Source organism: Antarcticimicrobium sp. (assembly GCF_029212575.1).
Classification (GTDB): domain Bacteria; phylum Pseudomonadota; class Alphaproteobacteria; order Rhodobacterales; family Rhodobacteraceae; genus Antarcticimicrobium.
This window is the reverse complement of record NZ_JARGPK010000058.1, coordinates 57,672-115,342: the sequence shown is the minus strand read 5'-3', so window position 1 is coordinate 115,342 and position 57,671 is coordinate 57,672. Positions and strand designations below refer to the sequence as shown.

Annotated in this window: 47 protein-coding genes and 3 pseudogenes (2 of these 50 cut by a window edge); 31 read left to right on the top strand and 19 right to left on the bottom strand. The window is 64.2% G+C overall.

The genetic code is table 11. The features are described from left to right. Window positions 1-823: the 3' portion of a CoA transferase gene (locus tag P1U75_RS14060; protein WP_300244546.1), read on the top strand. 449 nt of this gene lie to the left of the window's left edge; 823 of the gene's 1,272 nt are visible here — the last part of the coding sequence; its start codon lies beyond the left edge, outside the window; its stop codon occupies window positions 821-823. Between the two features lie 267 nt (window positions 824-1,090). After that, on the top strand, window positions 1,091-1,876 hold the full coding sequence (locus P1U75_RS14055; RefSeq protein ID WP_300244544.1) for an IclR family transcriptional regulator: 786 nt from the start codon (window positions 1,091-1,093) through the stop codon (window positions 1,874-1,876). Between the two features lie 471 nt (window positions 1,877-2,347). Here P1U75_RS14055 and P1U75_RS14050 read toward each other — a convergent pair whose 3' ends face one another. Beyond that, entirely contained in the window at window positions 2,348-4,591 is a 2,244-nt protein-coding gene (locus tag P1U75_RS14050) for a calcium-binding protein (protein WP_300244542.1), read from the bottom strand. A gap of 1,051 nt (window positions 4,592-5,642) precedes the next feature. On the opposite strand from P1U75_RS14050, the gene P1U75_RS14045 reads away from it, so the two are divergent. The 11 genes from P1U75_RS14045 to P1U75_RS13995 all read left to right on the top strand — a co-directional run bounded on the left by P1U75_RS14045 (window position 5,643) and on the right by P1U75_RS13995 (window position 23,119). Further along, window positions 5,643-6,293, top strand: coding sequence for a hypothetical protein (locus P1U75_RS14045; protein ID WP_300244539.1), 651 nt, complete (start codon window positions 5,643-5,645; stop codon window positions 6,291-6,293). A 3-nt stretch (window positions 6,294-6,296) separates the two neighbouring features. Beyond that, entirely contained in the window at window positions 6,297-8,051 is a 1,755-nt protein-coding gene (locus P1U75_RS14040) for a trypsin-like peptidase domain-containing protein (RefSeq protein ID WP_300244536.1), read from the top strand. A gap of 10 nt (window positions 8,052-8,061) precedes the next feature. Further along, window positions 8,062-9,354, top strand: a complete 1,293-nt coding sequence (locus P1U75_RS14035; RefSeq protein WP_300244534.1) for a hypothetical protein — start codon at window positions 8,062-8,064, stop codon at window positions 9,352-9,354. Window positions 9,355-9,359: 5 nt separating this feature from the next. Beyond that, window positions 9,360-12,488 carry a virulence factor SrfB gene (locus tag P1U75_RS14030; protein ID WP_300244532.1) on the top strand — a complete coding sequence of 1,043 codons (3,129 nt, stop codon included), beginning with the start codon at window positions 9,360-9,362 and terminating at the stop codon, window positions 12,486-12,488. A 22-nt stretch (window positions 12,489-12,510) separates the two neighbouring features. Further along, on the top strand, window positions 12,511-15,195 hold the full coding sequence (locus P1U75_RS14025) for a virulence factor SrfC family protein (protein ID WP_300244529.1): 2,685 nt from the start codon (window positions 12,511-12,513) through the stop codon (window positions 15,193-15,195). Then, window positions 15,192-16,247 (top strand): hypothetical protein, encoded by a 1,056-nt coding sequence (locus P1U75_RS14020; protein ID WP_300244527.1) that lies wholly within the window; start codon window positions 15,192-15,194, stop codon window positions 16,245-16,247. The genes P1U75_RS14025 and P1U75_RS14020 overlap by 4 nt, the downstream gene beginning before the upstream one ends. Beyond that, window positions 16,228-18,156: a vWA domain-containing protein gene (locus tag P1U75_RS14015; RefSeq protein ID WP_300244524.1), complete on the top strand. Its 1,929-nt coding sequence runs from the start codon at window positions 16,228-16,230 to the stop codon at window positions 18,154-18,156. The genes P1U75_RS14020 and P1U75_RS14015 overlap by 20 nt, the downstream gene beginning before the upstream one ends. Window positions 18,157-18,160: 4 nt before the next feature. Beyond that, window positions 18,161-18,892, top strand: coding sequence for an ATP-binding cassette domain-containing protein (locus tag P1U75_RS14010; RefSeq protein WP_300244521.1), 732 nt, complete (start codon window positions 18,161-18,163; stop codon window positions 18,890-18,892). Beyond that, a complete protein-coding gene (locus P1U75_RS14005) occupies window positions 18,886-20,082 on the top strand; it encodes an ABC transporter permease (protein ID WP_300244519.1) in 1,197 nt (398 codons plus the stop codon). Before P1U75_RS14010 ends, P1U75_RS14005 begins: the two co-directional genes overlap by 7 nt. Continuing rightward, window positions 20,079-21,653, top strand: coding sequence for an SUMF1/EgtB/PvdO family nonheme iron enzyme (locus tag P1U75_RS14000; protein ID WP_300244517.1), 1,575 nt, complete (start codon window positions 20,079-20,081; stop codon window positions 21,651-21,653). Before P1U75_RS14005 ends, P1U75_RS14000 begins: the two co-directional genes overlap by 4 nt. 230 nt (window positions 21,654-21,883) lie before the next feature. Next, window positions 21,884-23,119, top strand: coding sequence for a peptidoglycan-binding domain-containing protein (locus P1U75_RS13995; protein ID WP_300244513.1), 1,236 nt, complete (start codon window positions 21,884-21,886; stop codon window positions 23,117-23,119). A 333-nt stretch (window positions 23,120-23,452) separates the two neighbouring features. Here P1U75_RS13995 and P1U75_RS13990 read toward each other — a convergent pair. Further along, a pseudogene (locus P1U75_RS13990) lies at window positions 23,453-23,830 on the bottom strand (IS3 family transposase); the annotation flags it as partial. Between the two features lie 195 nt (window positions 23,831-24,025). On the opposite strand from P1U75_RS13990, the pseudogene P1U75_RS13985 reads away from it, so the two are divergent. Further along, a pseudogene (locus P1U75_RS13985) lies at window positions 24,026-24,121 on the top strand (IS6 family transposase); the annotation flags it as partial. Between the two features lie 120 nt (window positions 24,122-24,241). Here P1U75_RS13985 and P1U75_RS13980 read toward each other — a convergent pair. The 4 genes from P1U75_RS13980 to P1U75_RS13965 all read right to left on the bottom strand — a co-directional run bounded on the left by P1U75_RS13980 (window position 24,242) and on the right by P1U75_RS13965 (window position 27,577). Next, on the bottom strand, window positions 24,242-25,558 hold the full coding sequence (locus P1U75_RS13980) for a TRAP transporter large permease (protein WP_300244511.1): 1,317 nt from the start codon (window positions 25,556-25,558) through the stop codon (window positions 24,242-24,244). Then, entirely contained in the window at window positions 25,555-26,136 is a 582-nt protein-coding gene (locus P1U75_RS13975) for a TRAP transporter small permease (RefSeq protein ID WP_300244509.1), read from the bottom strand. Before P1U75_RS13975 ends, P1U75_RS13980 begins: the two co-directional genes overlap by 4 nt. Before the next feature lie 64 nt (window positions 26,137-26,200). Continuing rightward, window positions 26,201-27,232 carry a TRAP transporter substrate-binding protein gene (locus P1U75_RS13970; RefSeq protein ID WP_300244507.1) on the bottom strand — a complete coding sequence of 344 codons (1,032 nt, stop codon included), beginning with the start codon at window positions 27,230-27,232 and terminating at the stop codon, window positions 26,201-26,203. Between the two features lie 120 nt (window positions 27,233-27,352). After that, the gene (locus P1U75_RS13965) at window positions 27,353-27,577 is read right to left on the bottom strand and encodes a hypothetical protein (RefSeq protein ID WP_300244504.1); all 225 of its coding nucleotides are present in this window, start codon (window positions 27,575-27,577) and stop codon (window positions 27,353-27,355) included. A 340-nt stretch (window positions 27,578-27,917) separates the two neighbouring features. Here P1U75_RS13965 and P1U75_RS13960 point away from each other — a divergent pair, with 340 nt between their 5' ends. Beyond that, window positions 27,918-29,474, top strand: coding sequence for a benzoate-CoA ligase family protein (locus P1U75_RS13960; protein ID WP_300244502.1), 1,557 nt, complete (start codon window positions 27,918-27,920; stop codon window positions 29,472-29,474). Window positions 29,475-29,568: 94 nt separating this feature from the next. Here P1U75_RS13960 and P1U75_RS13955 read toward each other — a convergent pair whose 3' ends face one another. Further along, a complete protein-coding gene (locus P1U75_RS13955; protein ID WP_300244560.1) occupies window positions 29,569-30,009 on the bottom strand; it encodes a hypothetical protein in 441 nt (146 codons plus the stop codon). Here P1U75_RS13955 and P1U75_RS13950 point away from each other — a divergent pair. The 5 genes from P1U75_RS13950 to P1U75_RS13930 are packed head-to-tail and all read left to right on the top strand — an operon-like array spanning window position 29,923 to window position 36,429. Then, window positions 29,923-30,291: an NAD(P)-binding protein gene (locus P1U75_RS13950; protein ID WP_300244499.1), complete on the top strand. Its 369-nt coding sequence runs from the start codon at window positions 29,923-29,925 to the stop codon at window positions 30,289-30,291. The two genes, P1U75_RS13955 and P1U75_RS13950, sit on opposite strands and share 87 nt — an antisense overlap. 40 nt (window positions 30,292-30,331) lie before the next feature. Beyond that, window positions 30,332-30,739 (top strand): hypothetical protein, encoded by a 408-nt coding sequence (locus tag P1U75_RS13945; protein WP_300244496.1) that lies wholly within the window; start codon window positions 30,332-30,334, stop codon window positions 30,737-30,739. Window positions 30,740-30,751: 12 nt separating this feature from the next. Next, on the top strand, window positions 30,752-33,490 hold the full coding sequence (locus P1U75_RS13940; protein WP_300244493.1) for a molybdopterin-dependent oxidoreductase: 2,739 nt from the start codon (window positions 30,752-30,754) through the stop codon (window positions 33,488-33,490). After that, complete coding sequence (locus P1U75_RS13935) at window positions 33,487-35,067, top strand: DmsC/YnfH family molybdoenzyme membrane anchor subunit (RefSeq protein ID WP_300244490.1); 1,581 nt, start codon at window positions 33,487-33,489, stop codon at window positions 35,065-35,067. Before P1U75_RS13940 ends, P1U75_RS13935 begins: the two co-directional genes overlap by 4 nt. Window positions 35,068-35,106: 39 nt before the next feature. Next, window positions 35,107-36,429 carry a phenylacetate--CoA ligase family protein gene (locus P1U75_RS13930; protein ID WP_300244488.1) on the top strand — a complete coding sequence of 441 codons (1,323 nt, stop codon included), beginning with the start codon at window positions 35,107-35,109 and terminating at the stop codon, window positions 36,427-36,429. A gap of 84 nt (window positions 36,430-36,513) precedes the next feature. Here P1U75_RS13930 and P1U75_RS13925 read toward each other — a convergent pair whose 3' ends face one another. Together P1U75_RS13925 and P1U75_RS13920 are read right to left on the bottom strand one after the other, a co-directional pair. Then, complete coding sequence (locus P1U75_RS13925; RefSeq protein WP_300244486.1) at window positions 36,514-37,338, bottom strand: 2-oxoacid:ferredoxin oxidoreductase subunit beta; 825 nt, start codon at window positions 37,336-37,338, stop codon at window positions 36,514-36,516. Then, the gene (locus tag P1U75_RS13920; protein ID WP_300244484.1) at window positions 37,335-39,059 is read right to left on the bottom strand and encodes a 2-oxoacid:acceptor oxidoreductase subunit alpha; all 1,725 of its coding nucleotides are present in this window, start codon (window positions 39,057-39,059) and stop codon (window positions 37,335-37,337) included. The genes P1U75_RS13925 and P1U75_RS13920 overlap by 4 nt, the downstream gene beginning before the upstream one ends. A gap of 181 nt (window positions 39,060-39,240) precedes the next feature. Between P1U75_RS13920 and had the strand changes: the two genes are divergently transcribed. The 8 genes from had to P1U75_RS13880 are packed head-to-tail and all read left to right on the top strand — an operon-like array spanning window position 39,241 to window position 47,112. Further along, entirely contained in the window at window positions 39,241-40,305 is a 1,065-nt protein-coding gene (gene had, locus P1U75_RS13915) for a 6-hydroxycyclohex-1-ene-1-carbonyl-CoA dehydrogenase (protein ID WP_300244482.1), read from the top strand. 11 nt (window positions 40,306-40,316) lie between these two features. Next, window positions 40,317-41,438 (top strand): 6-oxocyclohex-1-ene-1-carbonyl-CoA hydratase, encoded by a 1,122-nt coding sequence (gene oah, locus P1U75_RS13910; protein WP_300244480.1) that lies wholly within the window; start codon window positions 40,317-40,319, stop codon window positions 41,436-41,438. Next, window positions 41,435-42,202, top strand: coding sequence for a cyclohexa-1,5-dienecarbonyl-CoA hydratase (locus P1U75_RS13905; protein WP_300244478.1), 768 nt, complete (start codon window positions 41,435-41,437; stop codon window positions 42,200-42,202). The genes oah and P1U75_RS13905 overlap by 4 nt, the downstream gene beginning before the upstream one ends. Further along, complete coding sequence (bcrC, locus tag P1U75_RS13900) at window positions 42,199-43,374, top strand: benzoyl-CoA reductase subunit C (protein WP_300244476.1); 1,176 nt, start codon at window positions 42,199-42,201, stop codon at window positions 43,372-43,374. The genes P1U75_RS13905 and bcrC overlap by 4 nt, the downstream gene beginning before the upstream one ends. After that, window positions 43,371-44,678 (top strand): benzoyl-CoA reductase subunit B, encoded by a 1,308-nt coding sequence (gene bcrB / locus P1U75_RS13895; RefSeq protein WP_300244474.1) that lies wholly within the window; start codon window positions 43,371-43,373, stop codon window positions 44,676-44,678. Before bcrC ends, bcrB begins: the two co-directional genes overlap by 4 nt. Continuing rightward, on the top strand, window positions 44,675-46,000 hold the full coding sequence (gene bcrA, locus P1U75_RS13890) for a benzoyl-CoA reductase subunit A (protein ID WP_300244471.1): 1,326 nt from the start codon (window positions 44,675-44,677) through the stop codon (window positions 45,998-46,000). The genes bcrB and bcrA overlap by 4 nt, the downstream gene beginning before the upstream one ends. Further along, entirely contained in the window at window positions 45,997-46,845 is an 849-nt protein-coding gene (gene bcrD / locus P1U75_RS13885; protein ID WP_300244469.1) for a benzoyl-CoA reductase subunit D, read from the top strand. The genes bcrA and bcrD overlap by 4 nt, the downstream gene beginning before the upstream one ends. 24 nt (window positions 46,846-46,869) lie before the next feature. Then, window positions 46,870-47,112: a YfhL family 4Fe-4S dicluster ferredoxin gene (locus P1U75_RS13880; RefSeq protein ID WP_300244467.1), complete on the top strand. Its 243-nt coding sequence runs from the start codon at window positions 46,870-46,872 to the stop codon at window positions 47,110-47,112. Window positions 47,113-47,168: 56 nt separating this feature from the next. Here P1U75_RS13880 and P1U75_RS13875 read toward each other — a convergent pair whose 3' ends face one another. From P1U75_RS13875 to P1U75_RS13845, 7 genes are all read right to left on the bottom strand, one after another. Continuing rightward, a complete protein-coding gene (locus tag P1U75_RS13875) occupies window positions 47,169-48,149 on the bottom strand; it encodes a GNAT family N-acetyltransferase (RefSeq protein ID WP_300244465.1) in 981 nt (326 codons plus the stop codon). 15 nt (window positions 48,150-48,164) lie between these two features. Next, window positions 48,165-48,668 carry a hemerythrin domain-containing protein gene (locus P1U75_RS13870; RefSeq protein WP_300244463.1) on the bottom strand — a complete coding sequence of 168 codons (504 nt, stop codon included), beginning with the start codon at window positions 48,666-48,668 and terminating at the stop codon, window positions 48,165-48,167. An 80-nt stretch (window positions 48,669-48,748) separates the two neighbouring features. Next, window positions 48,749-50,020 carry a hypothetical protein gene (locus P1U75_RS13865; protein ID WP_300244460.1) on the bottom strand — a complete coding sequence of 424 codons (1,272 nt, stop codon included), beginning with the start codon at window positions 50,018-50,020 and terminating at the stop codon, window positions 48,749-48,751. Further along, on the bottom strand, window positions 50,017-50,274 hold the full coding sequence (locus P1U75_RS13860) for a DUF2249 domain-containing protein (protein WP_300244457.1): 258 nt from the start codon (window positions 50,272-50,274) through the stop codon (window positions 50,017-50,019). The genes P1U75_RS13865 and P1U75_RS13860 overlap by 4 nt, the downstream gene beginning before the upstream one ends. Then, window positions 50,271-51,233, bottom strand: coding sequence for an FAD binding domain-containing protein (locus P1U75_RS13855; protein WP_300244454.1), 963 nt, complete (start codon window positions 51,231-51,233; stop codon window positions 50,271-50,273). The genes P1U75_RS13860 and P1U75_RS13855 overlap by 4 nt, the downstream gene beginning before the upstream one ends. Continuing rightward, window positions 51,230-53,536, bottom strand: coding sequence for a 4-hydroxybenzoyl-CoA reductase subunit alpha (gene hcrA / locus P1U75_RS13850; protein WP_300244451.1), 2,307 nt, complete (start codon window positions 53,534-53,536; stop codon window positions 51,230-51,232). Before hcrA ends, P1U75_RS13855 begins: the two co-directional genes overlap by 4 nt. Then, entirely contained in the window at window positions 53,533-54,003 is a 471-nt protein-coding gene (locus P1U75_RS13845; RefSeq protein ID WP_300244449.1) for a 2Fe-2S iron-sulfur cluster-binding protein, read from the bottom strand. Before P1U75_RS13845 ends, hcrA begins: the two co-directional genes overlap by 4 nt. 237 nt (window positions 54,004-54,240) lie before the next feature. On the opposite strand from P1U75_RS13845, the gene P1U75_RS13840 reads away from it, so the two are divergent. The 3 genes and pseudogenes from P1U75_RS13840 to P1U75_RS13830 form a co-directional block, all read left to right on the top strand. After that, window positions 54,241-54,735: a GNAT family N-acetyltransferase gene (locus tag P1U75_RS13840; protein ID WP_300244447.1), complete on the top strand. Its 495-nt coding sequence runs from the start codon at window positions 54,241-54,243 to the stop codon at window positions 54,733-54,735. Between the two features lie 36 nt (window positions 54,736-54,771). Further along, complete coding sequence (locus P1U75_RS13835; protein WP_300244445.1) at window positions 54,772-55,212, top strand: Rrf2 family transcriptional regulator; 441 nt, start codon at window positions 54,772-54,774, stop codon at window positions 55,210-55,212. A gap of 147 nt (window positions 55,213-55,359) precedes the next feature. Then, a pseudogene (locus P1U75_RS13830) lies at window positions 55,360-55,620 on the top strand (DDE-type integrase/transposase/recombinase); the annotation flags it as partial. 223 nt (window positions 55,621-55,843) lie between these two features. Here P1U75_RS13830 and P1U75_RS13825 read toward each other — a convergent pair. The 3 genes in view from P1U75_RS13825 to P1U75_RS13815 are tightly spaced (at most 17 nt apart) and all read right to left on the bottom strand, a layout consistent with a single transcriptional unit that may run on beyond the window. Next, a complete protein-coding gene (locus tag P1U75_RS13825; RefSeq protein WP_300244443.1) occupies window positions 55,844-56,251 on the bottom strand; it encodes a hemerythrin family protein in 408 nt (135 codons plus the stop codon). Between the two features lie 17 nt (window positions 56,252-56,268). Further along, on the bottom strand, window positions 56,269-56,772 hold the full coding sequence (locus P1U75_RS13820; protein ID WP_300244441.1) for a hypothetical protein: 504 nt from the start codon (window positions 56,770-56,772) through the stop codon (window positions 56,269-56,271). Further along, window positions 56,769-57,671, bottom strand: the 3' portion of a protein-coding gene (locus P1U75_RS13815) for a cytochrome b N-terminal domain-containing protein (RefSeq protein ID WP_300244439.1). It continues 642 nt past the right edge of the window; only the last 903 of its 1,545 coding nucleotides appear in the window; its start codon lies off the right edge, out of view; its stop codon occupies window positions 56,769-56,771. The genes P1U75_RS13820 and P1U75_RS13815 overlap by 4 nt, the downstream gene beginning before the upstream one ends.

Genomic DNA, 57,671 nt, shown 5'->3' with positions numbered 1-57,671 from the left:
GCCGCTGGCCGACCGACCGGGCTATGACATGATGGTGCAGGCGTTCAGCGGGATCATGAGCATTACCGGGGAAAAGGGCGGATCGCCGGTGCGCATTCCGATCTCGCCGCTCGACCAGACAACCGGCATTCACACCGCGCTGGGCATCGTCGCGGCGCTGCGCCGGCGCGATCTGACCGGCGAGGGCGCAGCGCTGGAAACCTCGCTCTACGAGACCGCGCTCGGGTTCATGGGCTATATCGCGCAGACCTACTGGGCCACCGGCGAGGAGCCTCAACCGGCGGGATCGGGCCATGGATCGCTTTGCCCTTATCAGGCCTTCGCCGCGGCCGACGGGCATATCATGATCGCGGTCGGCAGCGACAGGGTCTGGCAGGTTTTTGCCCCGGCCGTCGGACTTGAGGCGGTGCGCGACGATCCGCGGTTTGCGACCAATCAGGCGCGGGTCGCGCATTTCGGCGAGACGGTCGACATGGTCGCCGAGGTGATTGCGCAGCACGGCGTGGCCGAATGGTGCGATATCCTGCTTGCGGCGGGTGTGCCGCATTCGCCGATCAACACCGTCGGCGCGAGCCTCGATCAGCCGCAGGCCCGCGAGCGCGGAATGGTGACACATCTTCCCCATTCGACGGCGGGCGAGATTCCGTCGATCGCGATCCCCATCCAGTTTGCCGGATTTGACCGCTCGCCCCGCTCGGCGGCCCCCACATTGGGCGAACACGGCGCCGAGATCCTGCGCCGGTTCCAGCTGGAGGACGCTGAGGTGTCGGCGCTTGTGGCCGCCGGAATTGTGGGCGTTGGCCGGGCGGAGGCGGAAGATTAACTCGGCCCCCGTTGGCGGGCTTGGGGCGCGGCGGCGCAGAACCAGCGGCCTGCCCGGAATTGCGGCTCGGGCGGAGATTTCGCGCTCTGCGGTATTGGTCGGCGGGGCGTATTTGCACCATGATCGCCTTGCCCTGCTGGCGGTCGCGCCTTCGGGCCTGTAGAGAACGCCGGGGAATCGCGTCAACCGACGCGCAAGCCATGACCGCCGGCGTCACGAAGGACGTGCCCGCCCAACTTTGAGATACGCGAGGAGGACGACGACGCCATGCCCGAACGCAGCCATCAGCGCCCACGGCCCCTTATTCGCACGCTGAAGATTCTGGAATATGTCGCGATGCAGTCCGAGGCGGTATCGCTGACACGGATGAGCCAGGATCTCGACCTGCCGAAAAGCAGCCTTCTTGGCGTGCTGCGGACGCTGTCCGAACATCATTATCTGGGAAACTCCAGCGGCCGATACGTCCTTGGCCCGTCGGCGCACCGCCTGGCTGCTGTCATCCTGCCGGGCTTTTCGCTGGTGCGGATGGCGCAGCCGATTTTGCGCAAGCTGGCCGACGGCTCGCGCGAGACGGCCCTCCTGTCGGTGATCGAATGGGAGACGAAGAACCTTGTCTATATCGACAAGTGCGAATGCGATCAGGCGGTGCGTTACACGGTCCCGGTGGGCACCACGCGGCCGCTCTATTGCACGGCGGCGGGTCAGGTTTTGCTGGCCTGGCAACCGAGGGCGCGTGTTGAGCAGTATATCGAAACGCTCATGGCCGGTCCCGAGCCGCTTGAACCACCCCTGCGGCCCGAAGACTTTTGGGCCACGCTAGAACGGGTGCGGCGCGAGATGGTGGCGATAACGCAGGGCCATTTCCTGCCGGAAGTGGCCGGAATCGCGGCACCGATCCTCAACCGTGACGGTGAAATCCTGGGTGCCCTTGCGCTCGGCATTCCGATCGAGCGCAGCAAGTCAGGCCTTGCCGAGCTGACCAGGATGACCCGCGACATGGCACAGGAACTTTCAGCCTATTACGGCTATGGCCGCGCCGCGCACGACGCCTGACATCAGAGCCGCTCGCAAGGACGTTCGGCCGCAGCCCCCGGAGGCGGGCGCGGAAATCCGAACCGGCAAGTGGGGGATCACATGACGAAAGAGGCGATCCAGAATGGCAAAGAGAAAGAACCACCTGTCCCGCTGCCCGGCAGTGGTTTGCTTGCAAACCATGAGAAGGGGCGTTCCAGGGGGGCGCTGTCAGAAGGAATCCTGTTGAGGCGGGCAGGGCGGCCTCGTAGCTTCCGGCCATGACGAAACGCGACCCCTTCAAGTACTTCCACAGCAGCCCCGAGACCAACCATTTCAACAGCGATCGCAGCCTCTCCTCACGAGCGATCATCAAGCAGAACCGTGCCGCTGCTCTCGCCGAGTGGCGCGGTCTCTGCGCGGCATAAACGACAGCCTCACTGTCCAAGCTGAGAGGGGTTCGAATCCGTCTGACAGCACCCTCCGCTTTGCAGCCGCAACAAGACCACATGATCAGAGGATGAAATCTTCCGCCACGAGGGTTGAGACATTCCGCAAGCTGATCTCGAAATCCGCAGATCCGTCGCCATCGATGTCGCCAAGCACCCGCAGGTCGTCTCCTTTGGCGACAAGACGCAATTCCCCCCTGTCGCCCGAGAACCGGTCGCCGCCGATGAAGGTAAAGGCCTGGTCGTCGCCGCCAGGTTGCGCGTCGATCTCACGCAAGTCGATCCGGTCGCCCTGACCCGACCTGAAATCAAGGATCCTGTCGGCGTTGCCGACCCGCGATTCGTTGGCAGAGTTGAACTGGAATAGATCGGCACCAACGCCGCCTTTCAGCACATCCTTGTCCTTGCCGCCGTTCAGCACATCATCGCCGCCGTTGCCGATCAACTTGTCCTTGCCATTGCCGCCGAACATCTGGTCATTGTCGCTGCCGCCTTTCAGCAGGTCGTCGCCTTGACCACCGTTCATGACGTCATCACCGCTGTTACCGATCAGCTTGTCGTTGCCGCTGCCGCCGATCAATTCGTCGTGACCACCACCGCCTTTGATCGTGTCCGCGCCGCCGCCGCCATTCAGAACGTCATTGCCGGATTCAGAATATGACCCGGCCCCGCCCAGGATCGTGTCGTCGCCGCCACCGCCGCGGACCACGTCATTTCCCGCGCCGGCATCCACAAAATCATCGCCATTGCCTGCGTCGATAGTGTCGACGGATTGATAGGTGTAGATGCGGTCATCGCCGTTTCCGGTCGTGATATTGTCTCGCGAATTAGAGCCGCTCCCGCCACCTTTGTTGGTCATGACGGTGAAACGTTCGACCCCCGTAAAAGTAACATGTGCGGCACTGCCGAAACTCCCATCGAAATTGCCGGAATAGGTGCCCCCCCCCGACACCAGCATCGTCGTATCGCCTTGAAAAGCCGAATTTCGATAGTCCAGAATCAGGTGATCATTGCCGCGTCCCATGTTGACGGTGTCATTGTCATTGTGCAGCGTGACCGTATCATTGCCGCGAAAGGTAAAGATCGTATCGTCACCGACCGTTGTGCCGGACTCATTGGCAAGGCCGGTCACAATCACATCGTCATTGTTGGTCGCGCGCAGTTTCACGAAATAGTCGATATTGGTAAAGCTGCCGCGACCGGTGAATGTGTTTTTCGCAAGGTTGAAGTTGAGAGCGGCATCGGACCGGTCAAATTCTTTCGCCAGCCCATCCAGGCCGGTTCCTCCGTCGACTCGATCCTTCCCCGTTCCGACATTGATCACATCGTTGCTCTGAAAGGTCGAGACTACGTCATTGCCCGCGCCGGTCGTGATATCGTCTCTCGAATTACTTCCGCTACCGCCGCCGTTGTTGGTTATGACGGTGAAATGTTCGACACCGGCAAAGGTGACGCTCCCTGCACTTGAGAACGACCCTACAAAAGTGCCCGAATAGGGCCCGCTGCCCGATATCTCCATTATCGTGTCGCCCTGAAACGCTGATGCCGAATAATCCAGGATCAGGCGATCGACGCCTGACCCAAGATCGACAGAATCGTCGTCGTTGAACAGTGTGACAGTGTCGTTGCCGCCATAGGTAAAGATCGTATCGTCGCCAGCCGAGGTGCCGGAATCATTGGCAAGACTGGTTACGATCACATCATCACCATTGGTCGTCCGTAAATCGATGAAATAGTCGATATTGGTGAAGCTGCCGCGCCCGGTGAATGTGTTCTCTGAAAGATTGAAGATAATGGCGGCATCCGTCCGGTCGAACACTTTGGCCAGCCCGTCAATTCCTGTTCCGCCGTCGACCTGATCAGTCCCGGTGCCGACATCGATCAGATCTCGGCTGTGATAGGTGAATATGATGTCGTCACCGTCACCTGTGGTGATGTTGTCGACCGAGTTGCTGCCATTGCCACCAGTATTGTCGGTCATGACGGTGAAGTCTTCCACGCCGGTGAAATGCACGGTTCCGTTGTCGCCGCCATTGAAAATAGAGGTCATCGAACCGGAATAGGTGCCAGGGCTGGTTTCGCTGGTCGTCATCGTCGTGTTGCCAACGAAGCTTGGGCCGCGATAGTCAATGATAAGGTGGCTGCGCCCCGGCCCCATGTCGATGGTGTAAATGCCGTGCAGGAGGGTAACGGTGTCGTCGGCCGCAGCGGCCGCTACGGGCTCAGGTCCGGCAGCTCCGCCGACGCCGTGTCCTGATCGGACCGCAAAGAGGTCCTCGAAATCGGAGTGGATAGAATTTCCTTCCATTTGTCGCCCTCGTATATCGACGTGCGAAAGCCCGCGCACGGCCCAATGAAAATTGAAACATTGTCCAGCTTACCGGGAACTATGTCTCTATCGACGTCCTTCGTGCGTAGCACATTCCCCGTGTTTTGTCTCGGTTTTACATGCCACGGCAGGTCCACAACACCTCTGGTGGACAATCGACACGAAAGCGGGGGGCTGGAGTGCTTTGTGACGAAGACGCGACACAAGAGGCGGGCCTGCTGTCCTTTTGGAGGCTGGTTCTCTTCCGTCTGAAAGCACCGGTTCGATGATGCGGTCCCGTGGTGCCCGCGGGACTTAGACCCGCGCTTCGCGGTCGCGTTCCAATTGCTTGCGCTCACTCTGCCCCGTTCAAGCCCATCGCCTTGACACCACCAGCCCCCGCAATCCGTGCTGAAAGGCCGCACGCCCATCGACGCGCTCAAGGACTGGAACCGCCAGAAGCCCGCACTCTTCAAGAAACGGCGGTATAATCACACGGGAGGTGACAGGTAGGAACCTGATCTGCGGATCCCATCAGGGCCAGCGACTAAAGCTGCGCAAACAAGCCGGACACAAGACCGCTTCTGAAAAGGTACGCAAACCACATTTGACCCTTGCTATGCGGGAGCCATCCACACAAGCCTTTGCGCAACAAGGCTATTCAGATTTCCTCTCCAAACACTCCTATGCAGTGAATGTATGCCCATTTGATCCAATCGTTCTAGCAAGGACAAGGGCCGTCAAGAGAGTGAACTCGACATTCTAAGCATCACGCTTTCAGTTAATCTGCATGCCAATGAATGAATTTGGAAATTTCCAATCAGTTCATCCCGTGAGGTCAGAGGCCGACCGGATCATTGCTGAAGGCCGAGACGTGGGCTCCGGGACTGCAGGGTTGCGCGGGCGGTCGGACGCGGCTAATGGTAAATCGATGGCCACTGGCGGTTTTCGCCTAACAGGGTTTTTCACGGCTATTGGCACGCGTACAGGTCGTATGAAATTTCTTTCGATTCGTTTTTTGGTGGGGGGGCTTGCGGTTCTGACGGTCCTGGTGACGGCTGGCGCTGCCTATGCGGTGCTGTCGGCCTGTGGGTTGCGGTTGCCCTTGATCGGCGCGGTTTCGGTCTGTGAGAGTGAGGCAGAACTGGCCACCCGGGACGCGCTGGAGGAGACGCTGGACGAGGGCGATGCGCTGGCCCGGCGAGTTGCCTATCTGGAACGCGAACTGGCGGCTTTGCAATGCCGCGCCGATCCTCCGCCGCCCCCTCCGCCGCCCCCTCCGCCGCCCGACCCCGAACCCGAAACCGAAAGCGGGCTGGACCCCGATGCCTTCGACCGGGGCGACATCGCGGTAATGGAGGGCTGCTGGCAGCTCGACTCGAATTACTCGGTGACGGATATCCGAACCAGGAAAGTGACCCATTTTCGCGACTGGCGGCTTTGCTTCGACGCGAACGGGCAGGGGCGCGAGACTATGCGCTCGACTAACGGGGTGCGTTGCGAGGGGCCGATCTCGGGGCAGCTCGAGGACGGGCGGCTGGTGATGGCCGAACCGGGCAACCTGCAATGCGACGACAACAGCTATATCCACCGGCGCGAAATCACCTGCCGGCTGGATGCGCAGGGCCGCGCCCAGTGCGAGAGCTATCAGCCGCAAACCAACGGGCGCGGGCCGGCCACGCTGCGCCGCGAGGAGAGGTAAGCAATGGGCGACGTGTTCCTGACCAAGACACGGGTGGAACCCGGCGATTTCGTCGAGGCCGACGGGCAACGGGTGCTGGAGCGGTTTGGCGAGTTGCGCGCCCTTCTTGTCGAGCGGGCCGGACCGGAGGCCGCGGCGCTCTTTGCCGAGCCGCTGGTCAGTCGGGGCAATGACGAGGCCGCGCCGACCGTCTCCTGGTACGGCGAGGGCAGCGGCGAGGCGCGCCCTCTGGCGGCGCTGGAGCCCGCCGCGCGCGACCGGGCCGAGGCCTGGCTGGCCGACCATCTGCGTCCCTTGCGCGCGCTGGCCGAGGATCCGGCGCATGGCGAACTGGTTCTGGGCGCGCTGAGCGTGCAGGGCGCGGGCGACGTGATGGTCGTGGACGACCATCCGGTGATCGTGAACTGGGGGCTGCTGCCGGGGGGCGCGGGCGCCCACGCGGGCCAGCGGCCCGAGCATTACGCGGCGACGCTGGGCAAGTATCTGCCACTGGGCGCGGCGGCGGTATCGGCCGGGGCTTCGGAGACTGCAGCGGCTTCGGCCCCCAAACTTCCGCCGGGAATGCCGCCGGTGGCCGATACCGCGCAGGGCGGGGGCGGTCCGGTGCCACCCGCGCCGTCCGCGACCAGGCCGGGGACGGTCCGTGCGGTGCCGCCCATCGCCTGGGTGCCTCTGGTCGTGCTCCTGCTATTGGCCGGTCTGGCTCTGCTCTGGATCCTCTGGCCCGGCAACCGCCTGTTCCCGGCCTACCGCGCGCCGGTTGCGATCACGGATGCCGACCGGCTGGATGCGGCGCGCGCGCTCAACGACAGCCTGCGCGAGCGGCGGGCGGCGTTGCAGGCCGCGCTCGAGGGGGCCGTATGCCGCCCCGACGGGGTACTGGTGCTGCCGGATGGGCGCACGCCCGAGGGGCTGTTGCCGCCCGCGCCCGGCGCCGCGCCAGAGGATGAGGCGCGCGCCGCGCCCGATGCGATGCTGCCCAACGCGCCCGACCGGGTGCTGGCGCCCGCACCGGAGGCTGGCGCCCCGCGCGGCACGCTGCTGGAACTGATCGAGGCGCGCACGGTGCTGGTGTTGGCGCCCAATTCCGGCAAACTGGGCGTTGGATCGGGCTTTTTTGTCGGCCCGGGGCTGATCGTGACCAACCATCATGTGATCGACGGAGGCGACAGCATCCTCGTCACCGGTCCCGGCATGGACGCCCCGCAGCGCGCCCGCGTGGTCAAGAGGGCCGGGCCGCTGGATCGGGCGGGGGCGGATTTCGCGCTTCTGGAAATCGAGGATCCCGGCGTGGTCCCCTTCGATATGTATCTGGGTGATGCCTCGCTGAAGCTGACCAACGTGATCGCGGCGGGCTATCCGGGCGATGTGTTGCAGACCGATGCCGCCTTTGCCCGCCTGCAGGCAGGCGACCTGGAGGCTGTGCCGGGGCTGACCGTCACGGACGGGGTGGTGAATACAGAGCAGCGCATGGGGTCGGTTACCAATGTGCTGATGCATTCCGCGCCGCTCTCCAGCGGCAATTCGGGCGGGCCGCTGGTGGACATGTGTGGCCGGGTGGTCGGCGTGAACACCTTCGTGCGGCAGGGCCGGATGCAGAACCGCGGCTTTGCGCTGGCAACCGGCGATCTGCTGGCCTTCCTTGAGGGCACGGGCGCGCGACCCGCGGTGGTCAGCGCGCCCTGCGCCCCGGTGGTGGCCCGTGCCGCCGCGCTGGCGGTCGAGATCCCGGCCGACACGCCCCCGGCGCAAGAGTGAGCGGTCGCGCGTGATGATCGATGCCCTGATCGCCACCACCTCGACGCATGGGTTGCAGCCGCTGGGCAGCGCCGCGCAACGCTCCTATGAGCTTGTGAGTGGCGCCTTGCGCGACCGGTTTGGGCCGGAGCACGCCGCGCTTCTGGCCGAGCCGGTGGCGGCGCGGCATGGCGACAGCATCGACTGGTACGCGCCGGGACCGGGCACGCCGGTGGCACTTGCTGACCTGACCGAGGAAGAACAGGTGGCCCTGCGCGAAAGGCTGGCGGCGCTGGTCTCGGAGATCGACGCCGAGGCCGTGCGGCTGACGCAGAGCGAAGCGCCCGAGGACCAGCGCCTGGGCGAGGCGCTGGCCCATGCGGTGGAACTGCCGGGTGAGGAGATGATCCACGCCCTGCGCGACGCGGACGGCACGCTGCACCCGGTGCTGGTGCATTGGGGCTGGGTGCGCGACGAGCAGCGCGTGGTGCGCGGCGTGCTCACCGGCATGGTGCCGCGCCGGACCGCCCCGTCCCCGGCCGCCGGTGGGCCCGGGGCGCTGGCTGCTGCGGGGTCCGTGGCGGCGACGCATGTCTCGGATGGGAATGCAGGTCGCGCGGTGCGGGTCTGGCCGTGGTGGCTGCTGATCTTGCTGGGCTGGCTGGCGTTGGCCGTGGCGCTGGCCTGGATCGTGGCGCTTTTGATCGCGCCCTGCGGGCTGAGCCAGGGGCGGCTGATCTTCTGCCCCGCCCCCGAGCCGGAGATCGCCCCGGAGACGACAGAGGCCCGCGTGGTCGAGGACGAGATCGCCCGGCTGGAGCGGGAACTGGCGCTCTTGGCGCGCAGCTGCCAGCCGACCGTGCCGCTGTCATTGCCGGAGGACATATCGCCCGCGCCGCAGGACGACGCCGAGGCCGCCCGCGCCGATGCCGGTCGCCGCGTCGAGGCGCGCGGCGCATTGCGGGGCGATCTGAACTTCACCCTGGAATGGGGCACGTTGGACGATCTGGACCTCTACGTCACCTGCCCCTCGGGCGAGATGGTGTACTACGGGCGACGGAGTGCCTGCAACGGGGAATACGACCTGGACGCGAATGTCAGACGCTCGACAGCGATCCCGGACCCGGTCGAGAACATCGTGTTCGACGGGCCCGCGCCGGGCCCCTACAAGGTGCTCGTCCGCCTGGTCGGCGCGCACGTCGGCGCCGCGCCGCGGGCTTTTGCGCTTCACGTCTTGCGCAAGACAGGCCAATCGCAGACCTTCACCGGAGAGCTTAGCGCCACGGCCCGCGATTGGCGCCGAACCATCGTGATCACGGAGTAGCCCGTATGAATGCCTCGCAACATCTGGCGCAACTTGTGGACTGGCGCGACGAGGTCACGCTGGTGCCCTACTCGGGCACCCAGATGCTGGATTTCGGATTCAACCTTGATGAGGTGGAACTGAAGAGCGCGCGCTTCATCGAGCGGCTGACCGGCGGCGACGCGGCGGCCGAGGAATGGATGCTGCTGCCGCTGACCGGCGATGCCGAGCTGGACGAGCAGATCGAGGCGGGCGCCCGTCCCGACGACGACGCCTATTCGGTGCGCTCGATGGCCGCGCTGGAGCCGTTCCTGTCGAAATGGGTGCCGGTGCCGGTCCTGCGCGTCAAGGCTGATCGCGGCCCTGGCGGCGAAGAGCGGTTCGATCCCGGCCCGACCGCCTGGGCGCGGATGCGCACGGTCGAGCTGGACCGCCCCGACCCGGTGACGGGGCACACGCACCGGGTTCAACTGGCGCTGGACACAACGCTGATGGCGCGCGCGCAGCCGCATCAATACCTGGCCCCCGACCGCGCCGATGCCGAGAAGGCGCGCGATTTCCGACTGGTCTCGGACCCGGCGCGGATGGACTGGTTCCTGCGACGGCTGGACGAGGATTCCGACGGCACACTGCTGGACATGCAGAAATGGGTCTCGGAATGGCTGGACGATCTGTTCATGGCGCAGAAGCGTGCCGAGCGCCCGGGGCGGCGCATCACCCATGAGGCGCTGCCGCATCGGTTCGAGCACTGGGCGCGCTATCTGGCCTATCTGCGGCTGATCGACCACGCGGTCTCGGTGCCGCGTTTGCGCTTTGCCAACACGGTCAGCGCCCGCGAAGGGTGTACGCCGGTGGACGTTGAGCTTGTGCTGGACGTGGGCAATTCGCGCACCTGCGGCATCCTGATCGAACGCTTCCCGGGCGAGGCGCGGATGGATCTGGCGCGGTCCTTTCCGCTGGAGGTGCGGGATCTCTCGCGCCCCGAGTTCCATTATTCCGGTCTGTTCGAAAGCCGGGTGGAGTTCTCGGAGCATCGCATGGGCGACGAGCGCTATGCCAGCCGCTCGGGGCGGCGCAACGCCTTTCTCTGGCCCAGTTTCGTGCGCATCGGCCCCGAGGCGCTGCGGCTGGTCGCCCGCGAGGAGGGGACCGAGACCGCCTCGGGGCTGTCCAGCCCGAAACGTTATCTCTGGGATGATGCGCCGCGCCAACAGGACTGGCGGTTCCATCACCACAGCGACCCCAACAACCTGCCAAGGTCGCTACGCGCCGCGATGCGCTATCTCAACGAGGCGGGCGACGTGCTGGAACAGGTCGCCGCGGACGAAGCCGCGCGGCTTCGTCCGCGCGGCAAATCGCCCGCAGCCCCGGCGATCCGGCCGCGCTTCTCGCGGGCCTCGCTGTTCGGTTTCATGCTGGCCGAGATCATCGCCCATGCGCTGATCCAGGTGAACGCGCCGGGGGGACGCGCACGGCGGGCGCAGTCAGAACTGCCCCGGCGGCTGGACCGGATCATCCTGACCCTGCCCACCGCCACCACCGCGCAGGAACAGGCCATCATCCGCTCAAAGGCGCAGGGCGCGCTGCAACTGGTCTGGGCGCAGATGGGCTTGCAGGAGGGTGACGGCCCGCTCGGGCGGATGCCCGAGCTGGTCGTCGAATGGGACGAGGCCAGCGCCACGCAGCTGGTCTGGCTCTATTCCGAGCTGACGCAGAAATTCGAGGGACGCATCGACCGGTTCCTGTCGCTCAAGGGACAGCCGCGCGTCATGGAGGCGGGGCAGGCGCCCACGCCGTCGATGCGGCTGGCCTGCATAGACATCGGCGGCGGCACCACCGACCTGATGGTGACGACGTACTGGGGCGAGGCGGGGCGCGTGCTGCATCCGCGCCAGACCTTCCGCGAGGGGTTCCGCTTGGCCGGTGACGACCTGCTGCAACGGATCATCGCCTCGGTGATCCTGCCGGGTCTACGCGGCGCCATCGAGCAGGCCGGCGGACGTTTTGTCGAGGAAAAACTGCGCGAGCTTTTCGCGGGCGACATCAGCGGGCTGGACCAGCAAAGCGTGCAGAAACGCCAGCAATTCGCGCTGCGGGTCCTGATGCCGCTGGCGGTGGCTATCCTCAAGGCCAGCGAAAGTTCCGAGGAGTTTGACACTGTGACCGTCGCGGCGGCCGATGTGCTGCCCTTTGCCGAGGCCGAGACCGCCGCGCCCGTGGCCGAGACCGCCGCGCCCGGCATCGGCGGCGAGACCGAGGAGCAGCCCCTGCCGCAGACGCTGCTGGACTATGTCGAGGGGCCGGCGCGGGCGCTTGGCGCCGAGCGGTTCCGCTTGGCCGACATGCATCTGGGCGTCAGCCGCGAGGATGTGGACGCCATTGCCCGCGAGGTGTTCCAGAAGGTGCTGGGCAACCTGTCGGAAATGATCGCGCATCTGGGCGTGGACGTGGTGCTTCTGACCGGGCGGCCCTCGCGCCTGCCGGCGGTTCGTGCGATCCTGCAGGAGATGTTGGCGGTGCCGCCGCACCGGTTGGTGTCGATGCATGCCTACAGAACCGGCACGTGGTATCCGTTCCGCGATCCCGTGACCCAGCGCATTGGCGATCCGAAATCCACCGTCGCCGTGGGCGGGATGCTGATCGCCCTGGCGGAGAGCAGGATTCCCAATTTCAAGGTCACGACCCGAGCCTTCCGCATGCAGTCCACCGCGCGCTTCATCGGCGAGATGGACAGTTCGGGCCAGATTATGTCCGACCGGTTGCTGTTCTCTGACCTGGATCTCGACGCGCGCAAGTCCGAGGCTGACATGGTGGCCGAGATGACCATGTATGCGCCGGTGCACCTAGGCTCGCGGCAACTTCCGCTGGAGCGCTGGACCACGACGCCGCTCTACCTGCTGGACTTCGCCAGTTCCTCGGCCGAGGCGCGCGCGCCGCTGCATGTCACCTTCGAGCGCACCGAGTTCGACGAGGACCCCGAGCGCGAGACCTCGGAAACCGCGCTGCGTCGCGAAGCCATGCGCGAGGCGATCTCGGTGATCGAGCTGGAGGACCGCGATCGCGACGCGATGAAGCCCTCGGAAGTTGTGCTGCGGCTGCACACGCTGGGCTTTGCCGATGCCTACTGGATCGACACCGGCCTGTTTCGGCTGTGACGAGGGAACGAGAGGGGGACGAATGACCGATCAAGCGCAGGAAGACCTCGCCGGGGAATGCGCCCGCGTCGCCGAAGTAAGCGGTAAGGCGCTGGCTTGGGTCGAGGACCCGGCCAATGCCGAACTGGTTGGCGCCGAGACCAAGTCGCTTGTGCATCAGTTGCGCCGGGGACGGCGCCGCGCGGCGCGTCTGGGCCGGTCGGCGAGTAGGCCCATGTCGGTCAGCGTCTTCGGTCCCAGCCAGGCGGGCAAGTCGTTCCTCGTCTCGGTGCTGGCGCGGCCCGCGGACGGTCCGCTGGTGGCCGATTTCGACGCGCCGAACGGCACGCTCGACTATATCCGCGAGATCAACCCCGAGGGCGAGGGCGAGAGCACCGGGCTCGTCACCCGCTTCACCATGGACCGCGGGTCCGTCCCCGACGGTTTTCCGGTGCGGCTCACGCTGCTGTCGGAGGCCGATATCGTCCGCACCCTGGTCAACAGTTTTTTCATGGACGGCGACCGCTCCGAGCCCAGCCCCGAGCCCGGCGAGATCGCCGCCCATATCGACGCCTTCAAGGCGAAATCCGGCCCGGCCCGGCCCGGATTGGAGGCTGATGAGCTGTACGATATCCAGGACTACGTGCAGGGCAGTTTCGGCCGCGAGGCCTATGCCGCCGCGCTCAAACCCTTCTGGGAGGAGGCGGCGCAGATCGCGCCGGGCCTGTCGATCCCCGACCGCGCGGCGTTCTTCGTGCTGCTCTGGGGCGGGCACCAGCCGTTCTCGGACCTCTACATCCGCATGGCGGAGGCGCTGGCGCAACTGGATCACGCCGAGGAGGTGTTCGCGGGGATGGATGCGCTCGTCCCTCGCGAAAATTCGATAATCGACGTGAAGACCCTGTCGGGCGAGGCCGACGGCGCGCCCCTGTCCGTCGCCACCCCCGGCGGAAAGCAGGTGACGCTGCCGCGATCGGTGATCTGTGCGCTGGCCGCCGAGCTGGTAGTGCCGATGCAGACCCAGCCCTCGCCGCTGTTTGCCGAGACCGACCTGCTGGATTTTCCTGGCGCGCGCAACCGGTTCGAACAGACGCTGAAAACGGCCTTTGCCAAGGACGCCGATGCGATCCTGCCCGAGCTGCTGCTGCGCGGGAAGGTGGCCTATCTCTTCGACCGCTACGTGCAGAACCAGGAGATCACCTCGATGCTGCTCTGCGTGCAGGACAGCAACATGGAGACGGTGGACCTGCCTGGGCTGGTGCAGGGCTGGATCGCCGCGACCCACGGGGAAACCCCGGCGCAGCGGACGCAGACGGACACCGCGCTGTTCTGGGTGTTCACCAAGTTCGACAAACACTTGGGCGACAGTGCAGCGGAGGGTGGCGACGACACCCGCTTTGAGCGGCGCATCGGTGCCTCGCTGCTGGAAAAGTTCGGCAAGGGCAGCGATCCCTGGGTGGCCGAATGGACGCCGGGGCGGGCCTTTGACAACTGTTTCTGGCTGCGCAACCCGAATTACTTCGTCGAGGGGCTGATCGAATACGACGCCGCCTGGCGCGAGATCCGCATCCGCTCCGAGAAGGAGGCGCGGCTGGCCGAGCTGCGCGCGGGCTGCCTGTCCGCGCCATCGGTGCAACGCCATTTTGCCGAGCCGGAGGCGGCTTGGGACGCGGCGCTGGCGCTGAACGACGGCGGTGTGAGCTATCTGATGGACCGGCTGGCGCGGGTCTGCAAGCCAGACGCCAAGTTGCGGCAGATCCGGGCACAACTCGACAAGGTGGCTGAGGGGCTGCGCGGGGCGCTGGCGCCGTTTTACGTCTCGGACGATGTGGAGGCGCGCGTCGCCGAGAAGAAGGAGGCCGCGCATCGTGTCATCGACGACCTGGAGGAGGCGCTGACCCGGCACCGCTTCGGCGCGGTGCTCGCCGCGCTGGGCGTCGATCAGGACGAGATCGAGAGCCGCATCGGCCGGGTGCCCTCGTCGGTGCGGATCACCAGCGCGGTGTCGCAAGGCGGCCAGGTGGCCGCGCCCGGCCCCTCGGCCGGTCCCGCGACGCCGGCCCGCCCGCCGCGCCCCGGCTTGCAACGCCCGGGGGGGGGCACGCGCCCCCGCGCCGAGGCAAATGCAGAGCCCGACGCAACCACGCAGACCGTGCCCGAAATCCGCAGCACGACGCTGGAGCGGTTTCAGGCGGATACTGCTGTCGAAATCTGGATCGACGGGCTCAAACGTTTCCGCGACGCCGCCGCACTGCGCCGCGCCTTCGGTGTCAGCGATGCCGCCGCCGCCGACCTCGTGGCCGAACTGATCCACGCCGCTCGTCGCACGGGGTTGGGCGCGCGCACCGCGCAGGCGCTGGACGAGATCAGCTTTGGTGTCGATGTCGAGAAACAGGCGCAGCCCGCCGCGATCCTTTGTGCCGAGAGCATCAACCATTTCGTCATTACCCTCGGCATGGACGCGCTCCCAGAGGCCGAGCGCCCGCAAGTCAATACACCTGACGGTGGCACCCGCGCGATCTTTGCTCCGCGCGCGGTCTCGGACAGCCCCGACAACCTGCCCGAACAGCCTCTCGCCACCGCCGAGGCGTTGTGGACCGATTGGGTCTTCGGGCTGGACGCGCTGTTCGAGGCCAACGCCAAGGACGGGATCGGGGGCGAGATCGACGTCGACCGGAACCTCGCGCTGGGCCGCATCCTGGGCGCGTTGGAGGGGCAGGCGGCATGAGCATTTCGATCCATCCAGACCCCGAGGCGCGCGGGGGGGGCTTTGGCTTCATCGCCGTGCCGGAGGGACAGTTGCCCGAGGGGCCGGTGCCCGTGGCAATCATGGAGACCTATGGCCACCGCTGGCTGGCGCCCAGCGAGGCCGCGGGCGAGGCGATCGGGATCGGCGACGCCAACTGGCAGCAAGAGCGGTTCGATTTCGGCCCCTATCCGCTGCACCGGCATGAGGGCTGCGACTGGGTCCGCGTCGGCCCCGAGATCGTCAACAAGCTGGAGGAATACACGCCGCTGCGCCTGCATGTGGGGCCGGTGGTGCAGGACATTACCTGGCCCGATGACGTGCCTCCGCGCGCCGGCGCGGCGGCGCTGGGCGGGGTGCGTTCGACTGCCGCCGCCGCGCCCGGGCCCGCCCCCACGCCGCTGCGGGCCATTCGAAACGAGGACCCGCCCGCGACGGACGGCGCGCCTCCCGAAGCGCCGAAGCCCGAGGCCGATCCAGCCCCGGAGCTGCCCGAGGTCGATCCCGCACCGACGGGGCGGCGGCGGCTGGTGGTGCTGGCGTTGCTCGCCGCGCTTGTGCTGGCGGGAAGCGTCGCGGCGTTGCTTTGGCTGCCCGAGGAGTCAGATGAGGCCGCCTCCCCGGCCCCCGCCTTCCTGTCGCCCGACGCGCCTGCAAGTCAAGAGGCCTGCACCCGGGCCGCGCTGATGGCCTCCGGCGATTTCGCCGCGCAGGCCGAAGCCGCGCGCGCCTGTGGCGATTCACTGTCGCCCGACACGCTTTTGAGCCTGATAGAGGACGCCGCCGCACGCGAGGATGCCACGGCGCTTCTTCTCTTCGGAATGCTCTACGACGCAGGCTGGCAGGATGCCGCCATTGAGGACCGGATCGGGTTGAGCTTCGGCGACGACCCGGCGCAGGCGGCGGAATACTACGCGCGCGCCGTTGCCGCCGGATCGCCCGCCGCCCCTGACCGGCTGGCGGCGGTTTGTGCCGTGCTGGCGCGGGGCGCGACTACATTGCAGGAGGCCGCACATGACGATTACTGTAACTGAGGCGCTCACCCGGACGCTGGTTGCCGTCCTCGTGGCAGCCGCGCTGGTGGCGCCCGGGCCCGCCAGCGCGCAGGATCGCCCGCTGTTGGTCGAGGGCAAGCAGACCGTGCATCAACGCGTGCTGACCCGGCCCGATGCGCTGCTGTTCGATGAGCAGGGCGGCGAGGCGACCCGGCGCCTGCCTGCCTTTCAGCCCTTCTATGTCTATGGTGCCGAGCCGGGCTGGTACCAGGTCGGCCCCTCGCTCACCTCTGGTCCCACGGGCTGGCTGCGCGCCGGCTCGGCGGTAATGTGGAAGCAGAACATCGTCGCCGCCTTCACCAACCCCGCCGGGCGCAAACGCCAGCTCCTGTTCGAGAGCGAGGACCGGCTGCGATGGCTGATGGAGCACGAGGCGCTACGCGAGATGCAGTCGCAACTGCTGACCCAGGTCGAACAAGACAGCCTGCCGCCCGAGCGCGGCGTCGTGGCGGCTGAGCCTGCCGAATTTGTCGACATCGTGCAGGAGCTTTACCTGATGCCGATCCTGGACTTCACACAGGACCTGCATCCTCTCACCTACGAGGACAACTTGTTGATGAAGCTGGCCTCGGTGCCGCTGCGCGAGGAGGGCGAGGACCGCGCGCCGCAGGAGGACGATTTCGACGTGGGCATTGTGTTCGTTTTCGATACCACGCAGTCGATGGACCCCTACATCGCGCGCACGCAGACGGCGGTGGAGCGTATCGTGCGCGGTATCCAGGGCACCGAGATCGGCGACCGGGTGCATTTCGGCGTGGTGGCCTTCCGGGACAACCCCGAGGGCGCGCCGGGGCTCGACTACCGCACGCGAACGCTGCTGCCGCTGGCCCGTCGCAGCGACAAGACCGCCGTGCTGGCCACCATCCGCGCGGCGACCGAGGTGGCCACGGTCAGCTCGCCCGGTTTCAACGAGGACAGCCTGGCCGGCGTCGAGGACGCGCTGGAGTTGACCGACTGGGACGCGGGCGGGACCGATCCCTTCGACAGTCGGATCGTGATCCTGGTCACCGATGCCGGTCCGAAGGACCCGCGCGATCCCAACGCGCGCTCGCCCATCGGGCCCAAAGAGTTGCAGGCCGCCGCACAGGCCAAGGGCGTGGCCATGATGACCCTCCACCTGCAGACCCGCTCTGGCGGAGAGGCGCAGCACGCCTATGCGCGTCGCCAGTACCAGGACCTCTCGCGGTTTCACGGCGAGACCTATTACTACGGCATCAAAAACGGTGCGCCGGAGGTGTTCGAGGCAAAGGTAAGCGAACTTGTCACGGTGATGACCGATATGATCCGCACCGCTCGCGACGAGGCGCCGGTGCTGCAGCCCGACGACACCGGGGACGAGTTGCAGGCTTTGGGACGCGCCATGCGGCTGGCTTACCTAGGTCGGCTAAAGGGCACGCAGGCCCCCGATGTGATCGAGGGCTGGGTCTCGCAGAAGGCGGTGGAAGACCCGGGCAAATTGGCCTTCGAGCCACGCCTGCTGGTCACCAAGAACGAGTTGGCGACCATGGCTGACCTGCTTTCGGAATATTACGACCTGGGCGAGCAGACGCGCGACGCCGAGGACGCCTCGGCGTTCTTCACGCAGGTGCAGGGGGTGATCGCGCGGATGGCGCAGAACCCCGACCGGCTGGTGGCGACTGAGGCCGACACACTCGGCGGGGCGCTGGAATTTCTCGAGGATCTACCCTATCGCAGCCAGCTTTTGCAGATCGACCGGGCCTATTGGGAAAGCAGCCCGATGAATCGGCGGATGATCCTGGACGGGATGCGCCAGAAGCTGACGCAATACCGCAAGTGGCTGCTGGACCCGGATGTCTGGACACCCTTGCATGACGGCGCGCCGGATGGCGAGCATGTCTTCGCCATGCCCTTCGACGTGCTGCCCTGAGGCAATGGGCGAGGGTTTGCACATCGCCGGCGTGGCGCTGCGGCTGAGCGACGGGGACCGGCGCTTTGCGCTGCTGATCGACGACCTGACCCTTGCGCCCGGTCGCGCCGTGGCGCTGAGCGGAGCCAGCGGGTCGGGAAAGACGCTGCTGCTGGAGATGCTGGGCCTGTTGCGCCCGCCGCCGACCGGGGCGCAAGTCGTCTGGCAGCAGACGGAGGACGAGACCGATCTCGCGGCGCTCTGGGCCGCAGGGGTGCGCAATGCCGCCCTGGCGCGGATGCGGGGGCGTCTGTTCGGTTTTGTCCCGCAATCGGGCGGACTTTTGTCCTTTTTGTCCATCGCCGAGAATGTCGCCCTGACCCAGCGCGCGACCGGACGCAGGGACGCGCGCAGGGTGGCCGCGCTGCTCGACCGGCTGGGCCTGTCCGAGGTGTCGGGTCTGCGCCCGGCCGCGCTGTCGATCGGGCAGCGCCAGCGGGCTGCCATCGCGCGGGCTCTGGCCCATCGCCCGCCTTTCGTCATCGCGGACGAGCCGACCGCCGCGCTTGATCCCGAGACAGCCGACGCCGTGCTGGCGCTGTTTCTCGAAACCGCCCGCGACGAGGGCTGTGGCGTGATCCTGTCCAGCCATGACCGCGACCGCGTCGCGCGCTTCGGCATCGACCGGCTGCACCTGACAACGCGCTCCACGCAGGCGGGCACCGAAAGCCGGTTGGAGGCAGTGGCGCCATGCTGATCCTCGACCTCGCCTGGCGCGACCTGTTGCGCGACCGGTTCTTCCTGCTCTGCAACGTAGCGGTGATGGTGGGCATCCTCGTGCCGCTCCTGCTGCTCTTCGGGGTGAAGAATGGGGTCTATCAGGCGCTGATCGGCGAGATGCTGGCCGATCCTGCGAATCTTCAGATCGACACGGCGGGCAATGGGTCCTTCACCGAGGCCGACCTGGCCGGCCTGCACGACTGGCCCGAGATCGCCTTTCTCACGCCCAAGGTGCGCGGGCAGTTCGACTACATGAACGTCCGCGCGGCGGGCGGGGGGCGGATCGTCACTGCGCTGGTCGTACCCTCGGGGGCGGGGGATCCTACCCTGCCCGAGGGCATCGGACTGGCCGAGGGCGAGGTGGCGGTGAGCGCGCGCCTGGCGCGGCTGCTGGAACTGAGCGAAGGGCAGGCGGTGCAACTGATCAGCCAGGCCGAGGGGCGGCCCCGGCAACTTTTGCTGGTGGCGCACATCGCGGCGGTTCTGGATGACGCGGCTGTGGCCGGCCGGTCGGTTCTGGCGCCCTATCCGCTGCTCGACGTGATCGAGGCGTTCTACGACTCCTACGCGCTGCCCGATTACGGGATCACTGCCGGGCGGGATCTGGCCGAGCGCACCCCGGTCTATGAGGGCGTCCGGGTCTATGCCCACCGGTTGGAGGACGTGGCTCCGCTTCAGGCGCGGATCGAGGCGGCACTGGACATTGCCACGGTGGCCCGCACCCGCGATATCGAGGCGCTTCTGGACCTGGGGCGCAAGCTGAACATGGCGCTGGGCCTGACCGCGGCGCTGGCGGCTCTGGGCCTCGGCGCGGCGCTGGTTCTGGGCTTCTGGAGCGAGGTGGCGCGCAAGCGGGTCGTGCTGGCCGGGATCGCGCTGATCGGGGTGCCGGGCCGCGCGCTGGCGCTGTTTCCCGTGGCGCAGGCGCTGATGACCGCCGTGCTGGGCCTGGCGCTGTCCTTCGCCGCCTACGGGCTGGCCGGGCGCCTGGCGGGTCGACTGTTTGGCGACGGGCTGCCGGGCGAGGCGGCGCTGGCGGTGATCGGGCCGGGGCAGGGCGCGCTGATCTGTGGCGCGGTGCTGGGGCTGGTGCTGCTGGCCTCGGGTGGGGCGGCCTGGGCGGCTCAGCAGCTGGACCCGGCCAGCGTGCTGCGGGAGGGGACATGAGGGGCGGGCGGGCCATCGTTCTGGCCGGGATGGCCGCGCTAGCCCTGTACGCGACCGCGTCGCAGGCCGAGGACGCGTCCGATCCCACGCCTTGGCCGCGCGAACTCTACGACCCAGCCGAGGCGCCCGCCGACCTGGTCCTGCCGATGCCCTGTGGGGCGGCGATGGCGTTCCAGAAGGTCGCCGTGCCGTTGGCGGCCGCCGATCCGCTGGCCGACCGGCGGGTGCGGCTGGGCCAGTCGGGCGAGGCCACGGGCTATGCGGAATACCTGCGTACGGTGTTCCTGCGCGGCGCCTTCACCGGTGAGGACGCCGTCGAGACATATTATTACATCGCGCGCTATGAACTCACCCAGGGCCAGGCGCGCGCGCTGGCCGGAGACTGCGCCGATCCCGGCCGCCGCGCCCGACTGGCGCAGGGCGGATTGGACTGGTTCCGGGCGGTCGCGCTGGCGCGCGATTACACCGGCTGGCTGATTGCCAATGCACCGGAGACGCTGCCGCGCTCGGGCGATGCACCGGCCTTCCTGCGTCTGCCGACCGAGGCCGAGTGGGAATATGCCGCGCGCGGCGGGGCCAAGGTGGATGCCAGTCTGTTCGGCGCGCCGGTCTTCTTCGACGAGGGCACGATGGGTGACTACGCGCTGCACCAGGGCGCGGGATCGGCGGCCGGGCGGCTGGGGCCTGTGGGGTTGCGCGCGCCCAATCCGCTCGGGCTGTTCGACGTCTATGGAAATGCCGAAGAGCTGGTGATCGAACCTTTCCGCCTCAACGCCGTAGGCCGCGTGCATGGGCAGGCGGGTGGGGTCGTCACGCGCGGCGGGTCGGTTTTTTCCACCGCTGACCAGATCTACAGCGCGCAGCGCACCGAATACCCGCCTTTCGACGCCGCCACCGGCGCGCCGCTGTCGGGCACGGGCTTTGGCATGCGGCTGGTCCTGTCGGCGCCGGTGGTGACCTCGGACGCCCGACTGGCCGAGATTCGCGATCGCTGGATCGCGCAGGCCACCGCGCAGCAGGACGCTGAGACCGAAGCCGACCCGGCGGCTCGACTCGCCGGCCTGATCGAGGCAGAGCCCGACCCCTCCCGCGCCCGGGCACTGAGCGAGTTGCAGCTGGAGTTCCGCCGCTCGCGCGACCGGGTACAGACTGCGCTGGCGCAATCGGCGCGGGCCACACTGCTGGCGGGAGCGGTCTTCGTCGAGACCATCCTCGAGAATGCCGACGCGATCCAGGCCAAGCAGGGAAGCATCCGCATGCTGATCTCGCAGCCTGGTCGCAAGAGCGAGATGTTCAACCGGCAGGTGCAGGGCCATCTGAGCCAGCTGGAGGACATGCGGCGCCTGCAGGAGACCTATCTTCTGTCTCTTAGCGCCGCGCTGGAGACCCTAATGGCCGATATTCCCGCCGAGGCGCGAGGCCGCGCCTATGCGGTGCTGAGCGAGGAATTGTCGCTGTCGGGCCAGACGCGGACCGCTGCGATGCTGGCGCGGTTCTGGGACGATCTGGCGGTCTATGCCCAGCGACCCGACATGGACAGCGCGACGCTGTTGGAGGTCGCCCTGAACTGAGGGACGGGACGCACGGAGAGGGCAAATGGCCGCTGCGCGGGGCGAGGTGCGTGGCTGTCGACAGCCCGTTTGGGCGGCATGGACCTTGACATGCCAAACCGTCTCTGTTCCCCTAAAACGGTAGTAAATTTGGATTTCGAGACTTGCCTCGCGATTGTTCCGGGGCGGAACCGCAGAGAGGTATTGTCATGCTTGGTCGCCGTATTTGCGCAGCCCTCGTCGCGTCAGCCATGATCGTCGTTCCGGTGCAGCGCGCCATGGCCAGCGACGCCGCCAAGGTTCTGGGCGGGGCCATCCTGGGCGGGATCATTCTAAACGAGTTGGGCAAGACGCACCGCCGCACCACAACGCGGCCCAGGATCAGCGCGGCGCAGCGCGAACAGACCCGCCAGGTGCAGACGGCGCTGAACTATTTCGGCTACAACGTGGGCACCGCCGACGGTGTCGCCGGTCGCAAGACCAGCGCGGGAGTGGCGCGCTATCAGGGGGACATGGGCTTCAACCCGGACGGCAGGCTGGAGCAGTTCGAGCGTGATTTCCTGCTGTCGAGCCATCAGCGCGCTCAGGCGTCCTCGCATATGGCGCCCTACGCCGGAATCCTCGCCAGGCAGGGCCGGCCAGGCCTGCTGCGGACCTATCGCAACGAACAGCTGGGCATCGCGACGCCGCAACCGGCGCCGCAACCCGCGCCGGTGCCCCCGACCCAGCCCGCGCCGGTTCCCGCCTCGACTCCGCCGGTGGCTGAGCCCAACAGGCCGGACGTGACCCGCAAGGCGCCCGCCGCGCTGCCCGATTTCACCGTCGGGCAGGTTACCCGCTCGGTCAACGAACATTGCAATGAGGTCAATTTGCTGACCGCTGCAAACGGGGGGCTGACCGGAGCCAGCGGGCTGGCGGATCGCGAGTTTGCCCTAAACGAACAGTTCTGCCTGGCGCGGACCCACGCGATGTCGGAAAGCACCGCGATCACCGGGACCATCGCCAACATGACCGAGGCGCAGGTCGAGAGCCAGTGCCACGGGCTGAAACAGGTCATGGCCGACCATATCTCAGGGGCCGAGGGTCAGGACGACCCCGGCGCAGTGGTGCAGAGCGTCGGCACCTTCCTGCAAGGCACGGGTCGCCCGATGGATCAACTGATCTCGGCCGGAAAGGTCTGTCTGGGCGTCGGCTATCGCATCGACGATGCCGAGATGGCATTCGGCTCGGCGGTGCTGCTGGCCGGGGCCGGGATCGCGCCCTATGGCGAGATGATCAGCCACCACCTGCGCGAGGGTTTCGGCACGCCCAAGGCTTCTGCGTCCACGGCACAAGGCTGGATGGACTTGGCGCTGGATGCAGTGGATGACGGGGACACTCCGTTGACCGGCCAATCGGCCGAGCGGATCGCGGTTCTACGTGCGGCCTCCGGCGGCGCGGCGAACGCGCTCAACGCGGAACTGCCGATCTTCAACCTCGGCGATTGATATCCGATATGCCGGTCGCCGCCTTTGCAGCGATCGGTCGGTTCCGGGCCGTGGCAATTGGCAGGCCATGGCCCGTTTTCCTCGGTCGCGCCCGTAACGGCGCATTCTCGGGGTCTTGTCAAGGCAATGGGATTGAAGGTAGTGGGTCACTTTGAAATCAGTGCTGCGGCACGTTTCGGATGAAGTCGTAATGCACAATAATTTGATCATGTAGACGCTGCGCCGGTGCATCCAATTGGATCGAACCAACTTCAAGGCCTGCCTTACGAGCTTCATTCATTGCCGGGATCATGTCTGGACCTGCCGCATTCTTGTGCCGCTCCAGGTGCTCGTTTAGTCCACCTTTCGTTCGAAAGCGACAGGGCTTTTCCAGCCCAGTGCTGAGTGCCGCCGCTGCGGATTGTAGAAGCCGTTGATGTATTCGAAGATGGCCATCTCAGCCTGCCGCCGGGTTTCCCATGACCGTCGCCAGATCATCTCGGCCTTGATGGTTTTGAAGAAGGTTTCAACAGCGGCGTTATCATAGAAATTTCCCTTGCCACTCTTGGACACCCTGAACCCATGCTTTCGCAAGATTTTCCGGTAGTCGTGCGAACAGTATTGGCTACCCCTGTCCGTATGCTGAATGCCGCCCGTCGCCGGTGCGCGGAATGCGATAGCCATCTGTAGGGCACGTATCGCCAGATCGCGCTTCATCCGATTGCTCACGGCCGATCTGTTACCCGGCTTGACCAATACGGATACTCATTGATACTGCGTATCAACTGCCGGGCAGTGGTCCGCCCACTGGTTAGCGCGATCCGCACTGCATCCTTGCGGAATTCGTCTGTCCGTTTCAGTCCCATAGTCAGTCTCCTTTGTTGCAGTAAATGCTATCAAAGGAGCGGCATCAAACCGTGACAGGTCCATTTCAACCAGGAAGGACATCTCAAAAGCAGAACCAATTTCAAGCTCAATCGGGCCACCGCTCTTGCCGAGTGGCGCGGTCTCGGCGCGGCATAAGGGACAGCCCTAATGTCCTTGCAGAGACGAGTTCGCATCCGTCTGACAGCACCGCCACCGACCTTCGAGGATTTCCGTAACACCGACGCTCCCGCGATTTCTGCCCGGGTCTTCCCCACCTCAACCGGGCAAGAGAAACAGCGTGATCGCCGGAAACATCACCAGGATCGCCACGCGCAGCAGGTCGGTGGCTACGAAATAGACAACGGCTTTGTAGGTCTCAACGATCGGCGTCTTCTGATCCATCGTATTGATGACAAACAGGTTCATTCCTACCGGTGGCGTGATCAGCCCGACCTCGACCACGATCAGAACCAGGATGCCGAACCAGATCGCTACATGCTCGGCACTCATGCCGAAATCCAACTCCGAGATCACTGGAAAGAAGATCGGCACCGTCAGCAGGATCATCGACAGGCTGTCCATCAGACAGCCAAAGATCAGGTAGAACACCAGGATCACCGTCAGAACGCCCATTGGGCTGAACCCCTGGCTGACCACGTAAACCGACATTTGCTGAGGCACCTGCGTCAGCGCCAGAAAACCGTTGTAGAACGCCGCGCCCAGAATGATGAAGAACACCATCGCGGTCGAACGGGCCGTCGCGATGAAGCTTTCTATCAGTGTCTGCCAGGTCAGCCCGCCATTCAGCCAGGCGATCAAACCGGTCCCGAGCGCACCGACCGCAGCACCTTCTGTCGGGGTGAACCAGCCCTTGTAGATGCCGCCCACGACCAGCCCAAAGACCAGCAGCACAGGCCACACGTCGATCAGGGCGCGAATGCGTTGTGCCATCGGCACGGGCGGCTTGGTCCCGGCGGCATCGGGATGCACCCGCACATAGATGGATATCGCAAGGACATAGCCGAGCGCCGCCAGGACCCCCGGGATGAAGGCCGCAAGAAACAGCTTGGCGATGTTCTGTTCGGTCAGGATGGCGTAGATCACCAGCACCACAGACGGCGGGATCAGGATGCCCAGGGTGCCGCCCGCTGCCAGCGTCGCGGTGGAAAAGCCGCCTGCATAGCCGTATTGCTTCAACTCCGGCAGCGCCACACGGCCCATGGTGGCCGCCGTCGCCAGAGAACTGCCGCAGATCGCGCCGAACCCGGCGCAGGCCCCGATTGCCGCCATCGCGACACCGCCCCGACGGTGTCCAAGAAAGCCCTCGGCAGCCTTGAACAGTGCCGAACTCATCCCGCCCAGCGTGGCGAAATAGCCCATCAGCAGGAACATCGGCACGATGCTCAGGGAATACGAGGAATAGTTGGAATAGGTTTCGCTTTTCAGCCGGATCAGGGCCATTTTCGAGCTGCCGGTAACGATGGAAAGCCCCACCAGCCCGACAATGAACATCGCCAGACCGATCGGCACTCGCAGAAAGATCAGCACCATCAACGCAGGAAACGAATAGAGGCCGATCTCAAAGGCGCTCATTGTTCGGCTCCGTCGCGCGACCGGACCACACTTCGGTTCCAGAAAAATTCATAACAGCGGGCGGCGGCCATATAGACCCCGGCAATCGCCCCGATGACGGCGGCGAACAGGCTGGCCGCATAGGACCACCAGATCGGAAATTGCAGCAGGAACGTCGTCTCGCCATAGCGTTGCTTGGACAGCATCCCGTCATACAGCTTCCAGGCGATGAGAATCAGGGCGATGGCGAAAGCGATGTCGATGATCATCTGCAAGAACCGATTCACAATTCGCGGAAAAACTTTGGTCAGAACATCGACCGAGGCATGACCGGCAGTAACCTGGCACAGCGGGATAAAGGCAAATATTGCAAAGGCGACACCCGCCTCGACCAGTTCGAAATCCCCCAGGATCGGCCCGACCCCCAGATCCAGAAGATATTGCGAGACCCCCGGTGCCAGCGCGCCGATCTTGCCGTGAAGAATGGTGTTCAGCACGCGTCCCGCAACCGACAGGCAGGTCAGGATAATCAGCGACCCAAGCACAAGACCGCCCAGAACGGCCATTGCGCGGCCAAGTCTTTCTATTATCTGATGCATGGCCAAACCCCGATCCTTTTATCGGAAATGTCGCTGCGCCAGCGAGCTGACGCAGCGATCCGTCTTATTTGTAGTTTGCCATCAAGGCTTTAGCTTCGTCGATCAGGGCTTGCCCATCGATACCCTTGGCGTTCATATCGGCGACCCAGGCATCATAGACCGGAGCTGCAGCCTCGGCCCACGCCGCGGATTGCTCCGCGTCCAGCGTAATGACGTTGTTGCCAAGCGCGATGGCAGCGTCGCGACCGGGATCATCCTCGCTGGCCTGGGTTGTCCCCGCGAACACCGAGAACCCCAAGCCCGAGTTGTCGTCGATCACCTTCTTCAGATCGTCGGGCAACGCGTTGTAGCTGTCCCAGTTCATCGCCAGCACGAAGGTCACCGTGTACAGCATTGGGCCGGTGAACTCCGTGTGGTTGTGCACCAGTTCCGAAGACTTCAGAGCCCGCGTCACTTCCCAGGGTATCGTGGTGCCGTCGATCACGCCCTTGGACAGGGCCTCCGGCACCGCCGGAACCGGCATGCCGACCGGAGTCGCGCCCAACTGTTCCAGTAGGGCGTTCACCAGCCGCGAAGCACCACGTATCTTCATGCCATTGAAATCGGCGGGCGCGGTCACCGGTTTGTTGGCATGGATCACCCCGGGACCATGCACCCAGACGCCCAGCACCTTCATGTCCTTGAACTCGGTATCCATCATGTGCTTTTCCATCATCTGCCAATAGGCGGCAGAAGCGGCGGCGGCATCGGTCACCATGAACGGCAGTTCGAACACCTCGGTCGACGGGAAGCGTCCCGGCGTATAGCCGTTCACGTTCCAGGTGATATCAAGCAGCCCGTCGATCACCTGGTCGAACAGTTCCGGCGGCTTGCCGCCCAGCTGCATCGACGCATAGCGGGTGATCGCGATGCGCCCGCCCGATGCTTCCTCGACCTTGTCGGCCCAGACATCGATGATCATATGCGGAATCGTCGCCTGCGCGGGCAGAAAGCTCTGCAGGTTGAATTCGTGCTCCGCGGCCGAGGCCGCAGTGGAAATGCCAAGCACCATCGCGGCGGCGCCTGCAAGTCCAAGTAGGGTTCTTCGATTGGTCATCAGATCCTCCCTTGACCATGGTTGTATTGCATTATAGTGCCTTTGATTTGCGTCTTGTGCATCATATTGCCGGGCGTCTATCGTTACGCATTGCTGGCGAATTACGGTCTGCTTTGGCCATCAAACCGGCTCCCGACTGAAAACGTCGGCTGTCCGGCCCAAACCATAGAAGTTCGGGCGCAGCGCCGGAAAGGCGTGGTCCAGCAGGCTCTGCGGTGTCCGGCCCTCGCATTGTTGCATCCTGCGCTGCGGGCGCGACTGACCCATCAGGAAAATCTCGTTGTTGCGCACCGCGAAGATCTGACCGGTGACGTCCTCTGCCGCCGCCCGCTGCCTCGATCTCACGCGTCACGTCGCGGGCGGGCGCATTGTCGCAGCCTTCGCCATCGCCTGCGCTGCCCGGATCATTGACGATAACGAAGGCCCCATGGGCCGCCGGAATCAGCGCACTGTCGCGCCCGACGCCGCGTCCCGCTCCGGTGACAAGGGCCACCTTGTCTGTCAGCAGGCTTTGTCCCAATCCCTCGCTCCCTTTACTTCCACCTGATCACCACCCCACCCAGGGCCGCACCAGGATGTCGGAACCCGGCTTTCAGAGATTCCCTGATTGCCCGAACACAAAAATACGTATAAGAGTACTACAATACCTAATAACAAAATGGAAGCGTTTTGGAAGGACGCCACGATGAGCCAGCCCCGGGACTACAACGCCACCACCGAAATGGTGGACCGTAACGTCCTCGACGGCTACGGAGACAAGGTCGCCTTTGTCGACCCCTCCGGCTCGCTAACCTACCGGCAGCTGCAGACCGCCACCATGCGCGTCGCCAACATGCTCACCGGCCTCGATATCCGGCCAGAGGCCCGTATCGCCGTCCTGATGCCGGATACCGTGGACTATCCTTGCGTCTTCTGGGGCGCGATTCGGGCCGGTATCGTGCCGGTTTGCCTGAATACCCTGCTGACAGCGGACCAATACCTTTACATACTGCGCGACAGCCGCGCCAAGGCGCTGATCCTTTCGGCCGCGCTACTGGACACAATCCGCCCGCTGCTGACCCAGCTACCCACGCTGCGCCACATTATCGTCTCAGACAGTGAAACAAGTGACTATCTCGGCTTGAAATCACTGATGGACGCCAGCAGCGACGCTTTCGACACCGCCCGAACATGCAGCGACGAAACCGCCTTCTGGCTCTATTCCTCGGGTTCGACCGGCGCGCCCAAGGGCGTGCGCCATGTCCATACCAGCCCCGCCTATGTGGCGGACACCTACGGCAAACAGGTGCTGGGTATCCGCCATGACGACATCTGTTTTGCCGCCGCCAAACTGTTCTTCGCCTATGGTCACGGGGCCAGCATGGCTATCCCGATGTCGGTCGGCGCGACCACCGTGCTGATGCCCGACCGTCTCTCGCCCGCCGCTGTGTTCTCGGTGTTCCAAACCTTCCGCCCGACCCTGTTCTTCGGCGTTCCCACACTTTATGCTGGCATGCTGGCCGACCCGGAATGCCGCCGCGAAAATGGCTCTGACCGGCTGCGGCTATGCGTCTCAGCGGGCGAGGCGCTGCCAGAGGATGTTGGCCAGACCTGGCAAACCCGCATGGGCGTCGCCATCCTCAACGGCATCGGCTCGACCGAGATGCTGCACGCATTCCTGTCCAACCGTCCCGACGATATCCGCTATGGCACCGTCGGGCGCGAGATCCCGGGCTACAGGCTGCGCCTTGTCGATGACAACGGGCGCGACGTGGCCAATGATGAGTTGGGCGAACTGCTGGTCTCCGGCGGATCGGCAGGTGACGGCTATTGGAACCAGCGCGACAAGACCCGCGCCGTTTTTGCCGGGGAATGGGTGCGCACCGGCGACAAATACACCCGCGATCCCGAAGGCTACTACCACTACGCCGGACGCGCCGATGATATGTTCAAGGTTTCGGGTCGCTGGGTATCGCCTTGCGAGGTGGAACAGGCTCTGATTTCGCACCCCGCGGTGATCGAGGCCGCTGTCGTCGGCCATGCGGACGAAAAGGGGTTGGTCAAGCCCAAGGCCTTCGTGGTGCTGGCCAACGACCAGAACGCGGCGGCGCTGTATAACGACCTCAAGGCCCATGTCAAAACCGCCGTCGGCGTATGGAAATATCCGCGCTGGATCGTCGCGGTGGACGACCTGCCGAAAACCGCTACCGGCAAGATTCAGCGGTTTCGGCTGCGAGCCCTGGAACAGGACGGCGCAACATAATCGAAATCATCACCCTCGGGCGCGGCACGCCCGTGATGTCGTCACTTTGTGTCGATTCCGAACCGATCTGCCTGCGCTGCAACATGGCCCAAGCCTAGGCGCTGCTGTGTTTCGACGACAGCCTGCTCGATACGGCTTTCCCTGACCTTGCCTGCGACGGTGCGTCAATCGTGGTCAATTCAGCGCGCCCGGCGCAGGATCTGCGCAGGATCTGCCCGGGACAGGAACGCATCGGATCACCCCGGTAGACGGACGCGCCATCGCCGGTCACATCTGCCACCATCCTTGCGAAACTGCTTGTAGCAGGGTTGAACTGGACGAAACCGTCGGCATTTGCAGCCGGGAACGATTCGTCGGCGACAATGCGTTGGCCGAGGGCCGGACCTTCCCGGCCCCACCCGTTGAGCGCTCGCAATCCGTCGCCATCGTCGGCGGCGGCCCCGCCGGTTTGTCTGCCGCCTGTCAACTGCGCCGCCGCGGGTATCGTGTGACCCTGTTCGAAGCCGCAGAACAGCTTGGCGGGGTGATGCGTCATGGCATCCCCTCCTACCAGTTCGACCGCGCCGTGCAGGACGGAGAGGTCAACCGCAGCGCCGCCATCGGCATCGACATCCGTCTGAACGTTGAGGCCAGGGACAAGGCCGCGCTGGAGGATCTGAAAAGCCAGTATGACGCGGTCTATCTCGCCATGGGGCGCAGGCGCGGAGGTTTGTCCCGCGTCGGTGTGGGATCAAGTCAAGGACATCTCTGGGACTCCCTGCGCCAAGCTGGCGCAGGGCTGGGGCAACAGACCTGTTGCATGGAAAGAAGTAAATAGGTACTGTTATGCCAGTTTATGAGATTCCCGGGGACAGCACATGTATGACGAACTTACCACCGGCACCTCTGAAGCCCGCACGATCACGGTGGACCGCGACCGCACGATCGGTTTTATGGGAGAGGAGTGCCGGGTCTACGCCACTCCGTCACTGGTGCAAGACATCGAACATGCCTGCCGCGACTTGATTCTGGCGCGCATCCCAAAGGGGCAGGATTCTGTCGGCACCAAGGTCAATATCGCACATCTGGCCGCGACGATGCTGGGGATGCAGGCGACGATCACCGTGACTGTTTCTGAGGTTGATGGCCGTCGTGTGGTTCTGGACGTCAGCGCCAGCGACACGGTCGAGCCGATCTGCAAGGGCAGCCATGAGCGGTTCATCGTCGACATCGCCAAGACCGCCGAGCGGTTGCGTCAGAAGGCCGCGAAAGCCGGTGCGGCATGAAAGGCTGACGCGATGCACACCCCCGGAAACACTGTCTCGAAAACGGTTTCGTCCTATTGCTATCAATGCGTGGCAGGGCCTGACCTGATGAAGGTCGATACGCTGGACGGGGTTCCGGTGCAGGTGCGCCCCAACGGTACGGCCGCGGCGGTTCACCCGGCGCATGGCAAGGTTTGCGTCAAGGCCTTTGGCCTGATCCAGAAGACCAACAACCCGCATCGCGTACTGACCCCGATGATCCGCAGCAACCCGCGCAAGGGCAGGGGAGAGGATCCCGGCTTTCGTCCCGCCACCTGGGACGAGGCACTGGAGCTCATCTGCGGCAAGCTGAACCAGGCGCAGGCCAGGGGCAAGATGGATGACAGCGGCTTTCCCCGCGTTGCCGCCAGTTTCGGCGGCGGCGGCACGCCGACCGTCTACATGGGCACGTTTCCCGCCTTTCTGAGTGCCTGGGGTCCGGTCGACATGAGTTTCGGCAGCGGGCAAGGGGTGAAGTGCTATCACTCCGAGCATTTGTACGGCGAGTTGTGGCACCGCGCCTTTACCGTGTCGCCCGACACGCCGCTGGTCGAGATGGTGATTTCCTTCGGGGCAAATGTCGAGGCCTCGGGAGGGGTTTGCGGTGTTCGCCGCCATGCCGACGCGCGGGATCGGGGCATCAGGCGGGTGCAGGTCGAACCGCATCTGTCGGTGACGGGGGCCTGTTCTGCCGAATGGGTGCCGATTCGACCCAAGACCGACCCGGCCTTTATGTTCGCGCTGGTGCATGTGCTGCTGCACGAGGCGGGGCGCAAAAGGCTGGACCTGCCGTTTCTGAAGGCAATGACGTCTTCGCCCTATCTGGTGGCGCCGAACGGGTTCTATCTGCGTGATCCCGCGACAAAGAAGCCGTTGGTCTGGGATTTGGGCGAGGGGCGGGCGGTGCCGTTCGACGCCAAGGGGATCGATCCGGCGCTGGAGGGGGAATTTGCCGTGGCCGGGGTCGAGGTTGGCCCGGATGATGTGGAATGGGTCCATGACGGGATACCATGTCGCCCGGCCTTCGCGCATCTGGTCGACCATGTGAGGCCCTACAGCCCGGAATGGGCCGCCGAGATCTGTGACGTAAAGGCAGAGGTGATCCGCAAGACGGCTCTGGACTTCCTTGACCACGCGCATGTTGGCGAGACGACCGAGGTGAATGGCAAGGAAATGCCGTTCCGCCCGGTGGCGATTTCGCTGGGCAAGACGGTGTGCAACGGCTGGGGCGGGTATGAGTGCGTCTGGGCGCGTACGGTAATGGCAGTGTTGATCGGCGGGCTGGAAGTGCCGGGCGGGACGCTGGGCACCACTGTGCGATTGAACCGGCCTGCGGACAATCGCTGGTCCAGCGTGGTGCCGGGACCTGACGGGTTCATGAACTATCCGATGAACCCGACGAAAAAGGGCGAGTGGCAAGAGGTGCCGACCTCGCGCCATGCGCATCAGACGCTGGTGCCTTTGGCGGCGAATTCACCTTGGAGCCAGGCGTTGGGGCCGACGCACCTGGCCTGGATGGCGCAGAAAAAGGGGTTCGAGCATCTGCCGAAACCGACCCCACCGGATGTCTGGTTCGTCTATCGCACCAATCCGGTGATCTCGTTCTGGGATACCGGGGCGGTGGGCGAGGCGATTGCGAATTTTCCGTTCACCGTCTGCTTTGCCTATACGCACGACGAAACCAACCACATGGCCGACGTGCTGCTGCCTGAATGCACCGATCTGGAGGGGCTGCAGCTGATTCGCATCGGTGGGTCGAAATATGTCGAACAGTTCTGGGATCATCAGGGATTTGCCCTGCGCGATCCGGCGGCGAAACCGATGGGCGAGGCGAAGGATTTCACCTGGATCGCGACGCAACTGGCCAAGGGCACCGGGCTGCTGGGCGATTACAACATGGCGATCAACAAGGGGGCCGCCGGGGTGCGGTTGTTCGGCAAAGGGTTCGACTTTTCGCTGGAGCCCGAGGTCGAGCATTCGGTTGAAGGCATCTGGGACGCCTCGTGCCGCGCGGCGTCGGCGGAACTGACCGAGGGGGCGGAAAGCCAGGGGCTGGACTATTATCGCGAGCACGGGTTCCGCATGATCCCGTTCCCGCGCGAGCGTTGGTATCTTTATCCCGCGATGATCGAGCAGGGGCTGCGGTTCGAACTGCCCTATCAGGAGCGGCTGCTGAGGATCGGGCAGGAGCTCGGCGCGCGTCTGCACGAGAAGGGCATCACCTGGTGGGATCGGCAACTCAGGGAATACGAGGCGCTGCCGCACTACCAGGACCTGCAGGGCCTGTGGGAACACGCACAAGAGGCCGCCTATAACGTGAAGATTGAGGACTATCCGTTCTGGCTGCTGACGACGCGGTCGATGCAGTATTCCTGGGGCGGAAACGCCGGCCTTCAGATGATCCACGAGATCGCGTCGAACGTGGCCGGGCATGGCGGCGTGATGATGAACCCGGAGGCGGCGCGGCGGCTGGGGCTGGAAGAGGGCGACCTGGTCGAGATCGCCTCGCCTATCGCCGAGACGAAAGGTGCGGTTATCCTGCGCCAGGGGATCAGGCCCGATACCTTGCTGATGATCGGCCAGTTCGATCACTGGAAGACACCGTTTGCCAAGGACCTGAAAACCCCCAGCATGAACGCGCTGACGCCGATGTCGCTGGAACTGACCGACGCCACCGGATCGGGGGCCGATCTGGTGCGGGTTTCGGTGCGCAAGCTGGGGGTGGGGGCATGACGCGCTATGCGATCGTGGCGGATCTGAACCGCTGCGTCGGCTGTCAGACCTGCACAGCGGCCTGCAAGCATGCCAACGCCACCGCGCCCGGGGTGCAGTGGCGAAAGGTGCTGGATTTCGAGACTGGCGAATACCCCGACGTGTCGCGCGCCTTCGTGCCGGTGGGCTGCATGCATTGCGAGACGCCTTCCTGCATGGACGTCTGCCCCTCGACCGCGACCGGGCAGCGCGCCGATGGCATCGTGACCATCGACTATGACATCTGCATCGGCTGCGCCTATTGCGCCGTGGCCTGTCCCTATCAGGCGCGCTACCGCGTCGATGAGCCCTCCGCGGCCTATGGCGTCGGCAAGACAATGCGCCACGAGGCCGCGCGTGAGGATCCCGCAAGGCTGGGCGTGGCGCAGAAATGCACGATGTGCGTCGATGTGATCGACGCGGGCGTGGCCAAGGGGCTGGTGCCGGGCGTTGACATGGGGGCGACCCCGGTCTGTGTTGCGTCCTGTATCGCGGGCGCGCTGCACATGGGCGATCTGGACGATCCCGACAGCAACGTGTCGCAGCTGTTGCGCGAAAAGCGGCATTTTCGCATGCATGAGGAAATGGGCAACGGGCCGGGGTTCATCTATCTTTACGATGGCGAAATCGCGGACATGACCCCGATCGACCCGGCGCCGATGGTGGCCGATCCGGTTGGGTTGGCGGCGGTGTCGCCGAAACCGCAGACAAGCTGGGACTGGCGCGCGGCGGCGAACTTCATGGCCGGTGGCGCGGGGACCGGGCTGTTTGCCGCGACGATGCTGGCCGGGCTGTTTGCGCCGGTGATCTGGGGCGCGGCCTTTGCGGCGTTGGCATTGGTCGGAGCGGGACTGTTCTGCGTCCTGCTGGAGATCGGGCGGCGCTGGCGATTCCTGAACGTGTTCCGCAATGCGCGCACCAGTTGGATGACCCGCGAGGCGATGATGGCGGTGCCGTTCTTTGCCTTTGGCGGTTTGTCCTGGCTGACCGGCTGGGTGGTTCTGGGCTGGCTGGGCGCGCTGTTCGGGCTGGCGTTTCTGTATTGCCAGGCGCGAATTCTGCGGGCGGCCAAGGGTATTCCGGCCTGGCGGAAGCCGGAACTCGTGCCGTTGATCGTATCCACTGGCCTTGCAGAAGGGACGGGTCTGTTGGGTGTTGTCGTTGCCACCACGACGGCGACGGGCGTGCCGGGGTTGGGGATGGCCCTGGCCGCCCTGGTGGCGGCGCGGTTCGTTCTCTGGAAACGTTATCGTCGGGCGCTGGGAAAGACCGGCGCGCCGGTGCAGACGTTCAGGGTTCTGGATGGGCCGAGGAGCGGGCTGATCGGAGCGGGGCAGGCGGCAATCCTCGCGCTGGCCGGCTATGCGATGCTTGGCCTGCCGTTGCAGGGGCTGGCGCTGGTGCTGGCGGGGCTGGCGGCGGCGGGCACCGGCTGGCTTTTCAAATACACGCTGATCACGCGCGCTGCGATGAACCAGGGATTTGCCGTCGAAAGAATGCCTGCCCGTGGCGCCGGGGAGAGCGCGCCAGGCATAAAGCCGGGCTGGACCACGGCCTGAAATGGTAACCCGGGGCAACAGGCCCGAGGAGGAACTGACATGCTGGATCGGACACACAAGACCCCGGATTACATGTATGACCACAAGGTCGAGACGATGTCCCGCGCGGCCCTTGCCGAGTTGCAGGCCGAGCGCCTGCGCTGGTCGCTGGACCGCGCCTACGCGAACGTGCCACATTACCGGAAGGCTTTTGACAAGGCCGGGGTGAAGCCGGACAAGTTGAAATCGGTTGATGACCTGCGGCATTTCCCGTTCACCGTGAAGACCGACCTGCGCGACAATTACCCGTTCGATATTTTTGCCATGCCTCGCGCGCAACTGGTGCGGGTGCATGCGTCGTCGGGAACGACCGGAAAGCCGACGGTGGTGGGCTATTCGAAAGGCGATATCGACCGCTGGTCGGATCTGATGGCGCGCTCGATGGCGGCGGCGGGGTTTCGCCCTGGCGACCTGGTGCACAACGCCTATGGCTACGGGCTGTTCACTGGCGGGCTGGGCGCACATTACGGGGCCGAGCGGTTGGGCTGCACGGTGGTGCCGGTCTCTGGCGGGGGCACCGAAAGGCAGGTGACGCTGCTGCGCGATTTCGGTGCGGTCAACCTGTGCTGCACACCGTCCTACGCGCTGAACATCGTCGAGGTCGGCGCGCGCATGGGCATCGACATCGCCGCGCTGCCGGTGCGGCGCGGGCTGTTCGGAGCGGAGCCATGGTCGAACGAGATGCGGGCGGAACTGGACCGGCGGCTGGGGCTGAAGGCGATCGATATCTACGGGCTGTCCGAAATCATGGGGCCAGGCGTGGCCTGCGAATGCGATACGGCACGCGCCGGGCTGCACGGCTGGGAAGATCATTTCCTGTTCGAGGTCGTCGACCCCGAAACGCAGGAACCGCTGCCGATGGGATCGCAGGGCGAGCTGGTCATTACCACGCTGACCAAGGAAGCGATGCCGATGATCCGCTATCGCACCCGCGACATCACTCGGCTGACGGATGAGCCCTGCGCCTGTGGCCGCACCCATCTGCGCATTCTGCGCGTTGCGGGGCGGGATGATGACATGATGATCATCCGGGGCGTCAACGTCTATCCCAGCCAGGTCGAGGCGGTCCTGGTTGGGCTGGCCGGTCTGGCCCCGCACTATCAGATCAGGCTGTTCAAGGAAGGTCCGCTGGACGCGATGGCGGTCGAGGTAGAGGTGCTGCCCGGTGCCGCCTGCGACGATGCAGCGCTGAACGCCAAGGCGAGCGAACTTCGCCATCACATCAAGTCAATTATCGGCGTGACATGTACCGTGACGGCACGGCAGCCGGGCGAGATCCCGCGATCCGAGGGCAAGGCGGTTCGGGTGGTCGATCAGCGCTGAGGCCGTCCGAGAGGCGGAAGAGTTTCCCGTCGCCACAATCGCAAGACGCAAGGTCCGGGTGGCGGCGGGGCAGTTGGGGGGTGTCTAAACCTCGAACGCCCGTTCCAGCGGAGCGATCTCGCCGAAGGTGTTCTTGACAGACGCGAAATAGGGTTTGCGTTGCCCGCGATAGAGGATGCCGGTGTTCATGCCGTCATCGGTCATGATCCGCCGCGCTGCGCGGGCCGGGTCGTCGGTTTCGGGCACGCTGGCCCCGTGCACCTGGTTCTTCCATTCTTTCTCATCCGGGCGGAATGTGACGCAGGGGCTGAGGATTTCCACGAAGGAAAAGCCGGGGTGGTTCACCGCTTCGACGATGGTCTTGGTGCAACCCTTGATATTGCCGGAAAACTCGCGCGCGACGAAATTGGCCCCCGAGGCCAGTGCGATCACCAGCGGATGGAACGGCGACAGGCCGGTGCCGCCGGGAGACAGAGCGCTATCCCAGTCAGGTTCGGTCGTGGGCGAGGGCTGACCCTTGGTCATGCCGTAGACCCGATTGTCCATCACGATATAGGTCATGTCGACGTTGCGTCGGCAGGCATGAAGGAAGTGGTTGCCGCCGATGGAAAAGCCGTCGCCGTCACCGCTCATCGCCAGGACGGTCAAGTCGGGGCGTGCGATCTTCAGCCCGGCGGCGAGCGACAGCGACCGGCCATGCACGCCGTGAAAGCCATAGCAGTTTGTATAGGCTGGGATCCGCGAGGAACAGCCGATGCCGGAGATCACGGCGATGTCTTCGGGTGGGCGACCCAGTTCGGCCAGCGCCCTGGTGATTGACATCAGGACGTGGAAATCGCCGCATCCGGGGCACCAGACGGGGGTGACATCAGAGGTGAAGTCCTTGGGTTTCAGGTTGGGAACGTTCATTGGCTTTTCCAATCGCGGATGCTTGAGGCGATTTCGTCGGGCCCGATCGCGTCGGGGCCTTCGCGGTTCAGACGGTCGATGTCGAAGGGCAGGTCGATATGCGAGCGGACGTAGCGATAAAACTGGCCAGAATGGTTTTGCTCGACAAACAGCACCCGTTTGGCCCCGGACAGCGCGGCTTGCAGTGGCTTTTCAGGGAAGGGCGAGATCTGGCGCAAGGCCACCAGCCGGACGTCAATGCCGTCGTCCTGCAGGGCGTCGATCGCCTCGCGGACGGCTCCGGTCAGTGAACCCCAGGTCAGGATGACGGTATCGCCGGTTCCTTCGGTGACACCCCAGTGGTCGCCGAAATCGAAGGCCTCGATCTTGTGCAGACGCTTGTCCATCTGCTGGCGCTGCGCCTTGGCGGTGCTGGAGGGCGTGCCGCGTTCGGTATGGGTCAGGCCGTCGGCGGTATACTGCCCGCCGGGCTGGCCGGGGATCGACATTGGCGAGACGCCATCGGCGGTGACAGCATAGCGCAGATAGGGCTCTGATGCCGCCTGATAGGGCTTGCGCCGGGTCAGAAAGGTTACATCGGCGGGCCGGTCGATCAGCACATGCGCCTGACCGATGGATTGATCCGACAGCACAATCACGGGGCTTTGCAAGGTCTCGGCGATATGCACCGCCCATTGCGCGGTGAACAGGCAGTCGGCAACGGATAGCGGGGCCAGGACCACATGCGGCGCATCGCCGTGAAAGCCGTGGACCGCGATGTTCAGGTCCGATTGCTCGGACTTGGTGGCGATGCCGGTGGACGGCCCGGCCCGCATCACGTCGATCACCACAAGCGGTACTTCCGCCGCCGTCGCCAGCCCGAGGCTTTCCATCATCAGCGACAGGCCGGGGCCGGAGGTGGCGGTAATCGACGGACGCCCGCCATAGGACGCGCCCATGATCATGTTGATCGAGGCCAGTTCGTCCTCTGCCTGGACTAGCGCACCGCCGATGCTGGCCAGCGCCGGGGCGAGGTATTCCAGCACCTCGGTGGCGGGGGTGATGGGATAGGCGGCCGCGAATTCGACCCCGCCGCGCAGGGCGCCGAGGCCCACCGCCTCGTTTCCGGTGATCAGCCAGCGCTTGCTGTCGGGTTTGCCGGGGGTCTCCAACACGAAACGGGTGCCGAAACCGGCGGCGGCGGTCATTCCTGCCTCGATGCAGAGGCCGCCGATCTCGATGGCGCTTGCACCCTTGCTCTCCAACTTGGAGGCGACGACCTGCATCACCATGTCGATGGGCAGACCCGTCAGTTGGGCGACCAGCCCGACGCAGATCATGTTGGGCCGACCGCCCTGGATGGCCTTGGCCAGCTCGCCGATCGGGCATTCGACAATGGTGCAATCGCCGTCACGTAGGGCGGCGGGCGGGTCGCCCGCGGCGGGGTCGGCGATGACCAGCCCGGCGGACGCCACCGGCATCGAGCCGATGAAACGGTCGGCGTTTTTCCAGTCGATGGCGACCAGAATGTCGAAATCGCGCGACATGCAGAAGGCTGGTTTCGTCGAAAGCCGCACCAGCGCCGCAGCCTCGCCGCCCCGGATCTGTGGTCCGACAGAGCGGGTCATCAGCCCGTGCCAGCCGGATTTACCCGCCGCTTCGATCAGGATCGAGCCTGCGGTGATCGCTCCGGCGCCGCCGCTGCCGACCACGGCGAAGGACACGTTTTTCGCTGATTTCATTGAATTCTCTGATTTCATTGAGGCTGTCATGTCAGGTCCGCGTTCTGGTGTAGCTTTCGGGTTGCTGAATTTCTTTAAAGGTTTCCGGTTGACCCTAATTAAGTATTAGAGTACCACTTTACGGTAATAGAGATTTCAAACCCTGTCAACAAGCGCAAGCGCAGAGATACCGGAGCGAAACATGGCAAGACGCTGGATGATGGTTTCAGGCGAAAAGCCTATGGTAAGGGAAGAGTTTCAGCCTGATGCGCCGGGTCCGGGCGAGGTTGTCGTCGAGATTGCGGGATGTGGGGTCTGCCATACGGATCTGGGATTCTACTTTGACGGCGTGCGCACCAACCAGCCGCTGCCGCTGTGCCTGGGGCATGAGATCAGTGGTATCGTGACGCAGGCGGGCGAGGCGGCGGGGGATTGGATCGGCAAGCCGGTCATCATCCCCGCCGTGATACCCTGCGGGGAATGTGACGCCTGCCAGCGCGGCAAGGGTACGATCTGCCGGGCACAGAAGATGCCGGGCAACGATATTCAGGGCGGCTTTGCCACCCATATCACGGTGCCCGCGCGCGGGCTGTGTCCGGTGGATATGGACCGGCTGACGGCGGTCGGGCTGACGCTGGCCGATGTCTCGGTGGTCGCTGATGCGCTGACCACGCCCTATCAGGCGGCGGTGCAGGCCGGGATCGGGCCGGGCGATCTGGTGATCGTCAACGGCACCGGCGGGGTCGGCGGCTATGCCGTGCAGGTGGCCGCCGCGATGGGGGCGACGGTGGTTGCCATTGACGTGGTGCAGGAAAAGCTGGCTGCGGTGCAGGGGCATGGCGCGGCTTTGGCGCTGAATGCGCGGGATTTTGATTCGCGTGGGTTGAAGCAGGAAATCATCGGATTTGCCAAGGCGAACGGGCTGAAGACGTCCGAGTGGATCATCATGGAGTGCTCCGGCACCGCCGCCGGGCAGACTGCCGCCTTCGGCCTTTTGAACCACGGGGCAACCATGTGCGTCGTCGGTTTCACCATGGACAAGGTCGAGGTGCGATTGTCCAACCTGATGGCGTTGCACGCCCGCCTCTTGGGTAATTGGGGCTGCCCACCGGAACTGTACCCCGGTGCGCTGGAACTGGTGCTGTCGGGCAAGGTCAAGCTGGCACCGTTCATCGAACAGCGCCCCCTCGACGACATCAACGCGGTGTTCCGCGACGTGCATGACGGCAAACTTGTCCGGCGACAGATTCTGGTGCCCGGATCGTGAAGGAGAGCAACGTGACCACACCCAATTTTGAATTCGCTTTGCATGACCTGGTGGCAGAGGATGTGCGCGCCGCGCTGACCGACAAGGTGCTGTTTGAAAAGCGCCCCGCGAAGCTGCCGGACGGCACCGAGGCCACGGGTCTTTTCAACGCCTGGATCACGCTGAACAACCCGGACCAGTACAATTCCTATACGACCAACATGGTCAAATCGGTGATCCTCGCATTCCGCGCCGCCTCGAACATGCGCGATGTCAATGCGGTGGTGTTCACGGCGGCGGGGGACAAGGCGTTTTGTACGGGCGGCAACACCAAGGAATACGCTGAATACTATGCCGGGCGACCACAGGAATACCGCCAGTACATGCGGCTGTTCAACGATATGGTCTCGGCCATTCTGGGGTGCGACAAGCCGGTGGTTTGCCGGGTCAACGGGATGCGGATCGGTGGCGGGCAGGAGATCGGCATGGCCTGCGATTTCTCGGTCGCGCAGGACATGGCGCGGTTCGGGCAGGCGGGGCCGAAACACGGGTCGGCGGCAATCGGCGGCTCGACCGATTTCCTGCCGGTGATGATCGGCTGCGAGCAGGCGATGAATTCCGGCGTGCTGTGTGAGAGCTTTACGGCGCAGAAGGCGCTGCGCATTGGCATCCTGACCGACATCGTGCCGGGGCTGAAGGTGGATGGTGAATACGTAGCGAATCCGCTGGTCGAGACGCGATATGTCACCGACGATTGGGGTCGCCTGCTGCATGGCGAAATGAAAACCGGCGACGCGCTGGCGGCTGGCAAGGCGCTGATGAAACGCGGAGAGATGGACCTGAGCGCGCTGGATGCCAAGGTGGATGAGCTGTGTGGCAAGCTGTTGCAGACCTTCCCCGACTGCACCACGAAATCGGTCGAGGAACTGCGCAAGCCGAAGCTGAACGCCTGGAACATGAACAAGGAAAACTCTCGCGCCTGGCTGGCGAACAACATGATGACAGAGGCGAACATGGGATTCCGCGCCTTCAACGAAGGGAACCGCGAGGTCGGGCGCGAGGTTGATTTCGCGCTGCTGCGCCGCGAACTGGCCGAGGGCGCCACTTGGACGCCCGACTATATCGACAGCATGATGCCCGGCGTGCGGACATGAGCGGACCGCTTGGCATATCGACCGATCTGGGCGGCGCGATGCTGCGGTTGCGGCTGAACCGGCCCAAGGCGAATATCGTCGATGCCGAGATGATAGCAGCCCTGGACGCCGCCTTTGTGGCCCATGCCGACGACCGCGATTTGTGCGCCGTGCTGGTCGAGGCCGAGGGGCCGCATTTCAGTTTTGGTGCCTCGGTCGAGGAACACATGCCCGGGCGTTTCGAGGCCATGCTCAAGGCACTGCACGCGCTGGTGCGCCGGATGCTGGGCTATCCGGTGCCGGTGCTCGTGGCGGTGCAGGGCCAGTGTCTGGGCGGCGGGCTGGAGGTCGCGATGGCGGGGCACATGATCTTTGCCGCGCCGGATGCCAGCCTGGGCCAACCCGAGATGATGCTGGGCGTCTTCGCTCCCGCCGCGTCTTGCCTGATGCCCGACCGCATGGGTCAGGCGCGGGCCGAGGATTTGCTGTATTCGGGTCGCTCGGTCAAGGGGGAAGTGGCGCTTGCGACGGGCCTGGTCGATGCGTTGGCAGGTGATCCGTCAGCAGCGGCTTTGGCGTGGATAGAGACCCATCTGAAGCCGAAAAGCGCCAGTTCGCTGCGCCTTGCGGTACGCGCCGCACGAGCCGATTTCGTGCGCCGCATGACCGCCCGGCTGGACGAGGTAGAGGCGCTGTACCTGAACGAATTGATGGCAACCGGTGACGCGGTCGAGGGGCTGAATGCCTTTCTTGAAAAGCGTCCGGCACAGTGGGGGAACCGATGAGCACACAAACAGCATCACAAATCGTCGCGCGCTGCGAAGCGCTGTACGATGACCTGAGGTTCAGCGCCGCGCGCGATTGGAAAGAGGCCGAACCGGGCCGTAAGGTGATCGCCTACATGCCGGTCTACATTCCGCGCGAACTGATCCACGCGGCGGGAATGCTGCCGCTGGGCATCATGGGCGGCGGCGACAGCCTGGAGGTGATCCACGGCGACGCCTATTACCAAAGCTACATCTGCCGCATTCCCCGTTCCACCATCGAGTTGGGCGTGTCGGGTCGGCTGGATTTCGTTGATGGCATGCTGTTCCCGTCGATATGCGACGTGATCCGCAATCTGTCGGGCATGTGGAAGATGCTGTTCCCCGATGTCTACGTCAAATATTTCGACGTTCCGCAGACCTACATCGATGAAATTGGCGGCACCTTCTACACCGGTGAAATGCGCGAGTTACTGCATGACCTGGAAAAGATCGCAGGGCGCAAGATCACCGACGACGACATTCGCGCCTCGATCGAGGTCTACAACGAGAACCGCAAGGTCGTGAACGAGCTTTATGCCTTGCGGGCGCAAGCGCCGTGGAAGGCCCCCGCGTCCGAGGCCTATCTGGTGCTGCGCGCCGGACTGTTGCTGCCGGTCGAGGAGCATACGCAACTCGTGCGTGATTACGTCGCCGCGGCATCCGCCGAGGAGCGCCCGATCAAGGACAACAGCCGGGTGATCCTGACCGGCATGTTCTGCGAACAGCCACCCTTGAACTTGATCAAGTCGCTGGAGCTGTCGGGCTGCTATATCGTTGACGACGATTTCGTGTTGATCAGCCGCTGGTTGCTGGGCGACGTGCCGACGGATGGCGACCCGGTTCACAACCTGTCCCAAGCCTTCTTGCACAAGGCCATGTCGACGGCGGCGAAATACGAACCCGATCAGGAAGAAAAAGGTCAGTTCCTGGTGCGCGCGGTGCGCGATACCGGGGCCGAGGGCGTGATCTTTGCCTCGACCAGTTTCTGTGATCCGGCGCTGCTGGACCGCCCGATTTTGCAGAACGTGCTGAAGCGGGCCGACATCCCGTTCATCGCCTTCAAATACGCCGAGAATTCCGGCCAGATGCAGCCGATCCGCGAGCAGGCCGGAACCTTCGTCGATTCAATCAAGCTATGGAGCGCAGCATGAACACCAAAATTCTGAAAGCGCAGCCCGCCGACGTCCTCAAGGACGCCTCGATGATCAAGCAGAAAGAGATGATGGCGAAACACTATGATCGCCTGACCAATGCGCCGACGAGCGGGGCCAAGGTCGCCTCGACCTTCGTGCCGGGCAACCTGAACGAGTTGATCATGTGCTTCGATCTGGTCAACAACCTGCCCGAGGTCAACGCGATCCAGTCCGGCCTGCGCAAGCAATCCGGTGCGTACATCATGGAGGCAGAACGCGCTGGGCATTCCGAGGATGTCTGTACCTACGTCAAATCCGACATCGGCATGATGCTGAAGGGCAATATCGGGCCCAACGGCAAGAAGCTGCCCAATCCTGACGTGCTGCTGCTGTCCTACACCGGCTGCTTCACCTTCCTGAAATGGTTCGAACTGCTGCGCGAGCAGTACAAATGCCCCACGATCTTCTTGCAGACGCCCTATATGGCCGACGGCAAGGTCACGCCGAACATGATCCAGTACATGGTCAAGCAGTTGAAGGACACGGTGATCCCGACGCTGGAGGAGGTTTCGGGCGTCAAGTTCGACATCGACCGGTTGCGCGAATACCTGAAGAAGTCGGCCCAGGCCGAGGACGATCTGGTCTACATCCTGCAAACCGGCAAGAACAAGCCAAGCCCGATCGATGCGTATTTCGGCGGTATCTACTACATCGGCCCCATCTTTGGCGCGTTCCGGGGCACCGACGATGCCATCGACTATTACCGGTTCCTGCGTGAAGAGGTCGATGAACGTCTTGCCAAGGGTCTGGGACCGGTCACGCCGGACGGACCGATGGCCGAGGAAAAGTACCGTCTGGTTGTCGAAGGACCGCCGAACTACACCAGCTTTCGCCAATTCTGGAAGATGTTCTATGACGAGGGCGCGACAGTGGTGGCGTCAAGCTATACCAAGGTCGGCGGCACCTATGACTACGGCTTCCGGCATGATCCTGACAAGCCGTTGGAATCGCTGGCTGAATACTGCCTTGGCGTCTATACTAACCGGTCTCTGCCAATGCGCATCGACATGTTGACCGACTATATCAAAGAATACGAGGCTGACGGGCTGCTGATCAACTCGATCAAAAGCTGCAACAGCTTTTCCGCCGGGCAACTGCTGATCATGCGCGAGGTCGAAAAGCGCACCGGCAAGCCTGCGGCGTTCATCGAGACCGATCTTGTCGATCCGCGGTATTTCTCGGCGGCCAACGTCAAGAACCGGTTGGAGAGCTATTTTCAGATGGTCGAACAGAAACGCAGCGGCAAGGGGGTTGCAGCATGAAAACCTTTGTGGGCATCGACCTGGGTTCCACCACCACCAAGGCCGTCCTGATGGACGAGGAAGAAGGGGTGCTGGGACGCGGGATCACCAATTCACGCTCGAACTATGAAACCGCCTGCAAGGTGGCCACAGAAGAGGCCAAGATCGACGCGAGGTTCACCCTGTTCCGGCGCGAGTTCGGCACCGCGGGCCAGATCGACGAACAGGTCGAGGATTTTCTGGGGGCGCTGGAACGGTCGTTCCGGCTGGAACAGTTCCTGGAACAGCTTGGCGATCTGGAGGAAACCTGCATCCGGCTGGTGCGCGGCGACCGGTACGCGAAGATCGGTGAAGGCGTCAAGGTGGCGCTGACCGAGGTGTTCCGCCGCCTGCGCGAGGAAGCGCCGGGCATGTATGCGCCGGGTGCCGACCGCAAATCGGACTTTTTCCGCGATATCGCCGGCTCGCGCTATCTTTCCGTGGCCGAAGAGGTCGGTCGTGACGCCGGGGTGTCCTATGATGTTCTGCTGAACATCTATGACAAGTCGATTATCGCGGTGGAAAACCGGCCGCCGTCGGGCAAGCTGAATGAAAAGTTCAAGAACGCGTTGCAACGGGTGGCGAAGGAAGACTCTGGTGCGGCAAGTGTGCTGGGGGAAAAGGCCGAGCATGCGCTGGGGATCGAGCTGGAAGAGACCTATCTGGTGGGGACCGGTTATGGTCGGGTGACGCTGCCGTTTTCCAAGGAACACATCCGCAGCGAAATCCTGTGCCATGGGCTGGGGGCGCATATGATGTATCCCAAGACCCGCACGGTGCTGGATATCGGCGGGCAGGATACCAAGGGAATCCAGGTCAATCCCGAAGGCATTGTCGAGAACTTCCAGATGAACGACCGCTGCGCTGCAGGCACCGGGCGCTATCTGGGATATATCGCCGACGAGATGAACATGGGCCTGCACGAGCTTGGCCCGATGGCGCTGAAATCAAAAAAGCCCGCGCGCATCAACTCGACCTGCACGGTGTTTGCAGGGGCGGAACTGCGTGACCGGCTGGCGCTTGGCGAGGCGCGCGAGGATATCCTGGCCGGTCTGCACCGGGCGATCATCCTGCGCTCGATGTCGATCCTGTCGCGATCCGGCGGGGTGGCGGACGAGTTCACCTTTACCGGCGGTGTTGCCAAGAACGAGGCGGCGGTGCGCGAGTTGAAGAAGCTGGTGTTCGAGAATTATGGCGAGGTGACGATCAATATCGGTGCCGAGTCGATCTACACCGGCGCATTGGGCGCGTCCGAATTTGCCCGCCGCGCCGCGCATGGGCGCATTGAAGGAGTGGAAGCATGACACTGACGGCAGGAATTGATGTCGGCACCGGCGTCGTCAAGGCGGCGATCTTCCGGGTCGAGGGTGACCGCGAGGAATGGCTGTCGAAATGCAATCTTCGCATTCGTTCGCGCGATCCGATGCAGCTGGCACGCGAGGCGTTTGACCAGGCCCTGGCGGATGCCGTGGTCAAGGAAGAGGACATCGACTATGTCGCGACGACCGGCGAGGGAGAGGCGATTCCGTTTCACACCGGGCACTTCTATTCGATGACCAGCCACGCGCGCGGCGCGCGGTTCCTGAACCCCGCAACCAGGGCAATCCTCGATTCCGGCGCGCTGCATGGCCGGGCGATGATCACCGACGACAAGGGCAAGGTCATCAACTACAAGATGACCAGTCAGTGTGCATCGGGGTCGGGGCAGTTTCTGGAAAACATTGCCCGCTATCTGGGGATTGCCCAGGACGAGATCGGCGCATTGTCGGTCAAAGGCGATGATCCCGAGGAGGTTTCTTCGATCTGCGCCGTGCTGGCGGAAACCGATGTGATCAACATGGTGTCGCGCGGGATCACCGCACCCAACATCCTGAAGGGTATCCACCTGTCGATGGCCAGCCGACTGGCGCGGCTGCTGAAATCGATCGGCGTCAAGGGCGACGTGATCATGATGACCGGTGGCATGGGGCTTGATGAGGGTCTGTGCCAGGCGCTGCGCGAGAGCCTCGCAAAGATGAAGGGTATGGAAGACTCCCAGGTCGTCAACCACGTGGACTCGATCTATGCGGGCGCGATCGGGGCGGCGCTATGGGGTGCATTCCGGCACCGTAAACTGGCGGCCAGCGGGCAATTGCTGAAGGCGTCCTGAGAAACTCAAGAAGGAGGAATAACAATGGCACTGATGATCGTTGATGCCTGCACGGCCTGCGACGCCTGCGAACCGGTCTGCCCGAACGAGGCGATCACGGCGGGTGACCCGATGTACATCATCGACCCGATGAAATGCACCGAATGTGTGGGCGAAGAGGACGAACCGCAATGCATGCTGGTCTGTCCGGAGGCCTGCATCCTGCCGAACCCGGATTGGGAAGAAAGCAAGGATGAGTTGCAGGCGAAATACGATGCGCTGCATTGAGACAAGAGGGGGGGCCTGAATGGCCCCCTGTCGATCCGCATCGGGTCACACTGATATTACAGGGTCTTTTGCAGGGTGATCCGTTGCGCCGGAGTGAATCCGACTTGGGCGAAGTAATCGATAAGCCGGGTATCGTTCCAGTCGACCTCGGTCCGCACGGTTTCAACCTGCAAGATACCGAGATTTGCCATCAACTTTGCCATCAACGCCCGACCTACCCCTTGCCCCTGAAATCCGGGATCAACACCGATGCTGTCCATCACCGCCTCGGTGCTGGTGCGGCCGAATTCACCGAAATCCACCCGCGCCATGATGAAGCCAACCGGAAACCCGTCCTGTTCGGCCACCAGAGACACCTGCACCCCGCTTTGGTGCAGGCTTTCGTGCTGCTTGCGGGCGAAATAGTCCCGGCGGTCGGTGCCGGTGTTCGCTGTGTCAATCGACACGATCTTGGCCAAATCGCCCTCTTTCATGGTGCGCACCGGGATCCTGTCATGCGACAGGGCATTCCTGGCGTCACCATCGGGCGAACTGTAGTCCAGCTCCTCGACTTCGACCTCGTCCTCCAGATCTACCGCGATCTCCCGGGTGGGTCGTGAAAGCACCAGCCTGGGGGCCAGCACAAATCCGGCATGGGCCATGAAGCTGAGGATTGGCTGCTCCGGCCAGTCGATCTGGCTGGCCAGTGTGGTCACGCCTTTGTGCCGCAGCACGGATTCAACCTCGGCCAGCAACTTGTGCCCGAAACCTTGCATCCCGTGATCGGGGCTGACCCCGATGGCATCGAGCGAGGCACTGGCCCCGGTCTGCCCAAAGGCGCCGCTGACCACCTTGGCAAAGGCAAAGCCGACCAGCACGCCATCGGCGGACAGCCCGACAAAGACGTAATCTTGCGGCCGCTCGATTGCGGCGGTCAGCCGTTTCTCGAAATAGCCCCGGCGCGAGGTGCCCGAGGTTGCAGTATCGATTGCGATGACTGCCTCCAGATCGTCCGGGGTCAACGGTTTCAGCCGGATATCGGCGGCGGTCGGTGTCATCACGGGCCTCTTTTTCTAAAGATGGGCGGCTTCATAGGCGCTGGACAGTTGCATGTCCGTCTCGGGGTCCAGCAGATCCTCCAGCGCGGGCAGCAGCGCCATTTCCTCTTTCTGGATATGCGAGAACATGCGTTCGATCAGTTCGGCGGCGGCGTTGCGGAACGGCGGCCAGGTCTGATCGGTGAACCCGCCTTGCAGCGCCGCGCGGGCACCCTCGGCGACGGTCTTGCCCAGCGGCAACAACGCGGCGTGTTCGCTTCGCAGATGCTCGCCGATGCCGACATCGCCCATTTCTTCAAGGCGGGTGAACAATTCATTTTCTTCAAAGGCGAAATGGTTGCTGATCTCGTCTTCGATGGCGACAGAGGCCTTTGTCAGGGTCTTGTTCACAGCGGCATCGCTGACGTCGGGGGCCTTCTTGCGGGCCTTGGCAATCAGTTGATCCAAGGCCTCGATGACCTCGATTGTGCCCTGATGGTCCTCGTGCAAAAGTTGTGCGGTGCGGCGGGTGAAGCTCATGTCTCAATCCTTAATGCTTAATTCAGTACTACAATACCGAATTAAAGAAATCAAGTGCCTTGCCGCCTCTGGCAAGCTGGTCACGAGCCCTGTTGAAACGCCCTTAGCCGCAGCAGGACAATCAGGGCAAAGCCGACAAAGGCCAGCGCGCCGACACAGCCGAACACGGCCCCCAACCGGATCAAAGCGGTTGTTTCCATGATGATCCCCGCTGCACAACAGGCCAGCGCCCCGAAGTGGCAAAAGGCATGGATTTTCAGAGGCGTTTGCGGTGTCAGGTCGGATGGCGGCGGTGGCAGGCCGGATTTGCCGCTGGCGTGCATCGACGCCAGAAACGGCATGATCCGTTGCAGGATGCCCATCAGGAAGGTCGACAGCCACCCCGCGAGCAGCAGAAAACCGAACAGGGCAGGCGCATTTGGTATCGGCAGGTCGGCCAGCAGCGCCGCGCCGAGGATCAGGCTGATGCCCAACAACCCCCAAGAGGCGCGGATCAGCACGAAGGAAAGGCCGAGCCGCTTACGCATCCGCCGCGCCATCGCGGCCCGCATCAGCCACAGATAAGTGCCGGCCGCCCCGAAACCAGCCAGCAGCGCCAGCCAGTTAAACGCCGTGTTGCCGGTCCACCGCCCGCAGGCAAAGCTGGCCAGTGACACCCCCGCCAGCACCAGCTGCGCCCAGCCGGGACGCTGCGGCAAGCTGCGCGACAGGGCGAACATCGGTACCAGCACAAGACTGAACCCGGCCACCAACAGGCCCATGAAACCATAGCTTGCCAATACCATATGGATCGCCGCCAGCCCGGCGTGATCGTCCAGAAATCCGGTTTGGAAATCCCAGACCAGCAGCATCCCCAGAACTGCCAACCCGACCAGCGCCAGCAGCGCTGCCCAGCCATGCGCCGCCACCACAGCGACGCTGCCCGCCCGGCGCAGGTTGTCAGCCGTCAGCATGGCGAAAACTGTCAGCCCGGAGCAGACCAGCGCTGCACCCGTCTGCATCGCGCCGGGCGAGGAGCGGTCCATGCCCCAAGCCAGCAGGCAGATGCCCGGCGACAGTAGCCAGAAACTCAGCCTTGTGGGCCAGTCACGCGCCAGAGGTCTCCGGGTAACCACCGGCAGCAGTTGATAGCTGGCACCGATGGCGGTCATCGCGAAGACGCCCAGAGTCGCCAGATGGGTCGCCGCGAGGATCGGTCCCGGACCACCGGTGAACCCGCCCAGTTGATCCGCTTCCAGCAGCAGGACACCCCAGGCCGCCAGATGAAACAGCGCGGCTGACACAAAAAACCGGAACGGGATCGAGACGGGAAGCAGTCGATCCCGCGCGCCGCCCAGGAAGGCGCTGCTCACGGCGCAGACCGCAGGGACAGCGTGACCTCGCCTGAATCGTGATGCTGAACCTCATACAGCCAGCCCCGTTCGATCAGTTCGGGGAACAGGTGGATCGGGTTGCGGTTTAGATGCACGGTGACCGGCCCGTTCTGGCCGGGTTGCTCCAGATGCCACAGAATCGCGACCATCGGGTCGGGCGGGTCCAGGCCGCGTGTGTCGATGTGCAAGCCGTCCTTTGCCTGCCAATGCTTGCCGGGGACCGCGTCGCTCATGCCAGTCGCCGCGCCAGACGCGCTGCCAGCGCCGAAACCGACAGGCGGCGGTAATGCGGCGCAAGGGTGCCGGTACGCTGTGGCGAGACCGTTTTTTGCACCAGTTTTTCCAGCGCACCAAAGTAGGCGTCGCTGTCGTCTGCCGCGCCCAGCACGCCTGGACTTTTGACCAGGACCGGCATCGAGTTTGTGCCGGTCACCGCCAAGGTGAACCGCTTGCCTTCGGACGAGGCAGTGCAGGCCACCGCGATCCCGGCAAGGGGGTAGTCGATCGCGCCGCGCACTCTGATCTTGGCATAGTCAGACTGCGGTCCCGGCGGCGGCAGATGCACCGCGACGACGATCTCGCCGGGGCGCAGGTCGGTGTGGGCGGCACCATCCTCGTGGTAGAAATCGGTCACCGGCAGGTGCCGCGTGCCTTCTGGCCCGGCGATCTCGATTTTTGCGCCGTGTACCATTAACGCGGGCGCGATGTCGCCGCTGAACGCGGCCCGACAGCGGTTGCCCTGCGGCGCGACATGACAGGTGTCGCCCTTGTATTTCAGGCAGAACCCGTTGGATTGCCGCCACCAGTGGCTTTGGTTGTAGTAGACGCAGCGGGTGTCCAGACACAGGTTGCCGCCCAGCGTCGCCACCTCGCGGTGGGTCGGTCCCGCGACCACCGCCACGGCCTTTGGAATGGCGGGGTAGGCGGCCAGGGCTTCGGCTCTCTCCAGCGTTGCCAGTGTCACGCCCGCGCCGATCCGCAGCCCGCCCGCGTCAGGGTCGATGCCTTGCAATACGGCGATGCCGCCCAGATCGACCAGCGTGCCGGTCTCTGACAGGCCCTTGCGCAGCCGCACGATCAGGTCGGTGCCGCCAGCATGAGGAAGGGCGTCGGGATGAGCGTAAAGGGCAGTAACGGCCTCGGCCACGGAACTGGGAGTCAGCACTTGGAATCGGGGTAAGGCTTCGCTCATTCCGCGGCCTCCTTGCGGCGGTTGGCACGCCGGAACTTGATCAGCGCCTCCTGCACCCGGTCAGGCGTCACCGGCACAAAATTCACGTCCATTCCCAAAGCGTCGGCAACGGCGTTGACCAATGCGGGCGGAAAGCCCGACAGCGCGCCTTCGCCCGCTTCCTTGGCCCCGAACGGGCCCAGCGGGTCGATGGATTCGACGATGTGGACCTCTATCGGCGGCGATTCTGCGATGGTGGGAAAACGGTAATCAGTCAGGTTCGCATGGGCGGGCAACCCGTCGATATAGTGGGTTTCCTCGCACAGCCCCTGGCCCATGCCCATCCAGACAGACCCTTCGATTTGGCCCTCGACCGCCAGCGGGTTGATCGCGAAACCGCAATCCAGCGCTGCCCAGACCTTTTCAACAGTGATCTGGCAGGTGTCGGGGTCTACCGAGACCTCGACCACCTGCGCTCCGTAGGAAAACCCCATTGTCGAGCCCACAGCGCCGCCGCGATGCTTGCCTCCCTGCGCCTCGACCGGGGTCGAGAAGGTGCCCTTGACGTTTATCGTGCCCTCTTCGGCCAGCGCCGCGATGGCGACGTCCTGGAACGACAGTTCCGACTGGCTGGAGCCGCGCACAAAGAACGTCTCGCCCTCGCACTCGATGTCGTCGGGCGAGACTTCCAGCTTTTTCGCCGCCGCCGCGACCAGTTTCGCGCGCATCGCCTTGGCGGCTTCGATGGCGGCGTTGCCGACCATGAAGGTCACGCGGCTGGAATAGGAGCCGTTGTCCTTGGGTGTGATGACGCTGTCGTTGGTGACGGTGCGAATGCGGTTCAACCCGATTCCCAGGATCTCCGACGCCGCCAGGGCCACGATGGTCGTCGAGCCCTGACCGATATCGGACGCCCCGGTCAGTACCGTGACCGAGCCGTCGAAATCCAGCTTCATCGAGACGACGGCATGTGGTTCGCCAGTCCAGTGCACCGGCTTGGCCGCACCGGAAACGTAGTGCGAACAGGCCATTCCCAGCCCGCGCCCCGGTGCCAGTTTGCCCTTGCGGTCGGGCCAACCGCTTGCGGTTTCGACCCGGTCCATGCACGTCCCCAGCCCGTAGGAATTCACCATCAGCCCGTTAGCGGTAAACATCGGAGCGCTCAGCAGGTTGGCGCGGCGCACCGCAAAGGGATCCAGCCCCAGTTCGCGCGCCATGCGGTCCAGCAGGCTTTCGAACGCATGGCGTACATCGACCGTGCCGTGGCCGCGCATCGCCCCACAGGGCGGCGCGTTGGTATAGACGCGGTAGCCGTCATACTTGACGTTAGGAACTTCATAGATGCCGTGCAGCAGCGCCCCGGCATAAAGGATCGTCACCAGTCCGTAACCGGCGTAACCGCCGCCGGCCATCACCGCCTCGCACTCGACGGCGGTGATCTTGCCGGTGCCTGTCAGCCCGATCTTCAGCTTGACCTGAGTGGCGGGTCGCCCGCGGTGGGTCAGGAATGTTTCCTCGCGGGTCAGGCGCATCATCACCTTGCCCCCGGCCTTGCGCGCCAACAGGGCAGCGATGATTTCAAAGTTCAGCGTCTCGGTGCGCGCGCCAAAGCCGCCGCCGACGAAGGGTTTGACGACGCGGATCTGTGCGGTGTCCATTTCCAGGCATCGCGCCAGCATCAAATGCACATAGAACGGGACTTGAGAAACCGAATGCAGCGTCAGACGGTCGCGCGCGGCGTCATAGTCGGCAATGGCGGCGTGCGGTTCCATCTGGGCGTGGTTGATCTCGGCGCAGTCAAAGGTTTCCTCGCGCACCAGATCGGCCTCGGCAAAGCCCGCCGTCACGTCGCCAAAGACATGGTGCACCTCGCGTTCCAGATTGCCGGGCTTGTCGTCATGCAGCAGCACGGCACCCGGCGCGCGGGACTGCGCGGGGGTGTAGCATGCGGGCAGGGCCGTGATCGTCACTTCGATCAGGTCCAGTGCCCGCGCCGCCGTTTCCGCATCCAGTGCCGCCACGGCAGCAATCGGTTCGCCGCGGTAGCGCACCTTTTCGCGCGACATCGGATACTCGTTCATCGCAATCGGGATCACGCCATAAGTCAGCGCACAATCCTCGCCGGTGACCACGGCCACCACCCCCGGCAGCGCCTGTGCCTTGCTGGTGTCGATTTTGACAATGCGCCCGTGACTGACCGAAGACCGCAGGATGCGCCCGACCAGCGCGTCGCGGCTGTCCAGATCGGCGGTGTACTGGGCGCGCCCGGTGACCTTTTCGATCCCGTCTATCAGCGGAACGCGCTGCCCGATGGTCCCGCTCATGCCCGCACCTCTGCCGCCGCCACCAGCACCGATTCGATGATCTTGACATAGCCAGTGCAGCGGCAGAGGTTGCCGCCAAGCGCCACCCTGATCTGATCCTCGTCAGGCGTCGGATTGTCGCGCAGCAGGCTTTCTGCCGCAAGGATCATGCCCGGCGTGCAGAACCCGCATTGTGCGCCAAGGTTCTCGTGAAACGCGCGCTGCAAGGCCGACAGGTGGCCGCCTTTTGCCTGACCCTCAATGGTCTCCACTCTTGTGCCCTCGCAACTGGCCGCCAGGGTGATGCAGGATAGCCGAGGCCGCCCATCGACCAGCACCGTACAAGCCCCGCATTCGCCGCCGTCACAGCCCTTCTTGGCGCCGGTCAGCCCCAGCCGGTCGCGCAGCAGATCGACCAGCAGCATGTTGTCCGCAACCACCTCTTCCACCACACGACCATTGATTTCCAGACTGACGATCCGCTTCATTCCTGGTGCCTTTTCACATTTCCTCTTGAAAGCGCTATTTCAGTACCATTATACCTAAAATGAGACGACAGTATAGGGATTTGATTGCGCGCCGCAGAAAAACGACCGGAACCAGCCGTGGCCCGCGCGCCGTCGCGACGGCCCGATATGGTTGTACACCGGCCGGGCGCGGTTTAGTGTAGCAGCCCGGATCACTGGCGTCGCCACAGAGCGGCAGCCAAGAAGAGAGGAGCCTGAATGACCGCTTCCGTCAACGAAAAGACCCAGGCTCAGACGCTTCGCATTCGGCGCGCAACGGCTGACGATCTGACCCAGGTTGTCGATCTGGATGCCCGCGTCACCGGGCAGGCAAAGCCCGACTATTGGCAGGACATCTATGAACGTTATGGGTCGCGCCGTCTGGACGAGCGGTTCTTTCTGATCGCCGACCATGGCAGCGGCGCGAACGAACACAAGATTCTGGGACTGATCGCCGGAGAGGTCCGGGTGTGGGAATTCGGGTCTGAGCCTTGCGGTTGGATTTTTGCGGTGTCCGTTGACCCCGAGCACCGCCAACAGCGTATCGGCGAGGCGCTGTTCCGCGAGATGTGCAATGACTTCCGGCAAGTCGGCATCACCAAGGTTCGCACCATGGTGGCGCGTCAGAACGCACTGCACATGTCGTTTTTCCGGGGTGAAGGCATGACGGCAGGGCCTTATATCCAGTTGGAAAAGACGCTGGATGACGCGTAGCGGCACCCGGTGCCCCATGAGATCAAAGGAAATACCGTGCAACAATCCAGTCGCCTCGCCATCTACGCCCTGATCGAACTGGCATCCAACCCGGATCGCCAGATTTCGGCCGCCGAAATCGGGGCCAAGTACCGGGTGTCGGCGCATCACCTTGCCAAGGTGCTGTTGACGCTGGGGCGCGCCGGTCTGGTCCAGTCGACCCGTGGAGTCGGGGGAGGCTACAGCTTTTCCGGCAACGCCCGGCGGACCACCCTTTTTGATATTATCGGCCTGTTCGAGGACACCTCGACCACCTGCAAACTCAGCGATCCGTCCAAGGCAACGGTTGAGGAATGGGCGCTCTTCGATGTCTCGAAGGAAATCAATGACATCGCCATGTCGACCTACAGCTCGATTACCCTGGCCACCATGCTGAAACAGATCGAACGGCTCAGCCGCGCCAGGGCCCGTCAGGTCACCGTCTCTGCCGAGGGTTGATTTTCCAAGCGTCGCAACCAGGTTAAATCGTCTCTGGCTCTGAAAAGTAGAAATGTCCCACTTGGGCCGGAACGGTAGCGCAGCCAGCCAGGGCGGAGATCTCATGTATCGCATCCCTGGTTAGCTGCACGGGTTTCTTTGGCCTTGCGGGCCGCATTGAAATTCCTCGGGAAATCAATGAAACGCCACGGTCGGCCACATGTCTTGGTGACCGACGAGCTGCGTTCCTATGGCGCGGCGATGAGAGATGTCGGCAATGCCGACAAGCAGGAAACCGGCCGCTGGTCCAACAATCGGGCTGAGAATTCACACCAGCCATTCCGACGACGGGGGCGGGCAATGCGACGGTTTCGGGGGATGCGAAGTTTGCAGATGTTTGCCTCCGTTCGCGCCTCCGTGTTCAACCATTTGCAAGCCTTGCCCACGCCTCATGCGGTATCAGCTTGTCCGCTTGAAGTTCCAGGGAAGGAGATCGTTGATCCGGCCTTGCGGATGGCCGGCGGCGACGGCCTTGAGGATAGCCTGCTGACCTTTTGAAGACTGGTTCTCGCCCGTCTGACAGCGCCGGTCACATCATCCGAGCCAGTTGCCGGCCAAATCGTGCGACAAGGCTGGCCGATGGCGGCGTCGATCAGGGATGCGGATGGGGTCCAAGTCGTTGGTGCAGGCGGGCATCATGGGTCTTGAAGTGATTGACGAACCACGCTTCCAGTGTTTTGGCCAACCGCTCGGCGGTCTGGTCCGGCGATGCGTCGTCGACATCCATGAGGTCGCGCAGCTCGTCCAGAAGACGCTCGTGATCTTCCTTGTGCTGGGTGCGCTGATCGTAGCCATAGGCCCGCATCTGCTGTTCTTCCAGGGCAAAATGCGCTGTGATTGCGCACAGCAAGTCGCCAAAACCGCTCTGGACTTCGGCCTCGGGATGGCCGGCAAGGAGTGCCCCCGCAGTCTGGTTGACGAGTTCTATCAGTTCCTGGTGCTCGTGATCGACCGACGGATTACCGACGCTGAATTCCGGTATCCATTCAATGGGCGCCATATCGGAGTCCTTCCTCTTCACTCGAAGACAAAACCGCTCTCCTTGCGGAAGTCGATCACGAAGCTCTGGCCGGCTGCCAGATCGACTTTCCGCGTCGCCTCATAGCCGAACACGTCACTTGCCGGATTGTCACGCATCCGCACCGTCAGATCGTGCGGACCCGCGGGCAACAACAGACGCTCATAAAGACGTGACGGACCACTGCCCGCCAGACCCGACGGTGGACTGCTCGCAGCATAGATCACCTTACCATCGACCTCCAATTCCACATAGATCGGCGGCCGCCGGCGGTCGCAAACCTGGGTCGCGCGCATGTTTGGCGGAAGCTTGGCCAGCTCTTCGGGTGTCCGGTCGCGGCAACTGGCGCTGCGATCGCCGCTGTGGGTGAAACTCAGGCGCAACAGAGCCATGTTTTCGGGCATGCTTTGCCAGGCGGGCGCCGCAGACAGCAATGCAACGCCGAAGCAAAGTACGAGGGTTACGACGCCACCCATCGCCAGATGATGCAGGCGCTCCTTCATGTCGGGTTGTCCTTCGTTGCCAAACCCAGGTCGGCCGTTCCTTCATCGTCAGCAGCGAGCGAGGTCTTTTTCGGCACCGGCCCCAGGACCGCTACGCGAGCCGAGAAGTCGCGGAGTGCTTCGGGAAGGCGGCCGCGTTCGCTGGGTCCGGCCCAGAGGGTCAGCAACCGCTCGCGCGAAACGCGGTTGCGCAGCCGGGGGTCGCGCGTTCGGGCGATACGCTCCTCGGTCCACTTGCCGCCAAGACGATTGAAACAGTCCCTTTCGGCGCACCCGGCGATGCAGACACTGTCGGCCAGATCGCGGCTGAGGATGAAGTCGAACAGCGAGGGCGGTGCCATCGCCACGCATGGCAGGATCACGCGGCCTTTCGCCGGCACGCCAGCTGCGCCATGTTCGCAGGCGATGGTCATCACCCGGCCTGGCCCCGAAAGATCGGCGGCGGCGGTGATGACCTCGGTGCGAACCCGCTCCAGCGTGCGGCCGGGCAGATCGATTCCGGTGATCAAGGGGCCGGAGCGCCGGAACGGGGTGGACGAGGGGCACGAGCCCATGCAGATGCCACAGGCGACACAGCGGTCCGGATCCACCTTGGCCTCTTGCGGAAAGGGCGCGCCATCGCTCCGCGGTACCATGGTGATGGCGGCGTAAGGGCAATCGTCCTCGCACCGGGCACAGCCGTTGCAGAAATCCAGGAACACCTGCGCCGCCTCAGCCTCCTTGCGTGGCGGCAGCCAAGGCAATCCTGAAAGGAGAACAGTAATCAGCATCGCCCCAGTCCAGATCACCGACGGTGGAACCAGGTCGATCACCGGATAGAGCCCGAGGATGAACCAATCGAGCCCGACCCTGGCCGGTATCGTGGACAGATCAGCCGGACCCTGCAATGGTGCCGGCAG

Excerpts from the sequence above, each read along its gene's own strand:
- P1U75_RS14055 (WP_300244544.1), top strand. The coding sequence starts at position 1,091 with ATGCCCGAACGCAGCCATCAGCGCCCACGGCCCCTTATTCGCACGCTG.
- P1U75_RS14050 (WP_300244542.1), bottom strand. The coding sequence starts at position 4,591 with ATGGAAGGAAATTCTATCCACTCCGATTTCGAGGACCTCTTTGCGGTC.
- P1U75_RS14040 (WP_300244536.1), top strand. The coding sequence starts at position 6,297 with ATGGGCGACGTGTTCCTGACCAAGACACGGGTGGAACCCGGCGATTTC.
- P1U75_RS14030 (WP_300244532.1), top strand. The coding sequence starts at position 9,360 with ATGAATGCCTCGCAACATCTGGCGCAACTTGTGGACTGGCGCGACGAG.
- P1U75_RS14025 (WP_300244529.1), top strand. The coding sequence starts at position 12,511 with ATGACCGATCAAGCGCAGGAAGACCTCGCCGGGGAATGCGCCCGCGTC.
- P1U75_RS14020 (WP_300244527.1), top strand. The coding sequence starts at position 15,192 with ATGAGCATTTCGATCCATCCAGACCCCGAGGCGCGCGGGGGGGGCTTT.
- P1U75_RS14015 (WP_300244524.1), top strand. The coding sequence starts at position 16,228 with ATGACGATTACTGTAACTGAGGCGCTCACCCGGACGCTGGTTGCCGTC.
- P1U75_RS14010 (WP_300244521.1), top strand. The coding sequence starts at position 18,161 with ATGGGCGAGGGTTTGCACATCGCCGGCGTGGCGCTGCGGCTGAGCGAC.
- P1U75_RS14005 (WP_300244519.1), top strand. The coding sequence starts at position 18,886 with ATGCTGATCCTCGACCTCGCCTGGCGCGACCTGTTGCGCGACCGGTTC.
- P1U75_RS14000 (WP_300244517.1), top strand. The coding sequence starts at position 20,079 with ATGAGGGGCGGGCGGGCCATCGTTCTGGCCGGGATGGCCGCGCTAGCC.
- P1U75_RS13995 (WP_300244513.1), top strand. The coding sequence starts at position 21,884 with ATGATCGTCGTTCCGGTGCAGCGCGCCATGGCCAGCGACGCCGCCAAG.
- P1U75_RS13980 (WP_300244511.1), bottom strand. The coding sequence starts at position 25,558 with ATGAGCGCCTTTGAGATCGGCCTCTATTCGTTTCCTGCGTTGATGGTG.
- P1U75_RS13975 (WP_300244509.1), bottom strand. The coding sequence starts at position 26,136 with ATGCATCAGATAATAGAAAGACTTGGCCGCGCAATGGCCGTTCTGGGC.
- P1U75_RS13970 (WP_300244507.1), bottom strand. The coding sequence starts at position 27,232 with ATGACCAATCGAAGAACCCTACTTGGACTTGCAGGCGCCGCCGCGATG.
- P1U75_RS13960 (WP_300244502.1), top strand. The coding sequence starts at position 27,918 with ATGAGCCAGCCCCGGGACTACAACGCCACCACCGAAATGGTGGACCGT.
- P1U75_RS13955 (WP_300244560.1), bottom strand. The coding sequence starts at position 30,009 with ATGACGCATCACCCCGCCAAGCTGTTCTGCGGCTTCGAACAGGGTCAC.
- P1U75_RS13945 (WP_300244496.1), top strand. The coding sequence starts at position 30,332 with ATGTATGACGAACTTACCACCGGCACCTCTGAAGCCCGCACGATCACG.
- P1U75_RS13940 (WP_300244493.1), top strand. The coding sequence starts at position 30,752 with ATGCACACCCCCGGAAACACTGTCTCGAAAACGGTTTCGTCCTATTGC.
- P1U75_RS13935 (WP_300244490.1), top strand. The coding sequence starts at position 33,487 with ATGACGCGCTATGCGATCGTGGCGGATCTGAACCGCTGCGTCGGCTGT.
- P1U75_RS13930 (WP_300244488.1), top strand. The coding sequence starts at position 35,107 with ATGCTGGATCGGACACACAAGACCCCGGATTACATGTATGACCACAAG.
- P1U75_RS13925 (WP_300244486.1), bottom strand. The coding sequence starts at position 37,338 with ATGAACGTTCCCAACCTGAAACCCAAGGACTTCACCTCTGATGTCACC.
- P1U75_RS13920 (WP_300244484.1), bottom strand. The coding sequence starts at position 39,059 with ATGAAATCAGCGAAAAACGTGTCCTTCGCCGTGGTCGGCAGCGGCGGC.
- had (WP_300244482.1), top strand. The coding sequence starts at position 39,241 with ATGGCAAGACGCTGGATGATGGTTTCAGGCGAAAAGCCTATGGTAAGG.
- P1U75_RS13905 (WP_300244478.1), top strand. The coding sequence starts at position 41,435 with ATGAGCGGACCGCTTGGCATATCGACCGATCTGGGCGGCGCGATGCTG.
- bcrC (WP_300244476.1), top strand. The coding sequence starts at position 42,199 with ATGAGCACACAAACAGCATCACAAATCGTCGCGCGCTGCGAAGCGCTG.
- bcrB (WP_300244474.1), top strand. The coding sequence starts at position 43,371 with ATGAACACCAAAATTCTGAAAGCGCAGCCCGCCGACGTCCTCAAGGAC.
- bcrA (WP_300244471.1), top strand. The coding sequence starts at position 44,675 with ATGAAAACCTTTGTGGGCATCGACCTGGGTTCCACCACCACCAAGGCC.
- bcrD (WP_300244469.1), top strand. The coding sequence starts at position 45,997 with ATGACACTGACGGCAGGAATTGATGTCGGCACCGGCGTCGTCAAGGCG.
- P1U75_RS13880 (WP_300244467.1), top strand. The coding sequence starts at position 46,870 with ATGGCACTGATGATCGTTGATGCCTGCACGGCCTGCGACGCCTGCGAA.
- P1U75_RS13875 (WP_300244465.1), bottom strand. The coding sequence starts at position 48,149 with ATGACACCGACCGCCGCCGATATCCGGCTGAAACCGTTGACCCCGGAC.
- P1U75_RS13870 (WP_300244463.1), bottom strand. The coding sequence starts at position 48,668 with ATGAGCTTCACCCGCCGCACCGCACAACTTTTGCACGAGGACCATCAG.
- P1U75_RS13860 (WP_300244457.1), bottom strand. The coding sequence starts at position 50,274 with ATGAGCGACGCGGTCCCCGGCAAGCATTGGCAGGCAAAGGACGGCTTG.
- P1U75_RS13855 (WP_300244454.1), bottom strand. The coding sequence starts at position 51,233 with ATGAGCGAAGCCTTACCCCGATTCCAAGTGCTGACTCCCAGTTCCGTG.
- hcrA (WP_300244451.1), bottom strand. The coding sequence starts at position 53,536 with ATGAGCGGGACCATCGGGCAGCGCGTTCCGCTGATAGACGGGATCGAA.
- P1U75_RS13845 (WP_300244449.1), bottom strand. The coding sequence starts at position 54,003 with ATGAAGCGGATCGTCAGTCTGGAAATCAATGGTCGTGTGGTGGAAGAG.
- P1U75_RS13840 (WP_300244447.1), top strand. The coding sequence starts at position 54,241 with ATGACCGCTTCCGTCAACGAAAAGACCCAGGCTCAGACGCTTCGCATT.
- P1U75_RS13825 (WP_300244443.1), bottom strand. The coding sequence starts at position 56,251 with ATGGCGCCCATTGAATGGATACCGGAATTCAGCGTCGGTAATCCGTCG.
- P1U75_RS13820 (WP_300244441.1), bottom strand. The coding sequence starts at position 56,772 with ATGAAGGAGCGCCTGCATCATCTGGCGATGGGTGGCGTCGTAACCCTC.